The sequence below is a fragment of the Agrobacterium larrymoorei genome (genome assembly GCF_005145045.1).
Lineage (GTDB): Bacteria > Pseudomonadota > Alphaproteobacteria > Rhizobiales > Rhizobiaceae > Agrobacterium > Agrobacterium larrymoorei.
On the sequence record NZ_CP039692.1, the window covers coordinates 1 to 56,146 of the forward strand.

A 56,146-nucleotide genomic window follows, 5' to 3' on the forward strand; every position below is an offset into this window, starting at 1 on the left:
GCGATCGAGCTAGCAGCTTGCATTTACAATAACAGTATCATGATACTGTTATTGTAAATGCAAGCTGCTAGCTCGATCGCCTACTTGGCCCAATCAATCTATCCAGCATTCACGTGCAAATCCACACTTATAACGGCTAAAAACCTATATAAACCTTGCACTTATAGCACAACTGCAGGACCACCATGATCAAAGGCTAAAACTCGAACCAAAAAACAGCCACCCCGATCGACTGTCAACGACTCGAAATAAATATAAATAGTCGCCGTTCAATATGCTATTTTTATATATATTTTAGTCTCGATTACCCATGATCGCTCAATTAGAACAAAATTTCAATTACAAAGTATAAATATTAAACTCAATGATTAACTCAACGATAAATGAGTAAATATATCCAAATGTGCGAACCTACCAGAGACATTACCATCATGCCACTGCTGCCGAAATATCGGGAATTGAACTCGGTTGAAAACCTATGGCAATTCATGCACCAGAACTGGCTCTCAAACCCGATCTTCAAATCATACGCAGACATCGTCGACCATTGCTGCGACGGGCGGAAACTCGAACTCCAGCCCTGGCGCATCAGGTCCATCGGCCACCGCAAATGGGCCTATGAGTTCTAATCATTGAGCGATGGAATTAGAAGGTTATTTCCGCTCTGCCTGAACTGCCCCGAAAGACGCAATCGCATGCGTAATCAATGGCAAAACCGTCATCTACCGACGACTAGCCCCAGTAGACCCGCTCTCTCACATAGGTCGGCTTAAAGCTCCTATTAGGCCAAGTTGGAGAACGTTATGGGAACATTTTCGGGTTGATTGACGGCCAAAGCGAGGAGACCAGTGGACCGGCAAAAGCACAGTGAAGCGGGTAGCCCAACGGCTGCTGCAGTTGTCGGCAAAGTGGTTATGGTCTCGGCTGTTGATTTATGATTACGAGATAGTGGATCGCACAGCCATGGTATCTGTCCCAGTCTTTTTTACGAACGGCCCTATAAGTTACTGATTAAGTGGGAGGGATATTTATAAAGAGGATAACCACTAATCTTTTTCGTTACGTCCGTTTAGTCGCTTCGCGATGTAGCTCAGTCGCGTTGCAGTGTACTTCGTCCGCTTCGCAATGGAGTTCACGGACACAAAAACAGAACAAAGCCAGCTAATCACGTAGCCCACCGCGCATAGTGCCGAGTAGCCAAACAATCGGCTTGAAAGTCCGTGCCACCCCATCTCCTGCGCCGCGAAACCCGCTAGCATCAACGCAACAATCACCAGCCAAAAAAACGCGCCAACTTTCCATGGAAGCGGAAATTTGTTCGCTTCGCGATGATCGAAAATCGAGCGATGCTTGTCTTTGCCTGAGGACATGCTGCCTTCTTCCAAAATTAAGAGAACTCGGCGGCATCTGTAAATGGGGACGCCGCAGCCGTTCTCGGGCTGTTCAGTGTAGTGGGCAAATGCTCGGAGCGGATCAGCCCGATGGCCCCGATCACTCTTTCAACTCGATAATAGTGCTGATTGGATCTGTCGCAAATTTTTGGGCTTGTGGCAAACCTGTCAATCGGCTCGCAATGTTGCCCCCTCGGCGTCCAATATTGGGTAGGACGCAATCTCGATGCCGTCAAGGTGCTCCCACAATCCCTGGCCTCAGCGTAACTTCCGCGCCATATAACTCTCGCAGATCGTTCTGGCCAGGTTGGCGATCACTCGCCTGGTGCAGCAGCTTGGAAGTATATCCGATTTCGCGCGTCCCCTCGATTAGGGTGATGTCGGCATTACCAGGATTGACGGACTGTTCAAACCAGTCGACCGGATGCTGGAAGAAACTCATTTCGAAGGCGCGATTGGTGACACCGTGGCCGACAATCACCGCATTGTCGTGGCCGTGACGCGCCTCGTGCATAATAGTCTGCAAGAACAGCCGCGTGCGCTGCGCCACATCGGCACGGCTTTCGCCATCGGGCGGCCGGGCATAGAATTTGCCGCTGTTACTGCGTAGTCTCGCCCACTTCTCGAATTCGTCGGGAAACTTCTGCTTGCGCTCCGCATGGTCATAGATTTCCGTAAAGAGGCCGAAATCTTGTTCTCGCAGGAGATAATCCTCGCGCACTTTGCCGATGCTCTCGGCAGTCAAGGCTTCAAGCAAAGCATCCTTGCTTTGGCGCGTCCGCAAGAACGGCGAGTACCATATGCGCAGCCTCGTTAGCCCTGGTTCGCTCAGTCCTGCAAGATAGGCTGCGATCACTGACCCAGCTTCGCTTGCCTGACGATATCCCCACTGCGTCAACGGGACATTGTGATCACCAAACTGACGGTAAGCCCGCTCGTCAAGATTACCCAGAGATTCGCCGTGACGAACAAGAAAAACGCGCATAAGCTATCCCACTGCAAGGGTTTTGATGCCACCGCGACCAGAAACGCGTCCCGACAGATCGGCATCTTGGTAGCCTTCGGAACCCTCCATTATCACATGAACTCTCAGCCGATAGGCTGCAGAGAGGCAAAAGACCTGCAAATTGCTATCATCGCCCATCGGATAGGAAAAACTGGCCACCGATCACCACATTCCTGGCGGTCCCGGAAAAGCAAGGCTACTCCAGAACAGGCTTAGCAGGATTATATCGTTGTGATGTTGAAAGAGGCGAGCAAACTTCATCCGTCGAGCGCTGGAGAGCGTGCGGGATTTGTCTTTTAGGCATGGCGGCTTTCAATTCAGGCGCATCGACCGCCTGACACTGAACCAAGGGGAGCCCCAGCCCTCTCAAAACTCCCTTCCCGCCCAATATTTCCTGGAAGGGATATGAAAAATAGGATATTATAATATCCTCAATAGGATATGTTATGCCGCTCTATATCAAAGACCCCGAAGTAGACCGCCTCACCGAGGAACTGATTGGCCTTACGAAAACGAGCAAGGTCGATGCGGTCAAGAATGCGCTCATACGAGAGATTGCCAATCGAAAGGCGAAGCTGCCGATCCGTGACCGACTGGCAAAATCGCTCGCAATGGCGCGAGAAGCTGGTCCCTTTGCCCCCGGCGATCACAAGCGCGAGACTGATGAAATGTGGGGCGAGGAATAATGCTTCTTATTGATGCCTCGGTGATCGTCGCCATTCTTTCGGAAGAAGATGACGCGACCTTTCTGATTGACCGCTTGGACCAGGATGGAGGACCGTTCTATGTCTCGCCAGTCGTGCGCGTCGAAGCAACGCTTTCGTTGACCCTCCGACTGGCCGAGGCCACCGGCAAGGATAAGCCTGCCACGCCGGACATGATGGACGCCGCCCGTCGCATGGTCGATCAATTTGCCGCTGATCTGGATTGCAAAGACGCTATGATTTCCGCAGACGTTGGCAATAAGGCGCTTGATGCTGCCTTACAGTTCGGGAAGATCATGAACCATCCAGCAAAGCTCAACATGGGCGATTGTTTCGCCTACGCTTGCGCAAAAGCATATAGGACGAAGATTGCCTATAAAGGCGACGATTTCGTGCATACCGATATCGGGTGGCAACATCATTGAGCGAGATACCGGAGCGGGTCAGCCTGTGAAAACAAACATCCTGATCAAAAATAGGATGACGACCGGGATCATCACGCGGTTTCGAGATGACGGTCGATCCCCCGCAACAAGTGCTCGGCGGGGACGTGATCGTTAATGCAGTGGTCCTAAAAGAGCTGCGCCGGAGCTGCCTGACATCCCATCATCGCTCAAATCTTCCGCAACCAATACGACGATTGGATCACGACATGCTGGTCCCGACAACGCTTAGTTTTTCAACGATATCCGCCGATAGTGGCCATAGCGAATAGCGCGACGCTCCTACTAGGATAAACTTCGGCAGTTGGGTAGAACAAGTGCCGAACACTGGAGTACGGCGGCCCAACTTACAGCAAGATCGGATGGCAACTAGATGACTCGCTTAAGATATGCCACAGAAGACATCCGCCATAGTTTCCGCGACCGTCCATGCGGGCAACGTCAAAAAACAGAGCCTGAAGGAATAACAATATGCGCCATTTGATCACCGCCGCCGTCACCGCCAACCTTGTTGCGTTCCCAGTTCTCGCACAAGTTGTTGAACTCGGAGTGGCGGAGGCTCGGCCCATATTTGATGAGACCAGCCAGCAAGTCAGCGTTTTTGTCCGGTTGGACCGCGAGGGGGCGCAGGCTTTCGCTAAGTTCACGCGTGATCACTTGCAGAAGCCGATCAACATTTTGATCGATGGCAAGGTGAGCGCCACGCCCATGATCCGGGAGCCGATCGTCGGCGGCTCGTTCCCCATAAGTGGGCTTACGAGTGCAAAAGTCGCCGACGCTCTATCTGCTCGGTTGGTAAGCGGGCAGTCGGTCCTCACGGTCGCTCCAGCGAATTAGATCCAACCTACGCAGCGAGCGCGCCCGTCGACAGTAGAATGAGATCGTGGTAATGGCCGCAATGAACCAAAGGCAGCCTTGGCGGAAATGCGCCTGGACGTCACGCGGTTGGTGGTGGATGATCAGCCCCGCGATCTTCCCGATGAAGAAGATCATTAAAAAATGCAGTGCACCGCTACCACAGCTCGCCGCAGGACGAACCTGACCACCTTACCATCCTGGAGACAAGGCTCACGATCCAGTCGAGCACAACAAGCCACAATCATGCGCTGATAGGAGTTTGAACATTCGCTAAGCGTATATCAAGCAGTGGCCTGTGATAGCGAGAAAGACGACGGCACGCCTTTTCCACCAAACCGCTCCTCCCCTCGATGGTCAAACCGCCTCCCCCATGGTGGTCATGTCATCGACTGCGGCACACATTCCATGCCGCATCCATGATTACATACTGGCGCAACACGGCTGAAACCCTGCAAAAATTGGCTGCATCGAGGCCACGGACGCTTGAACGACACTGCGCGTCCGCTTGTGCGCAGTTTCGCGCTCAGCGCTGTCCAATCGCGTGCCTTCAGAGATCTCTGTGCCGAGTACATCAGCTCCTTCAACTCGTTTGCATATTTATGCCCACGACGGCAGCAAAAAGGCATCATAACCTTAACAGGCCGGGGAATCGAAAACTTGCAGAAGTTACTCGCCGATGTCCGCACTTAGGACGGAGGTGTTCGGCAGTTTCTTATCAACGAGCAATGTGATCCGGAAAAAATCGAACGCATCATCGTTGATGAGCCAAAATCGTGAGGTCCGCGGCATAGACCGGATGGTTGCGTTTTCCTGCCTTATGACCATTGGGTGTTACATCTGACCTGAAGCCCAATCTGGAAATGGAAGCTCTATTTCCTCGCGATTTTTCTTTGCACCGTCGATGAGAACGGTTTTAAACTGCTCTGCATCTTGTAAGGGGAGCATCCCTACCCCTTTTCGAATACCTTCCTGCCACGCTGGTCCGCGCTCCCACGCTTCGTTGTAAACGAGTGCAAGGTCGGAAGACCGCCTCGTCTGCTGCACGGCCCTGAAAAGTAGTGCAGCTTGGCGAACGTCTTTCTCTCGCTTGACCAGCCCTTGGCCATCAGTGTGGCGGCGGCTGGCAACTATGAGCTTGTGAATGGCGTAACGGCATGGGTCAGGAACGACGACTGAGACGCCGCTCCGGTGCAGCAGCATTGTCCTGACGGGGTCTCGAATGAGAAAGTCAAGAAAACGTAAGGGATCTGCGCTCGCACCACCGAGAGCTGGCATCTTAGCTGGTTGATCAATATAGTCGTCAGAACCACGATTTGATGTCAGAAATTCAACTCGGTAGCCATCGGCATTTTGAAAAGCTGACGAGGAGGCGGCTCCAGATCGATGAGGAACGGGTCGAAAGCTAGCGTCGACGCTTTGAAGTAACTCAACAATCGGAGGCAAGCTGTCTTCAACCTCGCGACTGATGGCATAGTCCTGAGCAATATCAGCATCGCCGGTGAGGATCGCAGCCATCGGAAGACGGACGCCGAGCAATCCTGAATAACACTGAAAAGCTACAGTGCCAATGAGAACACCCCGGAGCCGGAAAAGGCCGCCATCGGCGAGCGCCTCAACGATGTCGCCCGAAATGGCATCAGGAGCGATCATTCCACCTTCGCGAGTCAGCGTGTTGACCATGCGCCTGCGGGCTCGTAAATCGTCTTTATCCCTTTTATGTTCAGCCACACGCTGCGCTATATCAAGGTCGTCAGCAGGACCAACATAACGACGTTTCGTCCCACCATGCCCATCGGGTATATCGAAATACCAGTATTTGCGACCCTTTACGTTCACAGGAGTAAACCTACCTTCGGGGGGAAAGTCGGCTGTCCAGGCAGCATCCAACGAACGTTGACCTAACTCGGCAAGCATTGTCTGATATATGAGATCAATGGATTTCATACGCGAAACCTGACGTTATACTTTTTTACAAAAACAGTATAACCTCCCAAAAAGCACATAACAAGCAGGGCCAGAAACCGAACTTCTGACAAAACATAAGGGCCGCGCCGTCATGTCCAAATCAGACTGGCTCCATGCCCGAAACATACTCTGATTAAATCGACAGCACCAAGTCCGACAAGGTGATGCTTTGAGGCTCCTTGCGGCCCCCAAACCGGCTCAATAGGCGGATCTGCACTCGATGTCCCGCAAATCCAGCTCTTTCACTGAAGCGCAAAGCACTGGTATTCACCGTATGGATGTTTTACGCGCAACAGACCGATATCTATGAAATGGCCCGTTTATGGCAATCCTGTTCAAGACGACAATTTCCGAAGACAAAGCATTTTCCAGGATCGAGCACCTGCTAAATTCTGGCATTGAGTATGACGGCTATTTCAGTGTCGCGGACGATACCGGCGAGACGCCGCTGCCGTGGGGACCCTCAATGAGTGCCGAAGAGTTCCTCGCCAAAGTCAGAGAAATGCTGGAGGTGACCTGGAAAGCAGCACGCTTCTGGGTCGTCTATGACCGTCGCGGGGATCGTGCAGATCCTGATGCCATCGTGATGCGCAACGCGGCGTTTCGCATTACCCGTGGATACAACGGTGTCATCATCGCCTCGTTCAGTCTTCTGGGCAGACAGGACAGTTCGCAAGACCTTGAACTAGTCTTCGTCTGTTTTCGGGAGGACTTTCAGCGCCGGAATTTTAGAATACGCTTTGAGAACAAGCCAATTACCCCTGTTTGATGATCAGGACATCAATCCGGTCGGCGGCCATCTGCGCAGGTAATTGAGATCATGCGCGGCAGGGGGCCATAGCTCAACCTCGCAATTTTACTCTTCAGATAACTCTCATCGGACTGAATTCGCGTCACGCCACCCAGATGGTCTGCGGCAATGGTTGGTACCGCCCGCTTGAATGCCACATAAATTGACGCTATATTGCGTCAATAATAACGTCAGCCGCAGAGGATGTGATATGGCTCTGGCACAATATGCGGATAATGGCTGGTTTGCGCCCAACAAAATCGCTGAAGTTCTTCATACCACAAGTGAGGACATCGCGCGGAGTGCTGGCCTGGGCAAAGACGCCGTCCAGCGCAAAGAGCGGATCAAATCCGACAAGACCCAAAGGCGCCTTCGTGAAATGATCGAAGTCGTCAACAAGGTTGAGCCCCGCTTCGGATCTGCGCTCATGGCCTATGCCTGGTATCGCTCAGAACCGCTTTCAGGCTTTTCCGGCCATACCGCAATGCAACTCGTCCGGAACGGCCGGGCTGACGACGTCCTCGACTATATCGATGCCATCGATGCTGGCGTCCATGCCTGACCGCGCCAATGCACTACAAAGGCAAGCTCTACCGAGCGCTTAATCCACTCTATGCTCGCGAGCCGCTTTCTGGACGAGGCGCAGAACTTTATGGCGGCCGATTCAATCCAAAAGGTATGCCAGCACTTTACACGTCACTGACAATCATGACGGCGCTCAAAGAGGCAAACCAGGCGGGGAACCTGCAACCAGCCACGCTCGTATCCTATGACGCGGACTTTGCGCCATTGTTTGATACGCGTGATGAGAGCCTTCTCGAAAAACATCAGATCACACCTCAAGCGCTCAGCAACACGACCTGGCGAGACGAGATGAAGGTGCGAGGCGAAGCGCCCACGCAGCAGCTTGCCCGAGACCTGAAAAACGAGGGTTTTCACGGTCTGATCGTCAGAAGCTTCGCTCCCGGCACGACCGACGCCGATCTCAATATCGTGCTGTGGACATGGGGAACATCGAACCCACATCGTCTGTCGTTGATTGACGACGAGCAAAGATTATCGAAATAGCCCGAGCCCCTTTTCAGACATCCTTGAGAACGTCTCAATTGTCACGTGGCAATAATTTTTACAGTTAGCCAGACCCGTCCAAAATCGGGCAAAACCGTTATTCGAACGTAATCCAAGAAACCCCCTCAACAAGTGTGCCCCCATGAGCGCATGTATCACCCAACCGGGCAATCTTCTTCCCCTGAATGCTACCGACCGAAGAGCCGCTTGTAATTTTGTCCGAAGTGGTTGGCACGCCGCTGCACAGCAGGCTATCGCCAACGGTAGCTATGGGTACGCCATCGACTGTGACAAACGTTTGTTGTGTCGAGATAACTGGACCCCCTATGTGTGGTTTTGGGCCGGGGTCAACCTTCGGGCAGACGTGCATATGGCCTTTGAGAACGACAGGACTGGACATTACAAAGTTCCTAACAGCCTATTTTGGTGGCATTTTCCACTTTGACGATTCCGAATTGGCGCGCTCTTCCGGTGTAGTTGGCACCATGCCCGCCTTCTGCGGTGTCCAATCAGGATCGTTTATCCAGTAACGGAGTGGTAGTTCCTTCTTCACATCGCCGAGCTCATAAATTCGACGGGGATATATAAGATCACCATAGCTAATTTCATTCTCAGAGCTGCTCAGAGTGACCTCTAGCAAATATGTTCTACTCTCATCCGCAGATCTATGCGTTGGGTCAAATGAGAGAATAAAGCTTTCCTGCTTGGGAGCGAGGCCGTAATCCCTGAGACTCATTTGCAGGCTGCTTCCACTTGGCGACTGCATTTCTGCAAATAGATTCTTCCCGGTGGAATCAAAATCCTCTGATTTTGATGGAATCTTTATCCTCAAAGTTGGCTGCCAACCTTTTCCCTCAAGAGTGACAATCAGATTTGCGATATAGTCGTGCATTTCGTTCAAGGGACGAGGCTGATCAAAAGGTCGGAACGCAAGTCCGTCTATACGACCAGCTCTTTGAGTAATTTGCAAAGTACGCCCAGGGGGCAGCTCAAAGCTCTGCGCTCCTTCAATGAAACGCAAGGTGATCCAATTGTCATCGAAAAAGATGGGCATCCAATCGGTAAGATAATCGACGTCTATCACATATCCTTGCTGTTCTCGCGGACCCATTGATAAATTATTGCGAGTTATGAAATCCTTTACCGTCATCTGCATTCCCACCTCAATTTGTCGGGGTGCGCCTTCAGATGGATCGTTCGGTTTGGACATCAGATAGCCTCCAGCAAAAATTACGACAACGAAAAGTAGTGATAGTATTTTCTTCATTTCTTTCCGTTACCAAGTCCAGCCCTGCTGTGATGAAAGCCGCTCCATTAGGGCTTTATAATACCCAACTCGATGATCACGGTTTGAGATCGAGCCTTCAAATGGTACTACATTCGGGTCGCCACAAGTCGTTGAGACGGGGATGTCGTAGAAGTTGGTTCCTGTAAAGAATTTCTTCACAGCACTGCCCTTCTCCATCATTGAAAAAGTTCCTCGGTAACGCTCATATACGGGTTGCACGACCTCTCGCTGCTCGTATTCAGCCATGCGGTCTGATGCACCTTTAAGATCCCCTTTCTCTAGGGCTTCGAAAGACTTTTTCAGTCCGTCGGGAACTGTCTTTCCTTCCGCCGCGTAGCATTTCTTCATATCTTCATAACCGTGCCGAGCCCTATAAGCCGCCTTTGGATATATATCTCCAAAAATACTGTTGTTTGCGTCCCCTAGCGCTTGATACATGTTGTACCAGGGGTCGAGACCAGTCGGATTCATAAAATCATACTTGGGATCAATGCCAGTGATCACGTCCGGGTCAAGACTTCGAGTTAGCTTCATCGCACATCCGCCTTGAGCAGAAACAACAGAAGCTAGCTTGATCCAACGATTATTAGGGTCTTGGGTCGCCAACTTTCCATAGGCAGCAGTAATTGCTTTGTTTCTTTCGATAGGGTCTCTGATGTCCGTGATCCGCTTTGTTTCCTTTTCGATCTCTTCTATCTTCTTTTTGCAATCTGCCGCGATGCAGGTCTCACAAGTCTCCGAGACATTGCCCGGTGCTGCACCATTCTCAGCACCCGCTTCCGCATTCTTCATTTCGCTTGCAGAGGGATGAGCATTATCTTCAGACGCCATGCTACGCTGCCTCTGCTCGTTCGATCATATATCTCATCATTTGATGGACGCGCTCATCTGCGGACACTGCCGTATCGCGCCGCGCCTTGAAATCTACTGCAAACTGGCTTTGCACTAATCGACCATCATGGAGCATCTGCAGGTAACACCACTTTCTGAATGCTGACTCCCCTGTCACTCCTGACGTCTGTGCCTCGCGGAGCCAAGTCTCTACATCCATTTTCAACCTTGCCTCGGAAACGCGCTGAATATGCGCCGGGGCGTATTCGCCGAGGTAATTGATCGTGCGCCGGGTCAGCCACTCGAAGCGGACACGCGCCATATTGCGTAGCTCGATGCGACCAATCCTCAAGGGTCCATTGTGAGCAAATGGCATTTCATCATGCCTCTGTACCCGCATTGGCTTGGGGCTCCAATCCTCCTCAGGCGTAAACAAGAACGCCTCGGCTGGGCCAAGCAAACGTGAAAGCCCATTCCAGTCGAGCGCAGAGGAAATCTGCGCCATTACATTCGCGTCAGCATGTCGAAACGTAACGATCTCGAAGCCGCTCTCTGGAATGTCGATATCACGGCCTATATAGGCTGGCCTGGGATACAGAACCTTGTTGATACTGCGAAGATGCCGGTAGAGGACATCGGCGCCCGCATGACATAGCCAGAAGACGGCCGCCGGGCGGTCGGCCAGAAGATCAAAAATCTTATCGAGGACACGTTCATCGATCTGGCTCTCAACATCACGAACGTCGTCTTTTTGATCCGAGGTTCGATTGAGCCACACAAGCTGCGGAGCGGTTCTAAGCTGATCGGCTGGGCCAGTCCCCCTGTCAAGATAGAGCGAACGATGAATGAAATTTCTATCGAACAGAGCCATGGGCAGGTCGTCGAATTGCGCACCATCAAGGACGGCAAAAATATTGCGATTGGCTTGGAGTAGCACGGCTTTCAGCTGTCTGTTGTCTGTCATATTAACCCCTCACAAACGGCGTGGACGATTTAGCCATCTCACGCAGACACGAAGCGCCTTCCCCCGGACCGCCCTTCTTGAAGTTGATCTGATTACCCTCGATGTCGATCTTCAAACCATGGATTCGAATGCCAGTGCTGTTGAGCTCGATGTAACCGCCCTTGGTGGAGAGGAGGATGGTGTCATCACCAAACATCTCCCAGACCTTTGCTTCACCGTGGTACTTTTCCTCGGAGACGAGGTTGTAGAGCTTACCAACGTTGACGGTAATCTTTTCACCAACACGGGTGTACTGACCTTTTCCAACTTCGACATATTGCTCGTTGCCAATCGTGAGGTTCTGCTGTTTTCCAACCTGTCGGACTTCGGTCTGGCCGATGTTGGTCACCTTGCTGACGCCGATCTGCTCGGCCTTGGCAACACCCACGGATGTCGACTGAAACGCACCGATGATGGTATTCATAATGCCAGGCAGAGGGAAAAGGCCTGACGCATCGGTGCCGACACCCGTGCCTGATCCGGCGAGTGCTGTGCCAGCATCGGCTCTTGGGCTTGGCCCTGACACAACACCCTCACGCGATGACATGCCGCCAGCGCCAAGGAAGCCAAGAGCGGATGAGGCCAATGTCGTTGCAAAGGCTGCGACGCCCGGCCCACCGCCGCCAGCGATCTGTGCTGCCTGACTGAGCAGTCCTGCCGTCTGGCCCGACAGCGCCTGCACCCCCGCCATCGCCATCATCGCCATCGGACCTGTGCCACCAACAACCGTGTTCACCGATCCGCCTATTTCGTGTTTCTGGTTGCCGGAGACTTCGACCGCGCGATTGCCACCAACCGATGCCACCTCGTGGCGGTCGATGCGCTTGGTGCGGTCGTTCAACACGCGTGTCGTTTGGTCCTTCTGCGCATGGAAGAACTGATTTTCCTTGCCTGCCTCATCTTCGAAGGTGATTTCGTTGAAGCCTTCGCCCTTGTGCGTGTTTGACCGAAGAACCATGCGGGTCTTGTTTGCGGGCAAATCGTAAGGCACCGAATTTTTCGGGTTGTTGACCACGCCGGTGACGAGCGGCTTGTCGGGATCACCGTCGACGAATGCAACCATCACCTCCATGCCGATACGTGGGATCACCTGCGCACCCCATGTACCTCCGCCCCATGCCTGACTGACACGCACCCAGCACGTATCAGTCCCATCCTTCTTCGCCTTACGGTCCCATGGGAACCACAGCTTGATGCGGCCATATTGATCCGGGTGGATTTCTTCGCCTTCCGGCCCTGCAACGATGGCAACCTGCGTGCCTTCGATGCGTGGACGCTTGGTGGTTCGATGCGGGGTTAAAGGCACGCGTGACGGGATCGCCTCGAACTGGTTGCGGTATTCCGGCTCGTTGCTGTTGGTCTCATAGGAGCGGTCAACAATGGTATGGCTTGCATTGATGATCACATGCTCTTCATACTCATGCTCGGGATGCGCCACCTCGTATGGGGTGAAGCGGCGACCGGCTTCGAGGATGCGGGATGTCGATCCGCCGAAGACGCGGTCGTGGTCTGCTTCGGTGGCTTGGGTTCTGAGCTTTTGCGCCCGCTCTGCTTCGGCTACCGTCTTGATGCGGGAAGGATATTCGTAAAGCTCGCGCTTGGTCGCATCCGGCATCTGCACCAGTGATGGCGTCATTGAGCCCGGCACCATGGAGGGGGTTTCGAAATTCCAGTCAGCCCCAGCACGCTGGCCCGGCACGTAGGAAAAACGTCGTGCCCAGTCATTAATGTGGTTGCGATCCGAGGAACCTTGTGCCAGTCTCACCTTGCCTTCGCCTTGAGCGGAGGGTGATGGGCCCAGCCAGCCATTGGCGCTATCGGCCACATGCAGCTTGTGAGAACCGTCCTCATGGCTGAACCAGTAGAACAGACCGTCCTCTTCAAACCGGCGTAAGAGATAATCGAGGTCCGGCTCGTTAAACTGAACGCTGTAGTGTTGAGCAGGCGGAGGGGTGATGATGCCGGACGTATCGGGTGCCGGAATGCCGTGTTCGGAAAACAGCGTCTCGGCGATATCGACCGTCGTCTTGTCCATCCAGATGCGGCAGTCGGAACGGCGCGATAGCAGCCACATCTGCGGGCGGATGGTCATGGCGTAGGAGCGCAAGCCACGGGTGATCGGTGGGCCTTCATGCAGTTCCGTTACCAGACCGTTGAACGGACGGCGGATGCCGCTGCCCTCTTCGTCATCGCCCTGACTGACTTCCACCGAGACATCGACCAGTCGCCCGATAAGCTCTTCCGGCTTGACCGCCTCCTTCTTTGCGCGGACGCTCAGGCGGATTTCGAAGAGTTGGGAGACGCCCTCATTGACCACCATGCGTTCCGGCAGAAGCTGGTCTTCGCCGAGCGGCGACTTGACCTTGAGGACGCGGCTCGCCTGAATGAAGTCAGACGATGAGGGCTGGTCGGTCATGGAGAACCTCTGATGTCGATCGGATAAAGTATCAATCAGCTGTCAAAATCTGAACGTAATGCAATCAATCATTGTGGCGAAAACATGGAATTGTCCGCTATTATGCAACCAAATGGATTATAGATGCTGCTATGATTTGCCGCTCTCGCGCTTTGGATGAATACTTCCGCTACGTAAGTTCATCGCGGCAGAAGGCATGAACTGGTGGAGATGATGAATAGCGCAGCCTACAGATCAAACAGCGTTAGACTGAGTGTCGCGTCTGCATGGTCTTGGCGTCATCTTCCACGGCTTGAATTCCCGTCCTTAGCGGGTCTGGGAACATATCGTGTGGGGTTATGTGCTATAGCGGATTGGAGAACTCGGCTATGAACGCTGGGTAAGGCGTGAATAACCTCCGCTAGCGAAACAATCCAAGAGTCGGTCTGGCGAAGCGCCGTCGATCTTTAATGGGGCCGGAATCGCAAATATTATCTAAACGTTCGTTATCTTCGGTCCAAGTCTGTTAAAATTCTAGATGGGCCTATCCGGATAGCTTGCACAAGGTGTTTGAAAATGCGTTTCATTATTCATGGTGTGGGTGCCATCGGCGGCACGATTGCGGTCTCGCTTGCTTCGGCAGGTCAGAAGGTCATCGGGATCGCGCGCGGCGAGCAGCTAAAGGCGATCAAAGCGAAGGGGTTGACATTGCGCACTCCCAGGGGAACCGAGACCTGTCACTTCGAATGCGTGGAATCGCCGAACGCGATCGCGCTTCTTCCTGACGATGTGGTGCTGGTCTGTACGAAGACCCAACACATGGGTGCAGTGATCGAGCAACTCGCAGCGGCTGGTCTTCAGGACCAGTCGATCTTCTGCTTCCAGAACGGTGTTGAGAACGAACGCACCGCTTTGCGGCATTTTGCCAATGTACATGGCGTGAGCGTCATACTGCCGGCCGACTTTGTCACGCCCGGCGAGATCCTCGCCTTCGGATCACCTCACTCCGGCTATTTCTATCTTGGCCGGTATCCGCAAGGTTGCGACAGTGTCGATGAAGCCGTCGCGCAGGCGCTCACGGCGTCGGGCCTGCCAGCCTTTGTGGTTCCGGACGTGATGAAGAACAAGTATGGAAAGCTGCTCTTAAACCTTCACAACATCGTTGAGGCCGCATGCGCCAACCAGGGAGATATCGCGCCAGTCGTCGACCTTCTCCGCGCAGAGGCAGAGGTCGTATTCGCCGCTTCGGGCGTGCAATGGCAGAGCGTCGGTAAGACTGATCCCAACCGTGGAAGGCTGATGAAGATGGCATCGATCGCAGGTTTCAGCCGTGCGGGGAGCTCCTCCATGCAAAGCCTTGCCCGCTCCACGGGATCTATCGAGACCGATTATCTCAACGGTGAAATCGTTCTACTGGGGCGGCTGCATGGTGTCCCCACACCTGCCAATACCTGGTTCTGCGAACTCGCTGCCCGCATGGTACGAGAAAAACTGCGGCCCGGAACGATTCCGCTAGACAAGGTTAAGCAGGCGCTGGCTCTCGCTTAGAGTATCGGACGTGATAAACATCCGTGTGCAGCCGGTTGTCGAGGGCACTCAATGACAGGAGGAGCAAGAGCGGCTTCATTATGTGATCGAACGGACCTGTTCCGTCGGCTGCTACTAGTGCAAGATGCGTCCAAAATATCGTAATATATGAAACAACTCCTCCAGCCTTGAAAACTAAAAAGAATTTTCGTCGCGAAACTCGCTCTCGAAAGTCAAAGTTTCGCGACAGACATTTGCGACAGATTTAAGCTGCGAGTGACATGCCCTCGGCCTTACGCTCAACGAGCGCCCAAATGTGGCCGAACGGATCGAAGATCGAGGCCACGCGGCGGCCTATTACGTCAGTCTGGATTTCGTCTCGGATCACAGCTCCGGCTGAAAGGGCGCGCTGCATTACACCTTCAATGTTGCCAACCTTGAGCTGGAAAATCGTGCTGACCGCCCCTGGTTCTTTCGGAAAGAAAGGGCCACCGTAGGATGGAGACTTTTCGCGGTTGGGATTAGAGCCGGCGACCCACACAGGCAGATTCCCGAACCGCATTTCGACAGCCGCCAGAGCGCCATCGATGTCACTAGTGTTCTCTTCCTGCGCACCAAAGGCAGCGGCATAGAAATTAGCGGCCTCTCTCTCTCGACCATGTTCAACAAACAAAGAAAGTTCGACGATGATTTCTGCGGACATCTTGGCTCCTCGGTCTATCTGAATCACCTCTCCACCATACCGCAAAATTTGTCGAACCACTGGCATCGGACGCGCGCCCGCCAAATTCAGGATTCACAAACCATTTCGCCGAGGGCAATGACTGCTTCGGGCCAACTGCGGACGACGATATCGCACCGTCCCGCCCTGGAAAAAGCACGGAAAGAGCTTGGCCTTACGCTGCCGGATAGAGAAACTCCGGCAATGTAACTTAGTTCGGCAACAGGATGCCGAAGTTGCAGGAAGCTCTTCAACGACACATGACCGTAGCAGGTGTACCGGGCGATGGTCTGTCTCCGCCTTGAGGTCCTCGTAATGCAGAGGATTTTTGAAAGTGTCGTGCACCGGGCCACTACGGTTTGACGGACGACCCACCTCAAGAGCGTTGCCATCCTAACCACGATCATGCGCCGATAGGGTATTTAACAGCCGCTGAGGAAATCTCAGGGCACGGCCGGTGATCGCGCGATCGCTGGGGGCAACCTTTTCCATCAAACCGACTTGCTCATGGCAGTCAAACCCCCTCGCCCATGGCGGCAATGTCATCGGCTGCGGCACACGGTGCATGCCGCACCTACGATTACATACTGGCGCTACATGGCTGAAACCCTGCAAAAATCGGCTGCATGGAGGCGACCAGCTGCCGCTTGGGCGACACTGCGCGTCCGCTCGTCTTTAGTTTCGCGCTCAGCGCCGTCCCATCGCGTGCCTTCAGAGATCTCTGTGCCGAGTACATCAGCTCCTTCAACTCGTTCAAAGAGACGCCATCGGCACGCATGACAGAAAGGATCAGTGGATCCCCAAACAGTTCATCGAGTGTCATCTCGTTTGTCATAACGTTCATCACAATCTCCTTTCGCAGTCAAAGTTCTTGGAAAAACCGGCAATTCTTGACAAAGCCGAAGCTGGGTGTTACCGGTCAGCAACAATGCGATAGTTACCGACCAGTAACATCCCTGTCAACCGCACAAGAGGATAAAAATTCAATCTCATGAGAGTCGAGAAGTCTGAGTGTTTGGCTGACCCGAAAATCCCACCGCGGGACCGTATTGTTTCGACAGCCTGCCAGCTGTTTCGTGAACATGGCATTCGTGGCATAGGCGTCGATGCGATCGCAGAAGCGGCCTCCACCAACAAAATGACGCTATACCGGCATTTCGGCTCGAAGGACGATCTGGTGTGTGAGGTTCTCAAGCACAGCTCCCAGACACTCGACAAAGCCTGGGAAGATCTCGAGGCAGGAAGTCCAGGCGATCCCAGAGGCCAGCTCGCAGCTTGGGTGAAAGCACGTGCACACTGTCTTTCCAGCGAACCTTATGGATGTGATTTGGCCAATGCTGCCGTCGAGTTGAAGGAACACGGTCATCCGGCGCACGCGGTCATCGAAACGCTGAAGATGCAGCAGCACGCTCGCCTGACGGATCTTTGTCGCTCGACCGGTGTCAGCGATCCGGAGCTTCTGGCTGATACGCTTTCCATGCTGTTGGAGGGGGCGCGCGTCAGTAAGCTTGCAACAGGCGACGAAGGCCCCTCGATGCGTTTTACCAGAGCATGTGAGGCAACGATGACCTCCTTCGGTCTCAATCCGACTGTTTCTTCGTGAGTATCAGCTTAAAGTAAACGTCAGCCTTTAATCGCTGCTGCGAGCGATAAGGCGTTTGCCTTCGTCTGTAAGGACGAGGCGGGGAAAGCCGTTCGTGGCGATCTCCCTGACGAAGGCTTCTTTTTCAAGGTTGGCAACGGTTGAGGTAGAAATGCGCTTGTCGCCAACCAGCCAGCCACGCCCAAGACGGCGCTGGTGGCGATACTGATGGATCGCCGACAATGTCCCCACCGCGGTCTTCGAAAGCTGCTTTCCATCAGATGTCATTTTGACAGCTCCTATCAACGTTCTCACTATGTTCATGTGAGGACAGAGGACTGCGCTTTCAAGGCGCGGCCGCTCATTCAGATTTAATTAAATATGTTCGCAAATACTGGTCAGCAGGGATGATCGAAACGGGCGTGGACAAGTTGAGTAACCGATAGCCATTGGAGCATCCCATGTCCGCGCGTACTGTTCTCGTTGTAGAAGACGATCTTCTGATCAGATTGATGTTGGTTGAGGCGCTTCAGGACGATGGTTATGCTGTCGTTGAGGCTGGAAACGTTCTTGAAGCGGTCGCGGCGATCGGACGCAATCCTTCCTTTGACGCGCTGGTCACCGACGTCGATATGCCAGGATACCTTACGGGCCTCGATCTTGCGGCTATGGTTGCCAGCGTATCTGCGCGAACGCAGATTATTGTCGTTTCTGGTCGCGATGTCAGCGAATCCGTCGAAATTGGCTGGGCCTTCATGCCAAAGCCATACAGCCTGGATCAGCTCCTAAACCTGCTCGATGAAGCCAATGGCGTGACACCCCAAGCACCTGAGATGGCGCAGGCAGTCTAAGTGCGACGGCAAACCTATGACAGCAGTTCTCGGCATTGATGCAGCATGGACGTTGACAGAACCAAGTGGCATCGCTCTGGTTGAACGCGACGGTGTCAATTGGCGACTTGTTCGGGTTGCAGCATCTTATCAGGCCTTCCTCTTTGACGATCACTGGCAAGGCATAAGACATCGCGGGTCGACGCCCGATCCACTGGCTCTCCTTTCAAAGGCGGCGGAACTCACCACGACGCCTGTCAGCATTGTTGCAATCGACATGCCATTATCGAACAAGCCGATCACTGGTCGACGCGTTTCCGATAACGCGATTTCTTCATATTATGGATCACGACATGCTGGCACGCACACGCCAAACCAAACCCGACCAGGCAAGCTCAGTGATGATTTGACCCTGGGTTTTGCGCAAGCAGGCTATCCGCTTCTGACATCTGGAGGATCTTTCCCGGCTCTCATCGAAGTTTATCCGCACCCGGCTCTGATCGAACTGGCGAATGCGGAGCGAAGGCTTCCCTACAAGCACGCGAAATCCCGTAAATACTGGCCCGAGGAGAGCCTTGCAGATCGTCGCCACAAGCTTCTGAGCGTCTGGGCAGACATCGTCAGCTTGCTAGACAGTCGCATTGAAGGCGTTTCTTCAGCTCTGCCCCTACCCGACCCGTCGTCGCGAGGCTTTGAATTGAAAGCGTTCGAGGACTGCCTGGATGCGGTTGTGTGTGCCTGGGTCGGCACCTGTGTTCTGGATGGAAACGCCAAGGCCTACGGCGACGAGACGTCGGCGATCTGGGTCCCAACCGCTGTAACTTAGCCGAAGAGGTTGATCTTGGAGCCAGGGTTGGCGCATCCCATATGTCGTCGACAGATGCCTATCAAGATAATTGGCCAGTGCATGGAAAGTGAGGACATCGAATGGCTTACAAGCCAAAGCCGGGAGAGGTTTGCTTGTTCGAAAATGAAAAAGCCGGGCATGACACCGCCCCTGATCACCGCGGATATTTCATCGCAGACCGTGACATTAAGGCCGGAGAGAAGATCGAGTTCTCGCTGTGGGCCGGACGAGCAAACAGTCCACGATCATTCGGTGGCCGACTGACGGCGCAAAAGGGGTCGCCTGAGCCTGCACCTGTTGATCTGTTCGGAAATCCGATAGACCGGTCTAACGACAGAAAATAGTTGCCACTCATCATGCATCTGTCACTCGTGCGCCTCTACCGTGGAAAGCGGCACAGCGGCCCGTGTCTATCACGCAAAGAAGGGTGTCTCCCTGACGACTTTCTTGCACCTCCGTTGCGGATTTTGATCAGCGTTCTATGTTCCAACCGGGCTGGTACAATCTCCTTACTAGGGAAGAAGTGTCATTTGAGCGGCTTCTGTTCCGACGGATAGGACCATCATATTTCGACAAAAACGACCGAGCGGTCGGCGGTTTCCAAAAGCGTGTCAGCAACAGTGCCGTAGGAAAGGTCAGTACCTGCCCTTCTGTTGACCCCCAGGATAATCAGATTAAAGCGCCCTCTTCTGGCGTGCTTTAAGATAGCAAGCTCGGGCGATCCCTCTTGCGACGTAACCTTCTCCACTGGCAGTCCGTAGAAAGTTGCAATCTGGTCGAGTTGCTCGAACGCCGATTGTTGAGCGCCACTCGTATCGCTCACTCGTGAAAGAGACGCTGCCTGTGCAGGATCCTTGAAATACACAACGGCGATCGACGCACCGGTAGCTTTGGCGATGACAAATGCGAACTCTGCCGCGTTCAGCGAACGCTCTGTCCCGCCAACGGGCACAAGTATGCGCAACTGAGCATCTGACTTTGGAAGATGTCCACGAGCCGATACGATTGCCGTCGTCCCACTGAAAGCATCCACCATTGCTGTATGCCGTCTACCGTACCCACCGCCCGCACCCGCGCTTGACTCAACGCCGACAAACATCATGTCATGGCCCTTGTCCGCGGTCTCGGCGAGGATATCTTCTAGCTCCCCGTCCTTAAGTCTGATCGTGACGTGTACCTCGCCGTCGGGCGCGGCTTGTTTTACGCTGTCCATCTTTAGGACTGTATCGGCGGTGCTCTGCACGCGCTCACTGACCTCTTTCGCGCGAGTGTCCGGCAGACGTCTGGATAGATCTTCAGCGTCGCCATCGGTGTCTTCATCGACGATATCCAAGACAGTAATCGGCATTTTCCGCACGGCAGCAAAATGCCCAGCGATACGGGCAGCAAGATCGCTGCTGGCCGAGTGGTCGACCGCAAGCAGGATCCGCTCGAAACTCGACAAGAAGCTCTTTTCCTCAAGGGATTCGAGCCGGAGTCGATCCCTTTCCTCCTCCCGCATCGGTAGCCGTGCTAGCGCCCACCGCAAAGTGGGTGGCATAGCCATCGTTGTCACCACTGCCATGGCAACGATCACGGAAAACAAACGCTCGTCAAGTACGCCGACCGATAAGCCTATCGAGGCTACGATAACCTCTGTTGATCCCCGGGCATTCATTCCGCAACCAAGCGCAATAGCTTCGGAATTGGAAAACCCGCCCATCTTGGCCCCGGCAAAGGCGCCGCCAAACTTTCCAAGGCTAGCGATCAGGATCAGTCCTACCGCCAGTAACAATATAGATGGGTCAGCCAAAAGGCCGAGATCAGTATTCAGACCCGTCAGGCCAAAGAAGACCGGCATGAACAGCGCGGTCGTCAACGCGCGTAGCTGCCCTTCGATCTGGCGTGTCAGGATTGGGGATTGGCCGACTAGTATGCCCGCGACGAACGCACCTAAGACAGTGTGAACGCCAATCAAATTGGTGATTATCGCCATCCCACCCATGATGGCGATAATCGCACTCAACACTGGCAGGTCACTCTTGAAGGTATCGTTGACCCATCGAATGATCTCAAAGACGATACGCCGCCCAATCGTGAAGCTGAAGGCCATGAATGCAATCGTGCCTATGACACTCTTTGCGAGGATTGCGACATCAACAGCGCCACTCGTGGCCAGGCTGAACGTCAAAGCGATAATAACCCATCCTATCGTGTCATCGATAATCGCGGAGGCAACAATCAGCTGACCGACATTGCGGCGCATGAAGTCCATCTCGCGCACGACAGACGCGACAATCTTCACTGAAGAGATCGACAGCGCGGTTCCCAGGAAGAGCGACGTGACCAATCGCGTGTCGGGATCAGGCAACATACTTGCGGGGATGAGCTCCCCCAAAGCAAAACCGAGTGCAAAAGGCACCACGATCCCAGAGAGCGAGACTCCCGCTGCGGCACGACGCAATCGCAACGCCAGACCGAGGTCCGTTTCCATACCTGCGAGCAGGAGTAAGAACAAAATGCCAAGTTGGGCAACGGCGTCCGCCATTGCTTTTTGCGCCTCGCCGGCTGGGAACAGCGTCGACTGGGCTTCGGGAAACACAAGGCCGAATACCGAAGGACCCAGCAAGATACCGCCGATAATCTGGCCCATGATCGACGGCTGTCCAATGCGCACCATAGCCTCGCCGAGTAATCTCCCGACAACCACAAGTACAATGATCTGGATTAGGAATAAGGCCTCTGAGGGACCAGATGATTTTCCATCGGCGGCAAAGGCGGCGCCGCACGTCACTAACATGCCAACTGTCGGCAAGGCCAAAAGGCTAAGCCGGACAGAATTCACTTTGATTTTCATTCGATGGAAGCCCCGTGCATTTCTGGCAATAAAACGGGCCAGCCAATCCAATGTTCCGTAGAGAAGACTAAACGCAGCTACGGCCTTTTAGGGTCAAGCTGCCTATTTGCTCCGCAACAAAGTCGCTTCCGATGACTGAGTTGAACCAGATCGCGAACCGCCATCAAAGCCGCGCATCTGAAAAACTTCTTTTCTTCTCAAGCCAGAGCCCAGAGCGGTTTACCATGTCGAACTGGGCAGAGCCGGTCGTGAGCGTGCCTCATCCGTTCAGACGATACGGCAGACCGCTGCGCCAGCTCAGAACGGCTGGCCACCTTCAATATTCGCTTTTAATAAATCAATTTGGTTTATTGGTTTCGCGAATTTCGGAGCAAGGTTCGTGGGATCATTCTATCTGTTGGTTTTGGCCGCAACTACGTTGTGCGGGCTGCGTTGGAACGCGATGTTCTCCTATCTGCTTGCGCTTGGCTGCACAATTATTATCACCCTGGTACTTGCGTGTACGCGATTTTCTGAGGAAACGATGTGGTATGCGCAAATTGGCGTGCTCCTCAGCCACTCATTGTTGGTTGGCTTGAAGAAGTATCTCGACAGACCGGCGTTGAATACACAGCCTTCCAGACGCCGGGCAGCAGGAGAGGACAGGCGGGAAAGCTTCTTCACCACGTTTGGTGTTTGAACCGGGCCGTCGTTCCGTCTGAATGGTATGCGCCGTCTACGCCCCATTGATTTTACAATTCCGGCTAGGGGCAGAGCTACCAGCGGTCCGGATGTGAGCTCACCGAATAGTATCTGACGAGCTCATTGTGAGGCTTTTTTACGGGCGGCATAGGCCCATGGCATCAGGGCATCGATGTCTTTGGCGAGGTGGCCGTTTGCGAGGCGGGTGAAGAGGTCGCACAGATATGCGTAGGGCTCAACGCCGTTCATTTTACAAGTGCCGATCAGGCTAGCAAACCGGGCCCAATTACGGCCCCCTTCGTCGTGCCCGGCAAAGAGCGCATTGCGGCGGTTCATGGCCGGTCGACGGATCGCGTTTTCCACGAGGTTGGAGTCGATATCGATGTGGCCGTCGTCCAAGAACAGCCGAAAGCCATCCTGTCGTTTCAGCATGTAGGCCAAGGCAATGCCGAGATCGGATTTGCGTGAGACGCGCGCAGCCTGGGCTGCCAGCCAGGTGAAGAACTCGTCCACCAGCGGAAGAGACAGGTCCCGTCGAACCGCCCGGCGATGTTGGGGATCTGAGCCCCGGATACTGTCTTCGATCTTGTAGAGCGCGGCGATGCGCACCAGCGCCGCCTCGACAATGGGCGATCCGCTCTTCGGCGTGGCCTTGATCAGCTTTCTGCGCCCGTGTGCCCAGCAGAAAGCCAGTTTCAAGGGATCGCCACCCGTCCGGTCCGACGTGGCGAGGTGAGAGTAACCACCGTAGGCATCGACCTGGATCGTGCCGTTGAACCCGTTGAGGATTTCAGCGGCATATTCGCCTTTACGTCCAGGCCGATAATGGAACACCACGCCCGGCGGCGCAGAGCCATTCCATCCACGATCGTCGCGCAGCACGGCCCAGAGATAACCCGTCTTCGTCTTGCCTCGTCCCGGATCCAGAACCGGGGCGGTGGTCTCGTCGACATAGAGCCGCATGCTTTCCCTCAGCAGCCGTTTGGCCATATGGTCGACCACCGGTGCGATTTCGCTGCCCGTGCGCCCCATCCAATCGGAAAGGACCGTGCGGTCTATCGGCACCCCGTGTCGCGCCATGACCTCAGCTTGCCGGTTGAGCGGCATATGTTCGGAATGCTTGGCGACAGCAATCTCCGCCAGAAGGGCTTCAGTCGGCCAGCTTGTCTCCAGAAGATGCGCGGGCGCTCTGGCCTGGATGATGCCCGTTCGACCCTTGGGGCATGCGTATTTCGGGCGGATCGTGACGATCACCTCGTAGCGCGCCGGGATCCGGTCGAGCCGTTCCGTCCGGTCCTCGCCGATCCGCACCATGTTGCCGCAACCGCAAGGACAAACGATGCTTTCGGGCTCGATCACGCGCTCGACCCGCGGCAGGTGTTCAGGCAGTGCACGGGCCTTACGCTCCTTGCGAGAAACGGCCTTGTCAGGATCGCCAGGCTTTTCGGGATCATCTGCGCTTGCTTCGATCTTCTGCTCGACGGCGGCGATCCGTGCCTGTGTTTCGGCGATCGCCGTTTCAAGGTCTTCCAGCGCCAGTTCCATTTGCGCCGGATCGAGCTTTTCCGATTTCGGCCCGAACTTCGTGCGCCGATAGTCGTGAACCTGACCCTCAAGCCTCTCGATCAGCTCCTTCAACTCACCGATGAACGCATCCTTTTCGGCAACGACCGCCTGCTCATGCTGACGTGCAGCACGCTCGACCGACAGCTCGAACTGCATCGCGGCAAACGCCTTCACCACCTCTGGCGGAAGGTCCGGAAACAGGCTGAGATCAATAGGTTGCGACATGCCGCCTTATAGCAAAACAGCATAAAAAAGCCAAACAAAACAATGCAAAGACGGCCGGATATTCACCCTGCGGCCGATGGCACGGTTACCCGTTGCGCCATCACCCGCCGCCAGTCAAGACCTTCGAACAAAGCCTCATATTGCCCCCTGGAAAGACGCATCGTCCCATCCTGAACCTTGGGCCAGGCAAAGCTTCCATGTTCAAGAATTTTGTAAGTCAGCACCATTCCTGTGCCATCCCACACCAGGATCTTCAGGCGGTCCCCGCGTTTTGACCGAAAGATCACCGTCACCCCGGAATGCGGGTTCAGCTTCAATTCGGTCTGCACCATCAGAGCCAGCGCCTGATGCCCACAGCGGAAGTCAACCGGACGGGTTGCGATCAGGATCGGCAGTCGTTGGCCCGCGACGATCATGACGCTCCTCGCACAGCGCGAACCAGAGCGGCGACCCGTTCAACGGGCACATCGTCAGGAACCCGCATCACAACGTCTGAGCCGATCTGCAGCATCAAACCTTGCTCCCTGGGCCCGTCGGAGACCATCTTCGGAAGTGACAAACAATTGACAGGCTCAGGTGGCTCGGCAGCGATTGAAAGAGGAACGAATGGCGGCTCGGCACCATCGTGCTCCGACCGCGTCGTTGCCGCCGCAAAAGGCAGCGCCAGATTGCCGTCGCGCGCTTGACGTCGCCAATCGGAAAGCTGGTTTGCTATAACACCGTGACGGCGCGCAACATCCACAACACGAGCACCAGGCTCAAAACTCTCCGCCACGATCCGCGCCTTCACGTCATCCGGCCACCGCCGGTTACCCCGCCGCGGCTCAACGACCTCATAACGACCAACAAATCCATCATCCATAATTCAACTTCCAGATACGCCTGGAAGCCTTTTCGCATGACCAATCATGCTCAGAAACCAGCGGACCCAATGGGACGGAGACGGCGCTTACCGACCAACAGCACGATCGAGGCCAAGTTGCGCGCACTCGGAACTGTAAATGACCTCTTCATGCGGACACCGTAGCGCTCTGCTTCGCCGTCGGGAAAGGCTACAACAGTGACCATGAAACCATCCTTTTTGAGGGTTTTAAAAGCGCGCTGAAATATCTCACCTCCCATTGTGTCGAGCACGACGTCAACGTCGCATGCGGCGTCTTCAAAGGGTTCGGTCGTGTAGTCGATGAATTCGTCAGCGCCAAGAGCGCGGACGAACTCCTCGTTGCGACCCGAAGCGACAGCTATGACGTACGCTCCCCTAGCTTTGGCAAACTGCACGGCAAGAGAACCGACCCCGCCCGAACTGTTGGTGATTAGAAGACGTTGTCCCGCAGAAAGTCCTGCTTCGTCGAACAGTGCCTGCCATGCTGTGGATCCCGCCAGGGGAAGAGCCGCTGCGTGGATGGCGTCGATATTGTCAGGCATTCGTACGACATTGATTGCTTTGGCAACCGCATATTCAGCGAAGGCACCCGTATGTACCATGCTTAAGATGGTCTCACCCAGCTGAAAATTGTCGACACCAGCGCCAAGCTTCTCGATCGTCCCGACAAGTTCCCCCCCAAGATGGATCGGCAGGGTCATTCCCATGCGCTGCCCCATGCCACCGCGAATTTTCCAGTCTACAGGGTTCACGCCCGCCGCAAGGACTCGCACCAGAATCTCGCCTTCATTCGGCTCTGGTCGATCCACCTCAGCGATTTCCACCACATCGCTCGAACCATACTCTCGGATAATAGCAGCTCTCATCGTTTTCTCCCAAATGTTGATCTGCTCTGTTATACAGGCGTATTTTCCCGATGTGATGCCAATCCACATCGAACACTGGCCATTCATATGCACCCGTCTTTCACCATCCATCGCATCAACAAGTCGAGCGGTTCAGCCCTGCCGTTACATTCCCATGATGAAGCGCAACTCACTTATGCTGCGTCGGGTATGATCCAGCTCCATACAGGTGAAGGGGTCTGGCTTGTGCCTCCTCAACTTGCGGCGTGGATTCCGGCAGGCGTTCCGCATCGCCTTGATATCATGACGGACGCCGAACTTTGGATGGTGAATTGGCGACCAACTGCAATCGCAACATGGGCCCCTCCAAACTTTCCCGATAGGGCCTTTGCATCCAGACTGACGCCATTGCTTCGCTCCTTGCTTGCCGCGGCTATCGAAGACGACCCCGCGACGGTGAAAGCAGAGCTGATGGTGAGGCTGATACTTCTCGAGTTAAGCGCCGTGTCGGATGCGCCGACGTACCTCCCAATGCCTCAAAGCCCCGTGGCAAAGCGGGTCGCCGAGATCGCTCTTGGCGATCATCGTAATAGCATGGACTTGACCGAGTTAGCATCACGCGCTGCGACCTCTGGTCGCACGATAAGCCGCCTGTTCCCGGCTGAGACAGGAATGACGCTCAAAGCCTGGAGGCAACGAGCGCGGATTGTTAGAACGATGGAGCAACTCGCTCGAGGTAAGTCAGTTGCCGAGGTGGCGAGTGACGCAGGCTTCTCAAGCACTGCTGCGTTTTCCTTCGCGTTCAGGCAAGTGACCGGAACAACACCCAGCGCATTCCTCTGCGGGCCTGAACATTACGAGCAGTTGGCGTGAGTGTTCTGTGTCTGATGGAGGCTCTTCTAGACTGACAGCCATTCCTGGCCAAGGTAAGCCGCCGACCTGCAAGCGAAATGTCAGCGACCAAGAATGGCAGGGAATTCTGTCTTGAGGCGCAGCTACGAAATCTGACCTCAGGAACTCTCAGTATCGTAAACTGAAAGATCGGGAGCTTTTTGTTCGCCCGCAAGGAGCTTCGAAGCAATCTTATTCACACCCGGCTTGCTCGCCAAATTGAGAGCGCCATGAAGCAGGGTAATGCCCAGTTTGCTGTGCGGGTTCATCATTCGAGGAGCGATTTTGGGCACGCCTTGTCCTTTTTCGACCATTGGCCGCATGGCTCTTTCATAGGCTTCTAGAGCGGTAGGTGTATCAGAATGCCTGTGAAGCTCATTTGCGAGAACATAGGCACCGGTGACTGCAAGCGTTGCACCAATACCGGCAATCGGTGTCGCGCACCATGCAGCGTCTCCCGTCAAAACAACGCGGCCTCTTGACCAGTTGGGCATTCTGACCTGACGAAGAACATCGAAATAGAAGTCCTCTGCCCGCTGCAATCCCTTAAGCACGCGATCAGCTTGCCATCCGGCGTCGCGGAAGCGCTCCCTCAGAAATGTCTTCTGTTTTTCCACGCTCCATTCATGCTCGCCGCTCGGGGGCTGCTGTACGGAAAGCATACATCGGGTGGTCCCTACCATGTCAGGACGTAGAGAGATGCTTCGTCCCTCCGTCGTGTTGTACCAACGCCACCGCTGATCATCTTCGGCTTCTCTTGGAATTGTGAAATATGCAATCGTCAAATCCATCCAGCGCGGATTGTTCTCGTCTAGAAAGATCAAATCGCGGGTTGACGACCCAACACCCTCAGCGACAATGACTATATCGTATTCTTCTGTCGCTCCGCTCGAAAAGGTTACGATGACCGCTTTGTCTGTGTCATCTATGCCCGCGACTGAGTCACCGAAACGAAACGTCGCTTTTTCGCGAGCAGAGTTATAGATTAGCCGCGCCAGGTCGCCTCGGAGGATTTCCATTTCAGCGGTTGGACCATCCTGATCGAGATCATCAGTGATGAACTCGGCGACAGTTTTACCCTCCTCGTCCACCCAGGCCGTACCGATCTCGCCGGTTCCGTGGTCGAGAGCCGTCTGTTCAAGATTCATCTTTTGAAGGACTTCACGGCCCACACCCCGGATATCGACGTTCTGCCCTCCATCTCGAAACTGCGGAGCCTTCTCGACGACAGTGACATCGTAGGCGAAACGGCCAAGCCACCATGCTGTGGTATTTCCAGCGATGCTGGCACCGGTGATAAGAACGCGTGCGGCCATAAACGATGATCTCCCTTTCGCGAAAAGAACATCACTTCTGATATATTTGTTCCGGTCTTATCTCTCGAAATTTGCGATCAGACGCTGAAACAGGGTGATCATCAACTCTGATTCTATCCTCGAAAAGCCTTCCAAGCCCTGCCGATTGGTCTCGACCAACACGTCACGTCCGATGGCTGCGGCTTCGTTTCCCTTCCCAGTCAGCTCTACCATAGCGGCCCGGCGGTCACTTTCCGAAGCGGTCCGGAAGATCAATCCCATCGCTTCGAGCTTATCGAGGAGAGCGACCATCGCAGGCTGCTTGATGGCAGATGAGCGCACGATGTCGCGCTGAAGCATCGGCCCTTTCCACGACAAAAGAAGAACGGGGCCAATCAGAGCCATGGACAAACCATGAGGGCGAAGAGCATTGTCTACCAGCCTATTGAAAACCCTGGCCGTATGGTTTGCTAAGTATCCCGGTGCGACAGCTGCTTCTGGATGAATGTCTTCGTGTTGGTTCGGCATGACTTTTCCTACGCCACTCTAACATAGACTGCTAGCCTTAAACCGGGAAATGTAGACAGGACCCTAGAGCACCGTCATGCGCTTCACTCCGTGCACATCGGGTTCGGCTCGCGCGAGAAATTTGTACTCTTGATGGAACCGAACCGGGGTTGGCGCGTGGTCGCAATGCGAGATCATCGACGTTCTAAAGAGTTGAGGAGCGGCTGCACGTCCACTCCTTCTAGTTTTTTTTCAGAGCAGCCGCAGGCCTAAAACTCCGACGCACCATGGAGATGAAGCTGGCGATCAAAGAAACCTTTCGCTTTGCTTTTTACGGATACGCAGTTGCGCCATCTGGCTTACAAGTCACCTTGCGCTCCCAGTAAACATAGTCATCCTTCTGGAGCAGCTTTTCGTCAATCTCGATGCCCCAGCCTGGACGATCCGGGCGAAGCTCCATATGCCCGTCCCTTGGCATGTAGGGATCGAGCGCCCACGGCGCATGTACATGCGGCTTGAACTCGAGCACCTGAAAATTGGGCTGCGCCGCACAGAAATGCACATTAACGGCGGTGGCCAGCGGTCCCATCGGATTGTGAGGAGCCACGGTGACGTAGTGCGCTTCTGCGATTGTCGCGATACGTCGCATTTCTGAGACGCCCCCAACGACGCAAATGTCAGGCTGGATGATGTCCGCGCCTTGATTAGAAAGGAGGTTAAGAAATTCGAAGCGATTATAGAGCGACTCGCCTGTGGCCAGCGGCACGTTTACCTTGGACTTCAATTCCTTCCATGCCGGTATATGCTCCGGACGGATCGGTTCTTCGTAGAAAAGTGGATCGTTCGGCGCTATGGCGGCAGCAAGCTGAACAGCCTTGTAGGGCTCAAAAATTTTGGCATGCGCATCGAAAGCAAATTCGAAATGCGAGGGCGTGATCTCACGAATGCGACTGAACCAGTCTCCCGTTTCCTTTACGAGCTCTCCCCATCGGCCTGAATGAAGGTCGCGGCGGTAGGGGCTGAGTTTGAAGGCCGTGTAGCCATAGTCTTCGTTAAGCTGGAGCGTCTGCTCAAGCACTTGCTCAGGGTCGGGCGCGGTATAGACGCCGCAATAAATGCGGACGCGGTCGCGAACGCTACCGCCGAGCAGCATGTAGACCGGGAGCCCTGCAGCCTTGCCAGCAATATCCCACAAAGCGTGATCGATTGCGGAAATCGCGGCAAGACCGAGCGCTCCGGGAGGAAAGCGGCATTGCTGGTTCAGCTTTAGAACGAGATATTCAACGCGCCGTGGATCTTCGTTTTCGATCTGGTGGAAAAGGTAATCGAGCAGTGGAGGCAGCGCCCAGTCGGGACCGTGGTTGTAGCACTCGCCCCAACCCGAAATGCCTTCGCTTGTTTCTATTTTGAGAAGCAGGCGCGGACGATCGTCCACTCGCTGCATGTAAGTTTTGATACCGGTAATATACACGCTTCTTCTCCAATCAGGCCGCCAGGGCCTCAGCCTTGACGCGATCAACGATTGCTCGAAGCGCCTGACGCTCCTCACCATTCAGCGACACAACACCTGGTAGGCGCACGGGGCCCACATCGCTGCCAAGCATCCCAAGAGCTTCCTTGACGACCGTAACATTGGCGCCGTTGTTATATTTCGTACGCAGTGCCTCAAACCCTGCAATCGCATCGATCAACGCTCGTGCACCGCCGAAATCGCCGTTTTCCAAAGCGCGATGAATGGCGTGAGAGCGCTCCGGGAAGACGTTTACGAGACCTGAGGTAAATCCGCGCGCACCCATGGCGTAGAAGGCGGGCGCCCAGCCTTCAGCCAGACCACAAACCCAGATCGCTGGCGCATCCAGTGTAGAACGAATAACCTCCGACAAAAGCATCAGGTTGGGTGAGGCGAATTTAATACCCGCAATGTTGGGATGGAGGGCAAGTCTGCGAAAATCGGCGACAGAAAACGCATCGCTACGCACATATGCGATAACAGGGACGGTTGAAAAATCGGCGAGTTCAAGGAAGTAGCCGGCTTGGTATGACGGCCCTGCGAAAGGATCCATCGGGTGGTGGCCCATGATCGCATCGGCACCCGCGGCAATCGCGTCTTTCGCCAGCGCCTTCGCCTCCGTCAGCGACCGCCCGACAGCTGCACTGACGAGTGAGTTTCCAGCGGCAGCCTCAATGGTGACTGCGTGGACTTTACGCACTTCATCCATGGTAAGGGTGAAGAACTCGCCGGTATTGCCCGCCGCCATCAGATTATGCACCTTGGCACTCGCGAGTGCCTTGATGAGATTCGTCAATTTCGTGGTATCGACCGAGCCGTCATGCTCATATGGTGTCACCGGCACACCAGAAATCCCGGTCAGCGCGTTTCTCACGGTCTGGAGTTTGTCACTCACGTCAGATTTCTCCCTCTTTCTTGAAAATAATGCTGAGATACGTGTCGCCCGAACGAACGACGTGGTCGCGCATTGTGCGCTCTGCCCTGTCGGCATCGCCTGCTACAATTGCCTCTGCGATCGCCACATGCTCATCAAGCGCCTTCTGTCGTTCATTCGGATCTAGATGGATGACCCGGCGAATGCTGGCATCGTAGAACTGTTGGCGCTCAATCAGTTTAGCGAGATAACCGCATTGCGACGCCCGATGAATATGATCATGAAAGCTTTCATTGAGAGCGATCAACCCGTCGGCGTCTCCTGATGCAGTCGCCTCCCTCATGCGGTTGGCTATCGCCTGAATCTCCACCCTGCCCTTTTCGTCTACGCGCTTGGCAGCCAGATGCGCGATCATCGATTCCAGTGCGGCACGCGCCAGAATCATTTCCTCCGCCCAGGAACTGCTGAACTTTACGACGACACCTCTGCGTGGAAGGGCTTCAACGAGACCTTCGGTTTCCAACTGACGCAATGCCTCCTTGATCGGGGTCGTACTAACTCCGAACTGCTCCGCGAGATTGCGTTCATTGATCTTCTGTCCCGTCGCAAATCGACCGGAAATGATCGCGCTGCGCATTGCACGGTGGACGTGATCGCGCACCGTGACCTGGAAACCGGCGTCGATCTTCTCAAAGTCGGCCTTGGTTGTAGGAGACTGGTTATCAAAAGCCATTTTCCGAAAATCCGTTGACGAGGATCGATTTGTGTGAAACTTGATATATCAGATTTGAAATCCATGTCGATATCGAAAATTCGATTTGGTGAGGTTGAGGAGCCTTGGGAGGCTGATATGAAGACGCTCACACGCGCATATTTAACATGCGCAATCGCCACTGCGGCATTAAATCCCCTTCAGGCCGCTACTCCGAAAGATGAGTTGGTGATTGCCATCTCGATGACGAGTATGCGCGGCTTGGACCCGCATGAAATCAATCAGCTGGAAGCTGCCGAAGTTGTTGCGAATTTGTACGATCGTCTGATCGCGCTGCCTGCGGACAACATCACGGATCCCCAGCCATCGCTGGCCGAGAGTTGGACGATTTCTGGCGATGGAAGGACTTTTACGTTCAAGATACGTGACGGCGCGCGTTTCCATTCCGGCAATCCGGTCACGGCGCGGGATGTGGAATGGTCGCTACACAGGCTGGTTAAGCTCGGACTGGCGCCGTCTACGGATTTGCGTCAGTGGGGCTTTACTGCGAAGAACGTCGATCAGCTCATTCGGGCAACCGATGACTGGACACTCGTTCTGGAAACACCAGAGGTCTGGAACTCGAACCTCATACTCTATTCACTGGCCAGCTTTTCCACCTCGATCGTCGACAGCAAATTCCTTGCCAGCAAAGAGAAGAATGGTGACTGGGCCCGCAACTATCTCCAGACTGCAGATGCTGGCTCCGGACCCTTCGCGCTCATCACTTGGCGCTCTAACCAGCTCCTGATCGCTGATGCGTTCAAGGATTACTGGAAAGGAGTACCCGCCATGAAACGCGTGTATCTGGGCCACGTACCGGAATCGTCTGCGCAACGTCTGCAGATCGATGCAGGGGATGTCGACGTCGCCACTCGCCTCTCATCAACGGACCTTGCCGGTCTTGAACGGGATGGCAAAGTTACAGTGCAAAAGGTTCCGGGTTTCGGTTTCTATTACCTCGCCCTGAACCAGAAGGACGAGATCCTTTCGAACCCGAAAGTGCGAGAGGCGTTTCGATACCTCATCGACTATGACGGTCTCGCCGGTTCGGTGATGAAATATTACGGCATTAAGCAGCAGACCATTATTCCGGCAGGCCTGCCGGGTGCCTCCACGGAAATGCCCTATAAGCTGGACATCGACAAGGCGAAGCAGTTGCTTGCGGAAGCGGGGTATCCAGACGGGTTCTCAAAGGTCTATTTTGCGCAGCCCGGCACACCGGAATCTGAAGTCGGCATCTCACTGCAAAACAGCGCCGCAAAGGCAGGCGTCAAGCTCGATCTGCAAATCGGCGACCAGATCGGAAAGTTTCGATCCCGACAATTTCAATTGTTCTCGTCGCGAACGGGCGAGCGCCTCCCCGATCCCCATGCCGTCCTTCAATCCTATGCAACGAATGCCAACAACGCTGACGACGCCAAACTGGCAGGACTGGTCGCATGGCGCTCTGCCTGGGACGTGCCCAAAGACATTCAGGACATGGTCAAGGCGGCAGCGCACGAGACCAACCAGAACAAACGCGAAGAGCTATATACGCGGATCAACGAGGCCTATCTCCGATCTTCGCCGGCGCTCGTCACATCATTCCAACGCACCGACCCGAAAGCCGTTCGCAACGAGGTGAAAGGCTACGTCGGGCATCCGACATGGCTCACCCGGTGGGATACCGTGACCAAGGGCGAGTGACGATATAACTTCAAGGACAGTGGTATGAGCATTACCCAGACCTCCGATGCCCAGCCGATCCGGAAATCCCGGTTCCCAAAGGCTGCAGGCAAGATCGCGACATCTTTCGTCGTCATCCTGACGACACTCCTCGGCCTGATGATGATCACCTTCACAGTCGGCCGGATGGTCCCGGCTGACCCTGTAATCGCCGTCATCGGCGACCAAGCCGATCAGGCGACCTATGACCGTGTCTATAAGGAAATGGGTCTGGACAGGCCCATCTATGTGCAGTTCGGTCACTATTTAAGTGATGTGGTGCAACTGGATTTTGGCCAGTCGATCATCACCAAGCAGGACGTGTCGAAGGACCTCGCGCGGGTATTCCCCGCGACCATCGAACTGGCGACATTGGCTATAATCTTCGGTGCCGGTCTCGGTATCCCACTAGGCGTCATCGCGGCGGTGCGCAAGGGGACATGGGTGGATCACCTTGCCCGCGTCGTCGGTCTGTTGGGTTATTCCACTCCGATCTTCTGGCTGGGTACCATCGTCATCCTCGTCTTCTACGCCTATCTCGGAGCAATTCCGCCGGGCGGGCGTATTTATCTGTACGACGAAGGAATAGTGCAGGCTCGAACCAACTTCATCCTGATCGATTCTGCGCTGGGCGGTCACTGGGGCGTATTCTGGAGCGCACTCCACCATATCATCGCCCCGGCAATCATTCTTGGCTATGCTTCTATGGCCTATATCAGCCGTATGACGCGTAGCTTCATGCTCGAGCAGCTTCGTCAGGAATATATATTGACGGCGCGGGCCAAAGGCCTCGGGCAAAGACCCATTGTCTGGCGACACGCCTTTCGCAATATCCGCGTTCAGTTGCTGACAATCATCGCACTTGCCTATTGCGGCCTCCTTGACGGCACCGTGCTGATCGAAACCGTTTTCGCGTGGCCGGGGCTCGGATCTTATCTCACATCGGCGCTCTTCTTCGCTGATATGAACGCCGTGCTCGGCAGTGTGCTGCTGATCGGCATCATCTCGATTGCCATCAACCTGCTCTCCGACATCGTCTACCGCTTTATCGATCCGAGGACCCGCTAATGGCCAAGTCCGGTACTTTATCAAACCTGCATAACTGGCTCATCAGCGAAGACTTCACGTCAACGCGACAGGCGCGCCTGCACAGTGCCTATCTTGGCTGGCTGAGCCTCGTTGCAAATCCTCTCGCTCTGGCCGGGTTCGCAATCGTCGTTCTGCTCGTCGTCGTTGCCGCGCTGGCACCGGTGATTGCTGTTCACGATCCCTTCGTGCAGGACTTCGCAATAGCGCTGAACGCTCCGTCTTCCGCACATTGGTTTGGAACCGATGAGTTCGGTCGCGATGTCTTCTCCCGTCTGGTTTTCGGTGCACGCACCACTCTTTACATCACCATTCTGGTGACCGTAATCGTCGCACCGATAGGCTTCGTGATTGGCGCGACGGCGGGGTATCTCGGCGGTTGGGTGGATGTCGTTCTGATGCGCATAACCGACATCTTCCTCTCCTTTCCAAGCCTTGTTCTCGCGCTGGCTTTTTCGGCGGCACTCGGCCCCGGCATCGAAAACGCGGTGATTGCCATCGCGCTCACGGTCTGGCCGCCGATTGCCCGTCTCGCACGCGCTGAAACCCTGACTTTCCGACAGGCCGACTTCGTCGTTGCCGCCGAACTTCAAGGCGCGGGTGTAGGACGGATTTTGCTACGGCACATCGTTCCGCTCTGCGCACCGTCGATCATCGTGCGCCTCACCCTCAACATGTCCAGTATTATCCTGACCGCCGCAGGCCTCGGATTCCTTGGTCTCGGCGCCCAACCACCGATGGCAGAGTGGGGAGCGATGGCTGCTTCCGGTCGCCAGTATCTTCTCGATGCCTGGTGGCTGACGACGGTTCCAGGCATTGCTATCCTGACCGTAAGCCTTGCTTTCAATCTGCTCGGCGACGGGCTTCGCGACATCATGGATCCCCGTAATGGCTAACTCATCCGACACGATTTTGACGGTCGAAAACATGTCCGTCCAATTTCCAACGCTCTCCGGCGTCACCACGGCTGTAAGGGATGTGTCCTTCACCGTCGGTCGGGAGAAGATCGGCATCATTGGCGAATCCGGCTCCGGCAAGAGCACGACAGGCCGCGCCATCATGCGCCTTCAGCCGCCTCAGGCGATCGTGAAGGCCAACCGCATGCAGTTCGAAGATGTCGATCTGCTAACGGCAAGCGAAGGGGAGATGCGATCCATTCGTGGACGCCGCATAGCGATGATCCTGCAGGACCCGAAATATTCGCTGAACCCGGTTATGACGGTTGGCGAGCAAATTTCGGAAACGGTGATTCTGCACGAGAACGCCACATCGCAGGAGGCGCGCAGACGCACCCTCGCCATGCTAGAGCGTGTCAACATACGCGACCCGGAAAGGGTCTTCGACCTTTATCCGCATGAAGTTTCTGGCGGAATGGGCCAACGCATCATGATCTCGATGATGCTCATCTCCCAGCCATCGCTGATCATCGCCGACGAGCCGACTTCAGCACTCGATGTGACGGTGCGACAGCAAGTCCTGTCTATCCTTGATGACCTCGTGGTTGAACGCAACATCGGCCTGATCTTCATCAGCCACGACCTCAACCTCGTGCGCAGCTTCTGCGACCGTGTCATCATCATGTACGCCGGCCGTGTTGTCGAAACGATTGCTGCGGCCAACCTCGATCAGGCCCAACATCCCTACACGCGCGGTCTGCTGAACGCACTTCCAAGCCTCGACCACCCCAGAGACAGGCTCGAAGTCCTGCGTCGCGACCCTGCATGGCTGGAGAACTGAGAATGTCCATGATCAAAACCGAAAATCTTGCTGTCTCCTATGGCCGCGGCGAAACAGCGCTTAAGGTCGTAAAGGACGTTTCCTTCGAAGTCAAAAAAGGCGAGACCTTTGGTCTTGTCGGCGAGAGCGGCTGCGGCAAGTCCACCATTCTGGGCGCACTTGCCGGGCGAAACAAGCAATGGACAGGATCAATCGAGATCGACGGTGAAACGATCGCCCAAAAGCGCACCAGCTCTCAGCTTGCGAAGCAGCAACTGGTGTTCCAGGATCCGTTCGGCTCCATCCATCCGCGACACACGATCGGTCGCACCCTGCTGGAACCCTTGGAAATCCATGGCAAGGACCGACGGCAGGAGCGCATCGAGAAGGTGCTGACCGATGTCGGCCTTCCGTTAAATTTCCGATACCGCTATCCGCACCAGCTTTCTGGCGGCCAGCGGCAGCGAGTGGCGATCGCCCGGGCTCTGATCCTAGAGCCGAAAATCCTCCTGCTGGACGAACCGACATCAGCGCTCGACGTGTCCATTCAGGCAGAAATCCTCAATCTGCTCAAGGATCTGCGGGAGCGCGGGAAGCTGACTTATATCCTGGTCAGCCACGATCTCGCGGTGGTCACGCATCTTTGTGACCGTGTTGCGATCATGCAGAACGGCGAGTTTGTTGAGATTGCGACAAGACAACAGTTGCTCGAAAACACGGTACAGCATTCTTACACGCGCATACTCATGGAAGGCAGTCGTGGGTATGTGACGACAAGGCAAAAGCCCATAATTGCGCTGCGTTAGGCTGCCAGCAGCCGCAGTCTTGCGGCGTCCTTGAGCGGCGGCAGGCCAAACTGCCGGGCGTACTCCCGACTAAACTGATTGGGACTTTCATACCCTACGTCGAATGCCACCGATGTCGCCGTGCCTTCCCCTGACAGCAGCAGGGAACGCGCATGCAGAAGACGGACATTCTTCTGGTACTGGATAGGGCTGAGCGCTGTTACCGCTTTGAAGTGGCGATGGAATGCGGACACGCTAAGTGCGGTCATCTTTGCCAGTTCCTCAACTCGGAGAGACTTCGCAAAGTTTTCCCGGATCCACCGAACAGCATCGGCGACGCGTGAGAGAGGCGTCTCCGGCATTGCAATGTCTCGGAGCATCCAGCCGAGCGGCCCCCGCAGAACACGGAACAAGATTTCACGCTCGTAGACAGGTGCCAGAGCGGCGACCTCGTCAGGACGGTCCAACAAACGAAGCATGCGTACCCAGGCATCGAGCAGTTCGGGAGTTATTGGAGCCACCGAAAATCCCGAATCGTAGGGGGTTCCGCCGGTAAGCTTTGGCAAGTCAGCGATAAGATTCGCAACGATGGCCGGATCGAGCGTAAGGCTGATAGCGAGGTAGGGTCGGCCAAGTTCATCCGGATGGACCGAACCCACGGCCGGCAGGTCGACCGACATTACAAAATAGGTGGCCGGATCATAGTGAAATGTCCGGTCCCCAACCGTCATGCATTTCGATCCCGTCAGGATCAGATTGACCATCGGTTCGTAGACGGCTGCTAACTGATGCTCCGGGATCTCTCCCTGTACCATCGCCACACGAGGTATCCCGGTTTCAGTTCGGCGGTTCTCCGCTCGTGCGGCGAGATGTCGGAGTTCTTCCAGCTGTTGTTCCATGAGAGGGACGATGGCACGTGCAGGAAGCTCGAACAAGAGGAAAGCAGAAATAGGCAATGATCGAGGAGGATCGGGTGAGCGGTGCTTGGCTCCCGCGGTTATCAAATCATCATCCGCATCGGACATTGGAGAGTTGTCATGAAGATCGTTATTGTCACCGGCGGGAGCCGCGGGATCGGCGCCGCCACGGCGCGAATGTGCGCAGCGAAGGGCATGGGCGTCATCCTGACCTACAACACGAATCCTGAGGCCGCGAACGACGTCGTGGCTTCGATAAATGAGATCGGCGGCGTTGCGGTCGCCCTAAATCTGGATGTCTCGCAGATCCATTCGTTCGCGGCCTTCCGCAAGGAGGTAGAGAAAGTGCTCCAAGCAACGTTCGGCCGCGGCGACTTTGACTTCCTGGTCAACAATGCCGGATACGGGATGTTCACGCCGCTCGCGGACGTGACCGAGGACCAGTTCGATGGTCTGTTCAATGTGCACCTGAAGGGACCGTTCTTTCTCACGCAGACCCTTCTGCCTCTGATGGCCGATGGCGGGCATATCGTGAACATGACGAGCGCGACCACCCGCGTCGCTTTCGCCGGAGTAGCTCCATACGCGTCCTTCAAAGGCGGCCTCGCGGTAATGACCCGATACCTGGCCAAGGAACTCGGTGGACGACAGATCCGGTCAAACTCCGTTTCTCCAGGGCCGATCCGAACAGAACTCGGTGGCGGGTTGAACGAGGAATTCGAATCGAAGCTTGCGCCTATGGCGTCGCTGGGAGGCGTCGGCGAGCCCGATGAGGTTGGAAGTGTGGTCGCCAGTCTCCTGGCTGACGAGAACCGCTGGATCAACGCACAGGACATCGAAGTTTCCGGCGGCTATGTGATCTGAAGGCGAACAGCGATGCTTGATCATATCTTTCTGACGGTTCTGGAAACGGAACGCTCCATCGAGTTCTACAGCAGAACACTTAGGCCCCTCGGGATCACCCAGCGACACGACTACGATGGAAAGGACGGCCCCGTCGGCCATCCCGACCTTAAAGGCTTCGGTGCAAGCGGACGGATGTTCTTTTGGCTGCGGCAAGGCGCGCCCTCGCCTGGGGCGGTTCATGTCGGCTTTGTCGCGAACTCAGAAGCGGCGGTTGCCGCCGCCTATGACGCGGCGACTGCCGCGGGCGCTACGTCGATCCATGCGCCCGGACCGCAGCTTCACTATGACCCGCGCTACTTCGCGGCACAGGTCCGCGATCTTGATGGCTACACCTTGGAGTTCGTCTTCAAGAGCTGGCAGCACGAAAGGTGACGATCAAGGAGGGACAGGCTGACTTCCACGCCGTGGCCGCACGTCTGATCAATGCGACGAACGCTTTCGATACCGACGCGGTGTCGGCTTTGTTCACTCCGGACGCGGTGATCGATGATCCGTCCACCGGAGAACGTTTCGACGGGCACGATGGCATCCGCGACTACGTCGAGCGGTTCTTCGTGGGATATCAGACCGTGACACGTCTCCTGACGGTGGAGGCGTTCGGCCCACGCAGCGCGCGCCTTCGTGTCGATTTCACAGGTGACTTCGGTCATGAGGTTGGACGGCTCGATATAAAGTTAACCTGCGAGGGGTTGATCGAGCGCATCGACGCCGACCTCGAATAGCTGGCAATCAATGCTCAGATAGGCGGCGGGTCGAGATCTGGAAGGTGATGTTCGTCCTGGCTGCCGCACGCCCGTCGACGTGTTGGGTGCTGATGTGCACTCACCATCGGACAAACATCTGTCTCTGTCTTGTAGCTCCTCGTTGTTTAAACGGAAGCACGAGGCGTCTTCCGCCGCCCGACATAAAATTTTTGCACAGGTCATCGCGCACCCAATCGATGATAGAGGCTCAATGAAGTCGGCCAACCGCGGGTCCAGCCTTAGCAACACCTTTCTTGACGCAGAGTTTCAACGTTCAGCGCTTTACCTCCAGCAAATCTTCAGCGAGATGGGTTCCGCCAGTTATGGGAAATTCTAATGGCGCGCGACTTCCGCGAGCCCGGTTTCACGAAAGGGAGCAAGGACCCCGAAACCGCAGGGCTAATCGCGGACCACCGGATCTACGTTGATAAGCCTGACTGGAAGAGCCGTGAGGTGATTAAGTCTCAGGGACCCTTGTGGTAGCGCGGTTAATGTAGTCAATCAGGGCACGAGCGGCTACAAACGATTTGACAGTCTCGTCTATCAGACTGGGCGACATCAACAGCTCGTCTGAAATGTTGTGACATGCGCCAAAGTTCTTGAGGTTGAAGAAATCGAGCGCATCGTGGTTTTTCACAAACCCGTTGCCACTGATGTCATGACCGTCGGTCAGACCGTTCGGGAAGTATTTCTGAAATAGCGGTCCTTCAACGATAGTGCGCCATTTTCCGGTGTGGCTCGCGATCGTTTGCCTCAAAATATGTGCAAGGCGAGGTGGAAGTAATAATGCGCCGCCTCCGCTGTAAGAACAGCTGGGCGAAATCTGCATAAAGTAGCTTGCAGCAGCGTTCTTTGATAGCGAAACGCGCATAGCGATCAACCCTATCCCGCTCGAGATCGGCGCTCTGGCCAAACACTTTCTCGGGTCGATGTTCACTTTCGCTACACGAGGGTCTATCAAACCGGCCCTTGCAATCAGCTGCGATGTGAATTCGATCAGGTTGGCCCGCGCGCGACCAATTTGAGCCTTATTGCCGGCCAGCCAATTCTCACCGTGGTCGCCGGAAGCTTCCGACAGAATTTTCAAAGTCGATTGGTCGATCATTTCCGTTCCGTATGCAGCAGCAGTGGTTTCGCGCTCAAATGAGCTGCGGAACGTAAAGGGAACAAAAATGTGTTCGATGTGTGATGTTCGTGAGACTGCAATACTGGGACACTATTTATCGCGTTAGACCGGATCGAACGTAACGAGCGCGCTGTGGCTTCTAGTCATTTGGATCTGAAGAGGCGTCGTAGACTTTGAGCAACGAGGTCGTTTAGCTATTGCCTTTCCAACATGTACTTTTCCGGGGAAACGCTTTAGATCGGGAAACGTCATATGTGTCGTGGTGCAACGATGACAAGCTACACCCATCAAGCCACAAGTGTTACCGCAGAACCGCAGCCTCAAATCGGAGGCTGCTAGACCAGGCCAAATATCAAAAATCAACCAGGTCTTTCGCTGCCCCTACTAACCTCGTCACTGGCGAAAGAATACGCCGACAAAGACAGAGCGATGCAGCCTAATCGACCGGAAACGCAATCGTAAATGTTGTACCTTTCCCAATTCCAGGACTAGCCGCGGAGACACTTCCTCCATGCAATTCTACCAGCTGTTTCACCAAGGCTAGGCCTATTCCGAGACCGCCGCGTGAGTGCTGAAGATGGCTATCGATCTGCGCAAACATCTCGAAAATCCTTTCCACTTCGCCTGGGCTGAGCCCAAGCCCGTCGTCGGTGACCCAAATTGCAACGTCCCGACTTTGCACCGTGATGCCCACCTCGATGTTGCCGCCATCCAATGTATATTTGGCGGCATTGTTGATGAGGTTCACCGCGCATTGCGTTATGCGGAAATCATCTGCAAACACCATCACAGGCGTTTCAGGAAATCTCGTTTGAATAATATGGTGTTTCGCTTCTATATTTGGCGCAGCCATTCTGACCGCGGCCTCGAGCGCCTTCCGTAGATCAAAGCGAGTTCTCTGTAACTCTATTTTTCCCTGGGTTATGCGCGAAACGTCCATCAAATCATCGACCAAGCGCACCAGATGGGTGATTTGATCTTCCATCAATCCGGCCACTTTTTCCTTTTGTTCACCCTCGGGTCGGCGAGAAAGAAGTTTAAGACCGCCTTTAAGGGCAGCGAGAGGATTGCGTAGTTCGTGTGCCAGCACTGCGAGAAACTCATCTTTCCGGCGATCGGCGATTTGAAGTACGTTTGCTTGGGACTGTAATATATCGCGTTGCTCAGAGATGGTTTGACGCTGGCGATAGATTTCAAAAAAAACATCCGTTTTGCTTCTAAGAATATCAGCTTCGATCGGCTTTTGTATGTAGTCGACGGCGCCGGCCTCGTATCCTTGGAACCTCCTGGTTTCGCTGTGTGCGCCCGCGGTCACGAAAATAATCGGTATTCGTCGCGTGCGCTCATTCCCGCGCATTAGTTCGGCCAATTCGAAACCGTCCAAGCCTGGCATTTGCACATCAAGCAAAGCCAGTGCAACATCATGCTCGAGGAGTAGCTCCAACGCCTCGTCGCCTGATTTAGCTTTTAGGAGGGTGAGATCGTCGCGCCGTAGCAAGGCCTCGAGGGAAAGAAGATTTTCCGGCAGATCGTCAACAAGCAGAAATTTAACCGGAGAACTCATGACGCGATACTCGAGAGGTGTGATGCGATTTGATCAAGAGGAACGACCAGGGCATGAGGACAGGCCTTTATTGCAGCTTCGGGCATGGCAGCCGCGTACGCACTTTTTGGATCCTGAACAATCGTCATTCCACCTGCCTTTGCAACCGCAGAAAGTCCCTTCGCGCCGTCATGGTTAGCCCCAGTCAATATCACCCCAATAAGTTGATCTCCCCACACATCGGCAGCGCTTTCGAACGAAACATCGATGGATGGTCGGGAAAAAAGCACCTCGTCATCGCTTGAGAGGGCAATGGCATTTTCGTCTTCTATCAGCATATGGTAATTTGGCGGAGCGAAATAAATAACCCCTGATTTAATGGGCTCTTTGTCCTCCGGTTCCATAGCTTGAAGACGGCATTTCGCGGCGAAAATCTCCGCCAAAACGCTGCGCTTGCCCGGTGGAACGTGGACTATTACAAACACAGGCATATCGAAGTCACGTTCAAGAGCCGGCAATATTAAAGACAGCGCCTCAAGCGCACCCGCCGACGCACCGATGATGACGGCTTTGTATTCCTTGGCTCTCACGGGTCTGCCCTTTGATAGATCTTTTCCTCTCGTACGAAATCACGGAAACCCTCTTCATGCTGAGAAAATCTGAGCGTCTCTTTGGCCCCAAGGCCCAGAAAACCGTTGCGCGGTAGCGCCTCTTTGAATAGCCCGATCGCCCTATCTTGAAGATCTCTGTTAAAATAGATCATGACGTTTCGGCAGGAGACCAACTGCATCTCGCTGAAGACCTGGTCGGTGACGAGACTATGGTCTGAGAAAACAACATTGCGCCGGAGGCTTTTGTTGAGGACACAGCGGTTGTAGGCCGTGTGGTAATAGTCCGACAGTGAGCTTCTGCCGCCGGCAAGGCGATGATTTTCCGTAAATAGCCGCACTCGCTCTAAGTCGTAGATGCCGGCCTCAGCCTGGGCAAGTGCTTCCGGATTGATGTCGGTCGCGTAAAAGATCGTTCGGTCCTCAAGGCCTTCCTCGCGAAATAGGATGACAAACGAATAGAGTTCCTCACCCGTACTGCAACCCGCGATCCATACCTTCAGAGAAGGATACGTCAGCAAGTGGGGGACAACCTTTTCTCTGATCGCGTGAAAATAGGTCGGGTCCCGAAACATTTCGCTGACCTGTACCGTGAGGTACCGAAGCATTTTGGGTAGCATATCTGCATCGTGGAGAATGCTCTCCTGCATTGCGGTTATGGTAGCAAATCCAAGCTGCTCGCGCGCTTGGCGAAGCCGTCGCTTAATCGATGACATTGAGTACGCTCGGAAATCATAGTGATATCTATGATAGAGCGCCTCAAGCAAAAGCCGAATTTCGATATCTTCTACCCGTTCGTAAGTCTCAATCATTTTGGCATCCAAACTCGGACCAGCGATAAGAGTTTTTCAACGTCCAAGGGTTTTGCCATATAATCATTGGCACCAGCCTCGATGCATCGCTTTTGGTCGTCTGGCATTGCTTTGGCCGTAAGCGTTATCACGGGCAGCTTTTTGAACTGAACATTTGCACGGATGTGACGCGTTGCGGTAAGTCCGTCCATGACTGGCATCATCACGTCCATCAGCACCAGATCAATCTTCGCGTCTGGCTGTTCCAACGAGAGAGTTAGCTTTTGCAGCGCCTCTTCTCCATTGCGCGCAATTTCGACGAGCGCTCCGCGGGGCTCAAGAATATTCGTCAACGCATAGACGTTGCGGACGTCGTCTTCGACCACGAGAATCCGTCGGCCTTCAAGGAGGGCGTCACGACTACGTGCTTTGCGGATCATATTCTGCTGCTCATCCGGCAAGTCAGAGACGACCTGGTGCAGGAAAAGCGTTACCTCATCTAGCAAACGCTCAGGCGACTTTGCTCCCTTGATGATGATCGACTTAGAATAGCGACGAAGCTTTTGTTCTTCTTCTGCGGTCAATACGCGGCCGGTGTACACGATGACGGGCGGAAATGAATGTTCGTTGTCCTGGCTGATGGTCTCCAAAAGTGAAAATCCTGATGCATCCGGCAGTGAAAGATCAAGCACCATGCAGTCGAAGTTCTTGGTCTTAAGCTCAGCAAGGCAGTCGGCCGCCGTGCCAACACCGATCGTTTCTACCTCTGGCGAGCCAATCAGCCTCGCGACTGCATCGCGTTGGACTTCATTGTCTTCAACGATAAGGACCCTACGGACATTTTGCGATATTCTCGCTTCGAGCGACTTCATAACGTCAACGAGTTGATCCCGCTGAACCGGCTTCAATGCGTATCCGATTGCACCAAGCGACAAAGCTCGCTCTGAGTAATCTTCCGCCGATACGATGTGGATCGGAATATGGCGTGTACGAACATCTCGCTTTAGGCGATCCAGGACGGATAGTCCGGATTGGTCCGGTAGTCCGACGTCAAGAACAATCGCGCTTGGCATGAATTGCTTCGCAAGTTCCAAGGCCTCATGAGCATTGCCTGCAACGAGGGCTTGGAAGTCCAGTTCACGTGCAAGGTCTCGCAATATCGAAGCAAACGAGTGATCGTCTTCAACGATAAGCAGTTTTCGTGTTTGTTCACCGGCGAACCTGCGATCATCCTCGACTATTCCCCTTGCGTTGCCAGCATTTGGCGTGGTTGCGCTCGAAGGTGTCGACGCCGTCGCGATATCGTCTATGAGTTCATTGCTGGGAGTAACAGGAACGACTGGACCAGCGACACTGACCTGTTCAGCATCAAAGTTTTTCGGGATGAGCAGCGTGAACGTCGATCCTGAACCCGCCTTGCTTTTAAGATGGAGTGTTCCGCCGAGCAGCCTTACAAGCTCACGCGAGATCGAAAGTCCAAGCCCAGTGCCACCGAACTTGCGACTGATCGTGCTGTCGGCCTGATGAAACGCTTCGAAAATGCGATGTTGCTGCTCCTCGGCGATCCCAATTCCGGTATCGGTTACGGAAATGGCAATTCCTTCCCCTTCTGTCGGTCGCACAATCAGGCTAACTTGTCCTGCTTCGGTAAACTTGATAGCGTTGGCAATGAGGTTTTTCAAAACTTGCTCGAGGCGCTGAGGGTCCGTCTCGATAAGCGGTGCCACGTCTGCCGCAACATCGACCGAAAATCCCAAGCCCTTGTTGTCTGCAAGCGGCGTGAACATTCGCTGCAGCGCATCGACGGTCCGCTGAATGGAGACGGGTTCAGGGGTAATTTCCACATGCCCGGCTTCAATCTTTGAGAGATCGAGAATATCGTTGATCAGGTTCAACAAGTCATTCCCGGACGACTGAATTGTCTGCGCGAATTTAACTTGTTCGGGAGTTAGGTTTTCGTCAGGATTATCAGCGAGAAGCTTAGCGAGTATCAGCGACGAGTTGAGGGGCGTGCGCAATTCGTGAGACATATTGGCGAGGAAGTCTGACTTGTATCGGCTGGCCTGTTCCACCTCAGCCGCTTTCAGATTGGTTGCCTCATTCGCCTTTTCCAATCCGTCTCGCTGCCGCTCTAATTCTTGCGCCTGCTCTTCAAGCTGGGAATTGGTTTGCTCCAATTCGACCTGCTGTTGTTCCAGCCGCGCCTGCGATTCTTTAAGCGCTCTACCCTGCTCTTCCAGCTCCTCGTTAGAAACCCGTAGTTCTTCGCCCTGAACCTGAAGTTCTTCAGTCTGACGTTGCGTCTCGTGCAGCAGTGTTTGCAACTGTGTTCGGAACTCTGCCGATCGGATAGCGGTCGCAATTGTATTTGACGATTGCTCCAGTAGCTCCAGAATATGATCCCCGACAGGATGCAGAAAGCCTAGCTCGACAACAGCCCGAACGCTGCCGTCAACGCTCGCTGGTGCGATCGCGAGGTAGCTCGGCTTTTGTCTGCCGAGGCCTGAACTGAAGTTGATGTAACCGTCAGGTAGCTCGCCAACGACGATAGGTCTCTGGTTTGTGAGAACGTGCGCAAACAATCCTTCGTTTGCGCTCAGCCGCGAATGAAGTGAGTCATCAACCGGCACGCCAAAAGTCGATGACCGCTCGAATCCGTTGTGATCCTTCACAAACAGAACTCCTGCTACTGCCCCAACATAATTGCTCAGGTAGCCAAGAATACTCTCACCGACGTCAACGGTGTTTTTGTCACCCATAACAGCTTCGCTCAAACCCAATTGAGCTTGCTGCAACCACTCTTGTCGCCGCCGAGCGATTGTTGCACGTCGCATCAGATAACCGATGACGAAGGTTAAGATAGTCCCAAGCAGACCTGCGCTAACGACCAGGGCAATTGCCGTGTTGTAAGCACTATTCATAGCGACTAGGCGCTGGGCGCGTTCTTGGGTCTCTTCTACACGCATCTCAGCGATCGTCGAGCGAAGCGCGTCCATGGCAATCTTGCCCACGTCCGAGTTCACAAGAGCAAGGGCTGCCTCGGCATTCCCATTGCGCCTCATGTCGATAGTTCGAGCAAGCTCGTCAAGCTTTCTGTCAACATCAGTTCGCAATTCGGCCAGACGTCTTTGCTGAACGAGATCTGATCCCATAACCGACTCGAGCTCCTTGAAGCGCGAGGTAAGTTGAGACCGTGCTCTCTCATATGGTTCGAGATAGCGTTCGTTTCCTGTCAAAAGGTAGCCACGCTGACCGGTCTCGGCATCCTGTACATCAGATTGCAGAAGGTCGATCGCAACGATCACTTCGTGCGTTTGGACTACCTTTGAGTTGTTCTCTCGAAGCGAACGTGTGGTCTGAAGGGAAGCTATCGTGCTCGCTACGAAAAAAAGTAATGCAGCGGCGAGACCGATTAGGATCGGAGTATCGAGACCAAAACCCTTGGTAGGCCTGACGGCTGTGTCTTTTCTATGCATTCGGGCACCCTTAATGAGATGAGGTAGCCTTCACAGCGCATTGGTCTACGAGTCAATATGACAATTGCCGAAAACATGGCAAGAAGCCAAATTTTTGCAATGCCTGCTGTTTTTGTTTTCACTTTCTCAGAATTGAGCAAAATATTGATGGTACTAAATATCGAATTTCCATTTTTACAGTGCATCGGAATGTCCATCGACGCGTTCTACGCGAGAGCAAACTCATTATCGGACAATGTCATGCATTCACTGAAATTTTTTGCGATAATACCGGGCTTGGCATTCTCGTTTCCAGGCTCTGCTTCGGCAATTGATGCCCTGATCGTCAATACGTCTCCGATCGCATCGCTCATCGATGCGCCACAGACTGAACAACAAACGCAAGCCAATCTAGCTGTCGTACATCTCCAGGTTCTTCTTGATCGTGCTGGTTCATCGCCCGGGGTCATTGATGGGTATTTGGGAGACAACCTGACAAAAGCAATCGCAGGGTTTGAGGCCATGCGGCAGCTGCCTGTTGATGGCAAGCTTGATGCCGACGTTATCGTAAAACTTGGCGACGAAATTCCTGCAATTCAACCTTATGAAATCACCGAAGACGATAGGCAGGATATTATTGGCAGAATACCGGAGGATTACGCCGAACAGGCCAAAATGAGCAGTCTCGGCTACACCACCGTAGAAGAAAAACTCGCTGAGCGCTTTCATATGCACATCAATTTGATCAAAACGCTCAATCCGACAGCAGCATTCAAGCCCGGCGAGACGATTGCCGTGACGATACCCGGCGACATGAAAAGCGGTAACGTCAAACGCGTAGAGGTTCATCGGAAAGCCGGGCAGACACGCGCTTTTGCTGAGGACGGTTCACTGATAGCAGCCTACCCGGCCACCATTGGCAGTGAAGAGTCTCCCTCGCCGACAGGAACGCATGACGTAAAGGGCGTAGCGCGCATGCCTACCTATACTTAAAACCCAAAAATCAATTTCCAGCAGGGTAACAACAGGGAAATCCTCAAGTTGCCAAGTGGCGCGAACGGCCCCGTCGGAACTGTGTGGATAGATCTGACAGAGCCTACCTACGGTATCCACGGCACACCTGAACCAGAAATCATCGGCAAAGTTGGTTCGCATGGCTGCGTCAGATGGAGTTGCCCCATAAAAACCGAACATGATCAGATTTCTGTTTGACGGTCTAAGAACTCGCGCGGTGAGCGATATCCCAAAGCTTTTTGCGGGTGAAGCGTGTTGTAATGCTCGAACCACAATGGCAGTTGGGCGATGACGGTTTTAGCGTCCGGAATGGGATTGACCGAGACATAGTCGCGCTTGAACGTCTTTACGAAGGCTTCGGCCATTCCGTTGGACTGAGGGCTGCGGACCGGGGTCGTGCGAGGCTCCATCCCGATGTCCAGCAGCAGCGATCTCGTGTCTGACGCAATGAAGCATGATCCATTGTCAGTCAGCCATTCGATGGGCTTAGGAAGGATATTGATGCGGCCGAAGCGGTTTTCGACGGCCGTGATGACAAGGTCCTGAACATCTTCGCTTTTGATGCCTTCAGTAGTGGCGACATGGGCAATTGCCTCGCGGTCACAGCAGTCGAGTGCAAAGGCAACGCGGACCTTTTCTTTATTATCGCAGCCGATTTCGAAACCGTCCGAGCACCAACGCAAATTCGATTGAGCGACAGCGACAAGACCATCATGGCGACGGCTATCAATGGCTCCAGTATGGCGTTCGAGAAGCAGGCCATGCACCTTCATCACCCGATAAACGCGCTTGACGTTCGGCCATGAGCGGCTTTCGCTACGGGCTTTACGGCGTAAGAGCGCATGAACCCGGCGGTATCCATAGGTTGGCATCTCGGAGATGATCGCTTTGATTTCATCGACAAGAACATCATCCGCGAACGGCGGCCGACCACGGGCTTTGGAAGGACGCTGTCTCACCCGCTCTACCATGTTTGACCGGGCAACACCAAAAGTCTTGCACACAGCCGTCATCGGGAACTTCCCTTCGGCAATGACAGCGAGCGCAACAGGTGTTTTTTTGGGCCGGTGGCGATCTCAAGCGCCTCTTTGAGAATCTCGCCTTCCATCGTCTTCTTGCCGAGCAGACGCTGTAGTTCTTTGACCTGGTTTTGAAGGGCACGATATTCGGATGCTGGAACGACATCTTCCTCGGCAGCAGTTGCCGTTAGAGCTCCTTGGGTGGCAAGCTTACGCCAAGTGAATAACTGGTTCGGCTGGATACCGTAGCGCCGAGCGACGATGCTGACGGTTGCGTCCGGCTCATATGTCTCCTGGATGATGGCAAGCTTCTCTGTCGTCGACCAGCGACGGCGGCGCTCTGGGCCGGACAGGACTTCTATCTTAGGACTGTGACTGGTCATAATGGGCACATTACCTCGCACACTTGTTAAGTGGGAGATCGTGTCCGGATATTTATGGGGCCATTACATCAGATTGACAAACTGGGACGTCGAAGAACTGGCCGGAATGGTCAAACCAGGCGTTGTCGTCAATTTCGTTGATTGACAGCGCGTAATCTGTAGGAATGCTTAAAGCTGTAATCGAGAGGGCGACAGTGGCCACCAAAACGCGCCTTTTTTTTCAAGAGCCGCCGCTATCATAATGCCGTACCGCAATGTAAGGGCGGTTAGACGATCACGACGTAGCTTTCACGCGTTTGGTGACGGTCAAACTACGATTGAGCACATGTGCAATCTTGCGCCAATCTGCTCCACCCATCCCAGGAATTTGCAGTATCTCGCTGCTAGACAAATGGGACAAATCCTCAACTGACACAAACCCTCTGCTATGCAGTTCTCTCAGGAGAAACGGCTTGAGAGCCATTTCAGAAAAAGATTCATTCCAATACATGTCCATCGTCGGCAAATTCTGTTGATAGGCTTCGAGCTTACGCAACGTGAGACGTTATTACCAGCGCTTTTGTGCACGCAACGTGACAACCCGCGCCAGGCGTAAAGTCGGCCGCCCATCGCGACCGACATCAACATGGACCTTTACCCCACCCGGCCGATCAACGCTCCTGATCTTGAGCGTAGAGGTGTGATAGATCTTTTATCGACTACCTAACCGCATTCTCTTTCCTAAACGTAATAGTCACAGCCATTCCCGAACCTCGCTTCGAGACGACGTCGATATCAGCTTTGGCATTGTGTCTCACGGACTGTACGATCATTGCACTCAGTTTGCCTTTGCGCGGCCAGTCGGATGTGTCGGCGAGACCGACGCCGTCATCAGCCACTAAGACGGTGCAGCCTTGATCCTCAACAGTGCAGTGAACCTTAATCTCCCCACCATCGCTACCGGGAAACGCATATTTTAGCGCGTTGGTCATCACTTCATTGACCACAAGTCCAACGGGCATGGCGACATTGACGGAAACAGGCCACGTGTCGACCTTCAAGTCTAAACGGATGCCCTCGACGGCATGGGCGGACATGACAGAGCTTGCGATTTGACTGACATAGATGCCAAGATCCACGGTTTCGGTTTCATTGCTAGCGTAGAGCGAGCGATAAAGAATAGACAGCGCCTCAATGCGGCCCGCGAGCTGGCCGAAGCGATCGTTTTCCTCCTGCCGCTGAGCATTACGCGCCTCCATCCGGATCAGCGCGGTGATCATTTGCAGATTATTTTTTACCCGGTGCTGGAGCTCTTTGAGGAGTACGTCCTTCTCGGCGAGCGACTGTTCAAAGGTTGCCTCGATCTCAGACCTATCTCGCTCTGAAATCGCAAGTAATCTAAAGATCGGCGTCCCCACATCGTCGACGATTGTATTCGACCATGCATCAACGCAACGCGGCGCATCTCCTCGATCGATAGCGAAAACGCCGAGATATTCCTCTTCGGCAAGCAACGCGTCGGCAAGCTCTTTACCGTCAGCAATCGATGGACAGGAAGGAAGCGCCGTCCAACTCTGCCCCTGCAGATCTTCTGAGCGGAGCCCGGTAAGTCGTTCAAACTCGACGTTACCATAGACCAGATGTTCATCTTGACCCAGCTGCGAAACGGCAACTGCAAACGGCACGTGATCGAGAAATTGCCGAAAACGATCATCATCGAGCGCATCGGCCAAATGCGGAAGTTCGGCAACGTTAGCAGCCGTTGCTTGCTGATTTTCAAAATCGGTCATGGAGAGCTTTTCGTTTGGGGAGAACAAACCGTGCATAACAGGTCGAGCTTTCGCTTACTAATGTTTTCCTACCACCGTCGAATTGCACTTTACCCTGTTCCCAAGGTGTTTCGTAGCGCACCGATAACGGCTTTGTGCAGATAGGGCTTGGGTATGAAGCATGCTTGTTCTGGCAACTCATCAACTCTTGGCCGCTTGTGTCCTGATGTCAAAAATAAATGAACCGGCGGCCACCTTTCTCGAACGATCCAAGCTAACTGGAGACCGTTGAGTGTTCCGGGCATATCGATGTCGCTGAAAATGGCTGTTATCTTCTCCCCCGATTCTAGAATAGCGAGAGCCTCGTGCGCATTCGACGCTTCGACAACTGAAAACCCTTCAGATAAAAGATCCTCAGCGACGGTCATTCTGATAATCGGTTCGTCCTCGATGACGAGTATAATCGCCTGCAGCATTACTTTACCATTTTGATACGTGGCACGGCGAAACACCGTTAGGTGGCGACCGGTTCCGTCCAAAAGATCACCATATCATCTTAGCGGGGCTTGAGCAGGACCGCGATTGTTTCTCGTCTACTGCAACCATTTGAGGGGCGACCACGAACCTCAGCAGAATATTGGTTACTTCAGTAATAAATTAATTGTCTTGGAATATTGTCGTAGCAGAAAATTCCAAACTCCAGGCGCACGCTACGATGAATATTTTCGCTTCCAGCTCCAATCAGGTTCTCTCAGCACTAGATCTCTCCTTCGCTATCATCGAATTTCAAACGGACGGCACGATCCTAAAAGCAAACAAGAATTTCTGCGAGCTGATGGGATACTCCGAGAAAGAGATCGTCGGACAGCATCATCGTATCTTCGTAGAGAAAGACTACGCTGGTTCCTCTGACTACACCGCATTCTGGCGAAAACTTCAGGGTGGCACCTTTGAATGCAGCGAGTTCAAGCGCATCGCGAAGAACGGCGACGAGATTTGGATCCGCGGCAATTACAATCCTGTCAAAAGCAGCAGTGGCAAAGTCCTCAGGATCATCAAATTCGCAAATGACATTACGCAGACGAAGATGAATGGTCTTGACAGCGGCGCAAAGCTTGCGGCCGTTTCGCGCGCACAGGCGACAATTGAGTTCACGCCCGAGGGCAAGATTCTCACCGCCAACGAAAACTTTTTGAAGGCGCTCGGCTATTCTTTAGATGAGATCGTTGGGCAACATCACCGCATCTTTATCGAACCTGCGGAGGCAAACTCTCAAAGATATCTGGAATTTTGGACCCGGCTCCGCATGGGAGAATATGTCGCCGATGAGTTTTTGCGTATCGGTAAAGGTGGACGCCATGTTTACATCCAAGCGTCCTATAATCCGGTTTTCGATCCAAACGGAAAAATCATCAAGGTCGTAAAGTTTGCCACCGATGTTACAAGTCGCGTAGAAAATGTTGAACAGTTGGCATTGGGATTGACCCGCTTTGCAGACGGCGACCTGTCGCAACATATCGACAAACCGTTCATACCTTCCTTGGAGAGGCTTAGAACCGATTTTAATTCTGCATCCCAGAAGCTAAAGCTCGCGATGGTCTCGGTTGCCGAGAATGCCCAAGCGATTAGCGCTGGCTCAAACGAAATCCGTGGGTCCGCGGACGACCTAGCAAAGCGCACAGAACAACAGGCATCCTCTGTGGAAGAAACGGCTGCTGCTTTGGAACAGATAACGACGACGGTGAAAGATTCCAGCCTGCGCGCTGAGGAAGCTGGACGGCTTGTTGCTCGTACTAAGGAACATGCCAATCACTCGGGTGATGTCGTTCGCGAAGCAATCAGTGCTATGGATCAGATCGACGTATCGTCGAAGGCCATTTCTAACATCATTGGCGTGATTGATGAAATCGCGTTTCAAACAAATCTGTTGGCTCTCAATGCTGGTGTTGAAGCGGCACGAGCCGGTGAAGCCGGAAAGGGTTTTGCAGTGGTTGCTCAAGAAGTGCGTGAACTTGCACAGCGCTCAGCGACTGCGGCGAAAGAGATCAAGACCCTCATTACCGCTTCCGGTTCCTATGTCAGCAACGGCGTTACGCTTGTAACGAAAGCCGGCACGGCGCTCCAAGAGATCGTTTCACATGTCGAAGGTATAAACAGCGATATTACAGCGATCGTTGAGGCGTCCCGTGAGCAGTCCACTGCACTGAGCGAAATCAACCGGGCCATCAACTCAGTTGACCAAGGCACGCAACAGAACGCTGCCATGGTGGAAGAACAAACAGCGGCCAGCCATGAACTCGCCAACGAAGCTGCCGCGCTGTTCAAGTTGCTCGATCAGTTCCGCTTCGGAGTCGTAACACGCGCCCAAATCTCAAATCGTGGCGAGACCCACCGGCAAGCGGCTTCAGATCGTGCAATATCGATGGCTCCCCCAGCTTCAGCATACCGCCCAACGGTAGCTGTGAAACATCATCGGGGCTCAAACGGGTCTGCAGCCGCATCGGCTCAAGCAAATTGGGAAGAATTCTAGAACGCTTGCAGATCGGCCCTACACGTCCTGAAGTATTCCGCCAATTGATAGAAACCGTTAATGAGCGTCACTGCAATCAGACTACGTTAGGCGTCGTATTCGGGTTGCTAAACTGAGTTACAGGACATGCACCTTAATTCAGCAAATGACAAAGGTATGATTGTTCTTAACTGCACCTGCCGAAATAAATTCCTCGGAGCAAGTCATGCCATCTTCTGCAACTTTTGACTAAGCAGCAGCCTCTGTGAGCAATCTTGATGACTCTTTACCCGATACCCAATGATGACGAAAAACGAATTGAGGTGCTTGATAGCTTCGCGCTGATGGATACGGCGCCAGAGCAAGAATACGACCATATCATACAAATGGCGTCACGAATATTCGATGTCCCAACCGTTCTGATTTCGTTGGTGCACCGCGATCGGCAATTTTTCAAAGCTCGTATCGGTCTGGATGTGTGCGAGACGAGCCGAGATGTTTCTTTTTGCACATTTGCTATCATGGAACCAGCGATATTCGTTGTCCCAGATGCATCTAAAGATGAGCGCTTCCGATCAAACGCGTTGGTTACCGGACACCCTAAAATTCGATTCTACGCTGGCGCACCTCTCTTCACGTCCCAAGGCCACGCAATTGGCAGCTTATGCCTCATCGATTCGAAACCACGAGAAATGTTTTCAGACCGTGACCAGCAGATACTGCAGGATCTGGCAGCAATGGTTTTGCAGCGAATGGAACTAAAACGGTTGGAGCGCGAGAGTGAGGCCAGCCGTAACAAATTCATCCATATTACATCGACATCGCCAGACGCCATTATCTGCGCAAACGGCCAAAACCACATCACGTCTTGGAATGCAGCAGCAGCGGAGATTTTTGGCTACTCGAAAGAAGAAGCGCTGGGCAAACCTCTCGATATAATCGTGCCTGATGCGATGCGAGGTCGACACGGAACAGGTCTTGCTAAGGTAGCATCCGGCGGCCCACCTCGTATAATTGGTACTTCCTTGAATTTGACCGCGAAGCGGCGCGATGGCTCCGAGGTACCAATCGAGCTCTCGCTATCACAGTGGACCGAAAGCGGCGAGCCGCAGTTTGGGGCGATCATTCGTGATATGACAAGCCGTTTAGACGCTATCAGGCAACTAAAGCACGCTGCAGAATTTGACGAACTTACCGGTCTATCAAACAGAGCAAGCCTAAAGCATCGTATTCAAATATCCAGCGAAGGCGGTGACCCTCTAGCACTTCTCCTGATTGATTTGGATGGCTTCAAAGACGTTAATGACACCCTTGGACATCCAGCCGGAGATTTTGTTCTCAAAGCTGTGGCAGAACGTCTTCGAACCAGCGTTCCTTCCCATTTAATGGTGGCCCGTCTGGGAGGAGACGAATTCGTTGTAGTGTCCGAAACAGTTGACCCCCTTCAAGCTACTGCGGTTGCTTCGTCGCTCATTGCCGCTATCGAGGAACCAATAGAGTTCAACAACGAGCCTATTCACATTGGGGCCAGTATCGGCATATCTTTTAAACTAGGGACTGAAGAAAACGGTGACGAGTTGCTGGGGAACGCCGACTTGGCCCTTTATCAAGCAAAGGCTGATGGCCGTCATCTCGTACGCATCTTCACTCCTGAGCTTCGCCAGAAAGCATCAAAAAAAGGGAGTTTGAGTTCTTCACTCCGTCAAGCTTGGGAAAATCAAGAGTTTGAGCTCTATTATCAGCCTCAGGTAAAACTCAGTGATGGAAGCCTTTGCGGTGCGGAATCGCTGATTAGATGGAATCATCCGAACCTCGGCATTGTCTCTCCTGCTGCTTTTTTACCTGTTTTGGAATCTAGTCTCCTTGCGGTTCCGGTCGGTGAGTGGATATTGCGAACAGCCTGTGCTCAGGCAGCGCAATGGCAAAATGCTGGTCTCAAGAGTTTCAGGATCGGTGTCAACCTATTTGCGGCACAAT

Annotated in this window: 56 protein-coding genes and 1 pseudogene (1 of these 57 cut by a window edge); 27 read left to right on the top strand and 30 right to left on the bottom strand. The window is 54.1% G+C overall.

Annotated elements, in window-relative coordinates; genetic code table 11:
- The first annotated feature begins 401 nt into the window (after positions 1 to 401).
- Entirely contained in the window at positions 402 to 629 is a 228-nt protein-coding gene (locus tag CFBP5473_RS14360) for a hypothetical protein (RefSeq protein WP_136954378.1), read from the top strand.
- A gap of 417 nt (positions 630 to 1,046) precedes the next feature.
- On the opposite strand, the gene CFBP5473_RS14365 is transcribed toward CFBP5473_RS14360, so the two are convergent.
- Entirely contained in the window at positions 1,047 to 1,370 is a 324-nt protein-coding gene (locus CFBP5473_RS14365) for a hypothetical protein (RefSeq protein ID WP_027677297.1), read from the bottom strand.
- A 253-nt stretch (positions 1,371 to 1,623) separates the two neighbouring features.
- Positions 1,624 to 2,376 (bottom strand): histidine phosphatase family protein, encoded by a 753-nt coding sequence (locus CFBP5473_RS14370; protein WP_027677296.1) that lies wholly within the window; start codon positions 2,374 to 2,376, stop codon positions 1,624 to 1,626.
- A 467-nt stretch (positions 2,377 to 2,843) separates the two neighbouring features.
- Between CFBP5473_RS14370 and CFBP5473_RS14375 the strand changes: the two genes are divergently transcribed.
- From CFBP5473_RS14375 to CFBP5473_RS25695, 4 genes and pseudogenes are all read left to right on the top strand, one after another.
- Positions 2,844 to 3,083: a type II toxin-antitoxin system VapB family antitoxin gene (locus tag CFBP5473_RS14375; RefSeq protein WP_027677295.1), complete on the top strand. Its 240-nt coding sequence runs from the start codon at positions 2,844 to 2,846 to the stop codon at positions 3,081 to 3,083.
- A complete protein-coding gene (locus CFBP5473_RS14380; protein WP_027677294.1) occupies positions 3,083 to 3,526 on the top strand; it encodes a type II toxin-antitoxin system VapC family toxin in 444 nt (147 codons plus the stop codon). The genes CFBP5473_RS14375 and CFBP5473_RS14380 overlap by 1 nt, the downstream gene beginning before the upstream one ends.
- A gap of 489 nt (positions 3,527 to 4,015) precedes the next feature.
- Positions 4,016 to 4,381 (top strand): SecDF P1 head subdomain-containing protein, encoded by a 366-nt coding sequence (locus tag CFBP5473_RS14385; protein ID WP_027677293.1) that lies wholly within the window; start codon positions 4,016 to 4,018, stop codon positions 4,379 to 4,381.
- Positions 4,382 to 4,997: 616 nt separating this feature from the next.
- Positions 4,998 to 5,179, top strand: a pseudogene (locus CFBP5473_RS25695) (hypothetical protein); the annotation flags it as partial.
- Positions 5,180 to 5,233: 54 nt separating this feature from the next.
- Here CFBP5473_RS25695 and CFBP5473_RS14390 read toward each other — a convergent pair.
- Entirely contained in the window at positions 5,234 to 6,346 is a 1,113-nt protein-coding gene (locus tag CFBP5473_RS14390; protein WP_027677292.1) for a nucleotidyltransferase family protein, read from the bottom strand.
- Between the two features lie 343 nt (positions 6,347 to 6,689).
- On the opposite strand from CFBP5473_RS14390, the gene CFBP5473_RS14395 reads away from it, so the two are divergent.
- From CFBP5473_RS14395 to CFBP5473_RS14405, 3 genes are all read left to right on the top strand, one after another.
- The gene (locus CFBP5473_RS14395) at positions 6,690 to 7,136 is read left to right on the top strand and encodes a hypothetical protein (protein WP_027677291.1); all 447 of its coding nucleotides are present in this window, start codon (positions 6,690 to 6,692) and stop codon (positions 7,134 to 7,136) included.
- A 232-nt stretch (positions 7,137 to 7,368) separates the two neighbouring features.
- Positions 7,369 to 7,719, top strand: coding sequence for an MbcA/ParS/Xre antitoxin family protein (locus CFBP5473_RS14400; protein ID WP_136954379.1), 351 nt, complete (start codon positions 7,369 to 7,371; stop codon positions 7,717 to 7,719).
- 8 nt (positions 7,720 to 7,727) lie between these two features.
- Positions 7,728 to 8,225 carry an RES family NAD+ phosphorylase gene (locus tag CFBP5473_RS14405; RefSeq protein ID WP_027677321.1) on the top strand — a complete coding sequence of 166 codons (498 nt, stop codon included), beginning with the start codon at positions 7,728 to 7,730 and terminating at the stop codon, positions 8,223 to 8,225.
- Positions 8,226 to 8,322: 97 nt separating this feature from the next.
- Here the strand turns inward: CFBP5473_RS14405 and CFBP5473_RS14410 are convergent, their stop codons facing one another.
- The 5 genes from CFBP5473_RS14410 to tssI all read right to left on the bottom strand — a co-directional run bounded on the left by CFBP5473_RS14410 (position 8,323) and on the right by tssI (position 13,763).
- Positions 8,323 to 8,625, bottom strand: a complete 303-nt coding sequence (locus tag CFBP5473_RS14410) for a PAAR domain-containing protein (RefSeq protein ID WP_084631872.1) — start codon at positions 8,623 to 8,625, stop codon at positions 8,323 to 8,325.
- Between the two features lie 18 nt (positions 8,626 to 8,643).
- Entirely contained in the window at positions 8,644 to 9,435 is a 792-nt protein-coding gene (locus tag CFBP5473_RS14415) for a hypothetical protein (protein ID WP_136954380.1), read from the bottom strand.
- Between the two features lie 66 nt (positions 9,436 to 9,501).
- On the bottom strand, positions 9,502 to 10,344 hold the full coding sequence (locus CFBP5473_RS14420) for a DUF2515 family protein (RefSeq protein WP_037172001.1): 843 nt from the start codon (positions 10,342 to 10,344) through the stop codon (positions 9,502 to 9,504).
- Between the two features lies 1 nt (position 10,345).
- Entirely contained in the window at positions 10,346 to 11,308 is a 963-nt protein-coding gene (locus CFBP5473_RS14425; RefSeq protein ID WP_027677324.1) for a DUF4123 domain-containing protein, read from the bottom strand.
- Between the two features lies 1 nt (position 11,309).
- Positions 11,310 to 13,763 carry a type VI secretion system tip protein TssI/VgrG gene (tssI, locus tag CFBP5473_RS14430; protein WP_136954381.1) on the bottom strand — a complete coding sequence of 818 codons (2,454 nt, stop codon included), beginning with the start codon at positions 13,761 to 13,763 and terminating at the stop codon, positions 11,310 to 11,312.
- 555 nt (positions 13,764 to 14,318) lie between these two features.
- On the opposite strand from tssI, the gene CFBP5473_RS14435 reads away from it, so the two are divergent.
- The gene (locus tag CFBP5473_RS14435; protein WP_027677269.1) at positions 14,319 to 15,290 is read left to right on the top strand and encodes a ketopantoate reductase family protein; all 972 of its coding nucleotides are present in this window, start codon (positions 14,319 to 14,321) and stop codon (positions 15,288 to 15,290) included.
- A gap of 244 nt (positions 15,291 to 15,534) precedes the next feature.
- On the opposite strand, the gene CFBP5473_RS14440 is transcribed toward CFBP5473_RS14435, so the two are convergent.
- On the bottom strand, positions 15,535 to 15,972 hold the full coding sequence (locus CFBP5473_RS14440) for a VOC family protein (RefSeq protein WP_027677268.1): 438 nt from the start codon (positions 15,970 to 15,972) through the stop codon (positions 15,535 to 15,537).
- 598 nt (positions 15,973 to 16,570) lie between these two features.
- On the bottom strand, positions 16,571 to 16,834 hold the full coding sequence (locus tag CFBP5473_RS14445) for a hypothetical protein (RefSeq protein WP_027677267.1): 264 nt from the start codon (positions 16,832 to 16,834) through the stop codon (positions 16,571 to 16,573).
- Between the two features lie 147 nt (positions 16,835 to 16,981).
- On the opposite strand from CFBP5473_RS14445, the gene CFBP5473_RS14450 reads away from it, so the two are divergent.
- Positions 16,982 to 17,593: a TetR/AcrR family transcriptional regulator gene (locus CFBP5473_RS14450; protein WP_027677266.1), complete on the top strand. Its 612-nt coding sequence runs from the start codon at positions 16,982 to 16,984 to the stop codon at positions 17,591 to 17,593.
- 27 nt (positions 17,594 to 17,620) lie between these two features.
- On the opposite strand, the gene CFBP5473_RS14455 is transcribed toward CFBP5473_RS14450, so the two are convergent.
- Positions 17,621 to 17,860, bottom strand: a complete 240-nt coding sequence (locus CFBP5473_RS14455) for a hypothetical protein (protein WP_037171932.1) — start codon at positions 17,858 to 17,860, stop codon at positions 17,621 to 17,623.
- A gap of 173 nt (positions 17,861 to 18,033) precedes the next feature.
- On the opposite strand from CFBP5473_RS14455, the gene CFBP5473_RS14460 reads away from it, so the two are divergent.
- The 3 genes from CFBP5473_RS14460 (at position 18,034) to CFBP5473_RS14470 (ending at position 19,593) form a co-directional block, all read left to right on the top strand.
- Positions 18,034 to 18,423 (top strand): response regulator, encoded by a 390-nt coding sequence (locus tag CFBP5473_RS14460; protein ID WP_027677265.1) that lies wholly within the window; start codon positions 18,034 to 18,036, stop codon positions 18,421 to 18,423.
- Positions 18,424 to 18,439: 16 nt separating this feature from the next.
- Positions 18,440 to 19,228, top strand: coding sequence for a DUF429 domain-containing protein (locus CFBP5473_RS14465; RefSeq protein ID WP_027677264.1), 789 nt, complete (start codon positions 18,440 to 18,442; stop codon positions 19,226 to 19,228).
- Between the two features lie 101 nt (positions 19,229 to 19,329).
- The gene (locus CFBP5473_RS14470; protein ID WP_027677263.1) at positions 19,330 to 19,593 is read left to right on the top strand and encodes a hypothetical protein; all 264 of its coding nucleotides are present in this window, start codon (positions 19,330 to 19,332) and stop codon (positions 19,591 to 19,593) included.
- A gap of 218 nt (positions 19,594 to 19,811) precedes the next feature.
- On the opposite strand, the gene CFBP5473_RS14475 is transcribed toward CFBP5473_RS14470, so the two are convergent.
- Complete coding sequence (locus tag CFBP5473_RS14475; RefSeq protein ID WP_027677262.1) at positions 19,812 to 22,085, bottom strand: cation:proton antiporter domain-containing protein; 2,274 nt, start codon at positions 22,083 to 22,085, stop codon at positions 19,812 to 19,814.
- Positions 22,086 to 22,464: 379 nt separating this feature from the next.
- On the opposite strand from CFBP5473_RS14475, the gene CFBP5473_RS14480 reads away from it, so the two are divergent.
- Positions 22,465 to 22,764, top strand: coding sequence for a hypothetical protein (locus CFBP5473_RS14480; protein WP_027677261.1), 300 nt, complete (start codon positions 22,465 to 22,467; stop codon positions 22,762 to 22,764).
- Positions 22,765 to 22,886: 122 nt separating this feature from the next.
- Here the strand turns inward: CFBP5473_RS14480 and tnpC are convergent, their stop codons facing one another.
- The 4 genes from tnpC to CFBP5473_RS14500 all read right to left on the bottom strand — a co-directional run bounded on the left by tnpC (position 22,887) and on the right by CFBP5473_RS14500 (position 26,306).
- Positions 22,887 to 24,557: an IS66 family transposase gene (tnpC, locus tag CFBP5473_RS14485; RefSeq protein WP_027677260.1), complete on the bottom strand. Its 1,671-nt coding sequence runs from the start codon at positions 24,555 to 24,557 to the stop codon at positions 22,887 to 22,889.
- Between the two features lie 62 nt (positions 24,558 to 24,619).
- On the bottom strand, positions 24,620 to 24,973 hold the full coding sequence (gene tnpB / locus CFBP5473_RS14490; protein WP_027677259.1) for an IS66 family insertion sequence element accessory protein TnpB: 354 nt from the start codon (positions 24,971 to 24,973) through the stop codon (positions 24,620 to 24,622).
- Positions 24,970 to 25,422, bottom strand: a complete 453-nt coding sequence (gene tnpA, locus CFBP5473_RS14495) for an IS66-like element accessory protein TnpA (protein WP_027677258.1) — start codon at positions 25,420 to 25,422, stop codon at positions 24,970 to 24,972. The genes tnpB and tnpA overlap by 4 nt, the downstream gene beginning before the upstream one ends.
- A 47-nt stretch (positions 25,423 to 25,469) precedes the next feature.
- Positions 25,470 to 26,306, bottom strand: a complete 837-nt coding sequence (locus CFBP5473_RS14500) for an NADP-dependent oxidoreductase (RefSeq protein ID WP_084631862.1) — start codon at positions 26,304 to 26,306, stop codon at positions 25,470 to 25,472.
- An 87-nt stretch (positions 26,307 to 26,393) separates the two neighbouring features.
- Between CFBP5473_RS14500 and CFBP5473_RS14505 the strand changes: the two genes are divergently transcribed.
- Positions 26,394 to 27,158 carry an AraC family transcriptional regulator gene (locus CFBP5473_RS14505; RefSeq protein ID WP_136954382.1) on the top strand — a complete coding sequence of 255 codons (765 nt, stop codon included), beginning with the start codon at positions 26,394 to 26,396 and terminating at the stop codon, positions 27,156 to 27,158.
- A gap of 137 nt (positions 27,159 to 27,295) precedes the next feature.
- Here CFBP5473_RS14505 and CFBP5473_RS14510 read toward each other — a convergent pair whose 3' ends face one another.
- From CFBP5473_RS14510 to CFBP5473_RS14530, 5 genes are all read right to left on the bottom strand, one after another.
- Entirely contained in the window at positions 27,296 to 28,492 is a 1,197-nt protein-coding gene (locus CFBP5473_RS14510; protein WP_027677187.1) for an FAD-dependent monooxygenase, read from the bottom strand.
- A gap of 57 nt (positions 28,493 to 28,549) precedes the next feature.
- Positions 28,550 to 28,999, bottom strand: a complete 450-nt coding sequence (locus CFBP5473_RS14515) for a MarR family winged helix-turn-helix transcriptional regulator (RefSeq protein ID WP_027677188.1) — start codon at positions 28,997 to 28,999, stop codon at positions 28,550 to 28,552.
- Between the two features lie 310 nt (positions 29,000 to 29,309).
- The gene (locus tag CFBP5473_RS14520; protein WP_027677189.1) at positions 29,310 to 30,449 is read right to left on the bottom strand and encodes a mandelate racemase/muconate lactonizing enzyme family protein; all 1,140 of its coding nucleotides are present in this window, start codon (positions 30,447 to 30,449) and stop codon (positions 29,310 to 29,312) included.
- Between the two features lie 13 nt (positions 30,450 to 30,462).
- Positions 30,463 to 31,383: a dihydrodipicolinate synthase family protein gene (locus CFBP5473_RS14525; protein ID WP_027677190.1), complete on the bottom strand. Its 921-nt coding sequence runs from the start codon at positions 31,381 to 31,383 to the stop codon at positions 30,463 to 30,465.
- Between the two features lies 1 nt (position 31,384).
- Positions 31,385 to 32,095, bottom strand: coding sequence for a GntR family transcriptional regulator (locus tag CFBP5473_RS14530; protein WP_051441440.1), 711 nt, complete (start codon positions 32,093 to 32,095; stop codon positions 31,385 to 31,387).
- 117 nt (positions 32,096 to 32,212) lie between these two features.
- On the opposite strand from CFBP5473_RS14530, the gene CFBP5473_RS14535 reads away from it, so the two are divergent.
- The 5 genes from CFBP5473_RS14535 to CFBP5473_RS14555 are packed head-to-tail and all read left to right on the top strand — an operon-like array spanning position 32,213 to position 37,428.
- A complete protein-coding gene (locus CFBP5473_RS14535) occupies positions 32,213 to 33,802 on the top strand; it encodes an ABC transporter substrate-binding protein (protein ID WP_027677192.1) in 1,590 nt (529 codons plus the stop codon).
- Between the two features lie 24 nt (positions 33,803 to 33,826).
- Positions 33,827 to 34,888, top strand: coding sequence for an ABC transporter permease (locus CFBP5473_RS14540; RefSeq protein WP_037171879.1), 1,062 nt, complete (start codon positions 33,827 to 33,829; stop codon positions 34,886 to 34,888).
- Positions 34,888 to 35,802, top strand: coding sequence for an ABC transporter permease (locus CFBP5473_RS14545; RefSeq protein WP_027677194.1), 915 nt, complete (start codon positions 34,888 to 34,890; stop codon positions 35,800 to 35,802). The genes CFBP5473_RS14540 and CFBP5473_RS14545 overlap by 1 nt, the downstream gene beginning before the upstream one ends.
- Positions 35,795 to 36,643 (top strand): ABC transporter ATP-binding protein, encoded by an 849-nt coding sequence (locus tag CFBP5473_RS14550; RefSeq protein WP_027677195.1) that lies wholly within the window; start codon positions 35,795 to 35,797, stop codon positions 36,641 to 36,643. Before CFBP5473_RS14545 ends, CFBP5473_RS14550 begins: the two co-directional genes overlap by 8 nt.
- Before the next feature lie 2 nt (positions 36,644 to 36,645).
- Positions 36,646 to 37,428, top strand: coding sequence for an ABC transporter ATP-binding protein (locus CFBP5473_RS14555; RefSeq protein WP_027677196.1), 783 nt, complete (start codon positions 36,646 to 36,648; stop codon positions 37,426 to 37,428).
- Here CFBP5473_RS14555 and CFBP5473_RS14560 read toward each other — a convergent pair.
- Positions 37,425 to 38,306: an AraC family transcriptional regulator gene (locus CFBP5473_RS14560; RefSeq protein WP_027677197.1), complete on the bottom strand. Its 882-nt coding sequence runs from the start codon at positions 38,304 to 38,306 to the stop codon at positions 37,425 to 37,427. The two genes, CFBP5473_RS14555 and CFBP5473_RS14560, sit on opposite strands and share 4 nt — an antisense overlap.
- Positions 38,307 to 38,444: 138 nt before the next feature.
- On the opposite strand from CFBP5473_RS14560, the gene CFBP5473_RS14565 reads away from it, so the two are divergent.
- From CFBP5473_RS14565 to CFBP5473_RS14575, 3 genes are read left to right on the top strand one after another with little or no spacing between them, the layout of a single operon-like run.
- A complete protein-coding gene (locus CFBP5473_RS14565; RefSeq protein WP_027677198.1) occupies positions 38,445 to 39,188 on the top strand; it encodes an SDR family NAD(P)-dependent oxidoreductase in 744 nt (247 codons plus the stop codon).
- Positions 39,189 to 39,200: 12 nt separating this feature from the next.
- A complete protein-coding gene (locus tag CFBP5473_RS14570) occupies positions 39,201 to 39,602 on the top strand; it encodes a VOC family protein (RefSeq protein ID WP_027677199.1) in 402 nt (133 codons plus the stop codon).
- Positions 39,599 to 39,952, top strand: coding sequence for a YybH family protein (locus CFBP5473_RS14575; RefSeq protein ID WP_234881825.1), 354 nt, complete (start codon positions 39,599 to 39,601; stop codon positions 39,950 to 39,952). Before CFBP5473_RS14570 ends, CFBP5473_RS14575 begins: the two co-directional genes overlap by 4 nt.
- Before the next feature lie 478 nt (positions 39,953 to 40,430).
- Here the strand turns inward: CFBP5473_RS14575 and CFBP5473_RS14580 are convergent, their stop codons facing one another.
- The 5 genes from CFBP5473_RS14580 to CFBP5473_RS14600 all read right to left on the bottom strand — a co-directional run bounded on the left by CFBP5473_RS14580 (position 40,431) and on the right by CFBP5473_RS14600 (position 47,517).
- Entirely contained in the window at positions 40,431 to 41,078 is a 648-nt protein-coding gene (locus CFBP5473_RS14580) for a DUF2461 family protein (RefSeq protein ID WP_027677202.1), read from the bottom strand.
- Between the two features lie 457 nt (positions 41,079 to 41,535).
- Positions 41,536 to 42,663, bottom strand: a complete 1,128-nt coding sequence (locus tag CFBP5473_RS14585) for a hybrid sensor histidine kinase/response regulator (protein ID WP_027677203.1) — start codon at positions 42,661 to 42,663, stop codon at positions 41,536 to 41,538.
- Positions 42,660 to 43,232 (bottom strand): chemotaxis protein CheB, encoded by a 573-nt coding sequence (locus tag CFBP5473_RS14590; RefSeq protein ID WP_027677204.1) that lies wholly within the window; start codon positions 43,230 to 43,232, stop codon positions 42,660 to 42,662. Before CFBP5473_RS14590 ends, CFBP5473_RS14585 begins: the two co-directional genes overlap by 4 nt.
- Positions 43,229 to 44,062 carry a CheR family methyltransferase gene (locus CFBP5473_RS14595; RefSeq protein ID WP_027677205.1) on the bottom strand — a complete coding sequence of 278 codons (834 nt, stop codon included), beginning with the start codon at positions 44,060 to 44,062 and terminating at the stop codon, positions 43,229 to 43,231. The genes CFBP5473_RS14590 and CFBP5473_RS14595 overlap by 4 nt, the downstream gene beginning before the upstream one ends.
- Positions 44,059 to 47,517, bottom strand: a complete 3,459-nt coding sequence (locus tag CFBP5473_RS14600; protein WP_027677206.1) for a response regulator — start codon at positions 47,515 to 47,517, stop codon at positions 44,059 to 44,061. The genes CFBP5473_RS14595 and CFBP5473_RS14600 overlap by 4 nt, the downstream gene beginning before the upstream one ends.
- A gap of 57 nt (positions 47,518 to 47,574) precedes the next feature.
- On the opposite strand from CFBP5473_RS14600, the gene CFBP5473_RS14605 reads away from it, so the two are divergent.
- Both CFBP5473_RS14605 and CFBP5473_RS25700 read left to right on the top strand, forming a co-directional pair.
- Positions 47,575 to 48,489: a peptidoglycan-binding protein gene (locus CFBP5473_RS14605; RefSeq protein ID WP_051441441.1), complete on the top strand. Its 915-nt coding sequence runs from the start codon at positions 47,575 to 47,577 to the stop codon at positions 48,487 to 48,489.
- Positions 48,490 to 48,537: 48 nt separating this feature from the next.
- Positions 48,538 to 48,708 (top strand): L,D-transpeptidase, encoded by a 171-nt coding sequence (locus tag CFBP5473_RS25700; RefSeq protein ID WP_413228973.1) that lies wholly within the window; start codon positions 48,538 to 48,540, stop codon positions 48,706 to 48,708.
- On the opposite strand, the gene CFBP5473_RS14610 is transcribed toward CFBP5473_RS25700, so the two are convergent.
- From CFBP5473_RS14610 to CFBP5473_RS14625, 3 genes are all read right to left on the bottom strand, one after another.
- Positions 48,693 to 49,912, bottom strand: a protein-coding gene (locus CFBP5473_RS14610; protein WP_136954414.1) for an IS3 family transposase whose coding sequence is annotated in 2 segments (ribosomal slippage) — positions 48,693 to 49,570 and positions 49,570 to 49,912 — 1,221 coding nt in all. Because the reading frame shifts where the segments join, the coding sequence is not laid out codon by codon here. The genes CFBP5473_RS25700 and CFBP5473_RS14610 overlap by 16 nt on opposite strands.
- A 698-nt stretch (positions 49,913 to 50,610) precedes the next feature.
- A complete protein-coding gene (locus tag CFBP5473_RS14620) occupies positions 50,611 to 51,681 on the bottom strand; it encodes a sensor histidine kinase (RefSeq protein WP_027676575.1) in 1,071 nt (356 codons plus the stop codon).
- Positions 51,682 to 51,770: 89 nt separating this feature from the next.
- Positions 51,771 to 52,136 (bottom strand): response regulator, encoded by a 366-nt coding sequence (locus CFBP5473_RS14625; protein ID WP_027676574.1) that lies wholly within the window; start codon positions 52,134 to 52,136, stop codon positions 51,771 to 51,773.
- Between the two features lie 239 nt (positions 52,137 to 52,375).
- Between CFBP5473_RS14625 and CFBP5473_RS14630 the strand changes: the two genes are divergently transcribed.
- Positions 52,376 to 54,190 (top strand): methyl-accepting chemotaxis protein, encoded by a 1,815-nt coding sequence (locus CFBP5473_RS14630; RefSeq protein ID WP_027676573.1) that lies wholly within the window; start codon positions 52,376 to 52,378, stop codon positions 54,188 to 54,190.
- A gap of 257 nt (positions 54,191 to 54,447) precedes the next feature.
- Positions 54,448 to 56,146: the 5' portion of a sensor domain-containing phosphodiesterase gene (locus tag CFBP5473_RS14635; RefSeq protein WP_027676572.1), read on the top strand. The gene runs 491 nt beyond the window's last position; the window shows 1,699 of its 2,190 coding nt (coding positions 1-1,699); it begins with the start codon at positions 54,448 to 54,450; its stop codon lies off the right edge, out of view.

Excerpts from the sequence above, each read along its gene's own strand:
- CFBP5473_RS14425 (WP_027677324.1), bottom strand. The coding sequence starts at position 11,308 with ATGACAGACAACAGACAGCTGAAAGCCGTGCTACTCCAAGCCAATCGC.
- CFBP5473_RS14415 (WP_136954380.1), bottom strand. The coding sequence starts at position 9,435 with ATGTCCAAACCGAACGATCCATCTGAAGGCGCACCCCGACAAATTGAG.
- CFBP5473_RS14410 (WP_084631872.1), bottom strand. The coding sequence starts at position 8,625 with ATGTCCAGTCCTGTCGTTCTCAAAGGCCATATGCACGTCTGCCCGAAG.
- CFBP5473_RS14545 (WP_027677194.1), top strand. The coding sequence starts at position 34,888 with ATGGCCAAGTCCGGTACTTTATCAAACCTGCATAACTGGCTCATCAGC.
- CFBP5473_RS14460 (WP_027677265.1), top strand. The coding sequence starts at position 18,034 with ATGTCCGCGCGTACTGTTCTCGTTGTAGAAGACGATCTTCTGATCAGA.
- CFBP5473_RS14530 (WP_051441440.1), bottom strand. The coding sequence starts at position 32,095 with ATGGCTTTTGATAACCAGTCTCCTACAACCAAGGCCGACTTTGAGAAG.
- CFBP5473_RS14620 (WP_027676575.1), bottom strand. The coding sequence starts at position 51,681 with ATGACCGATTTTGAAAATCAGCAAGCAACGGCTGCTAACGTTGCCGAA.
- CFBP5473_RS14465 (WP_027677264.1), top strand. The coding sequence starts at position 18,440 with ATGACAGCAGTTCTCGGCATTGATGCAGCATGGACGTTGACAGAACCA.
- CFBP5473_RS14515 (WP_027677188.1), bottom strand. The coding sequence starts at position 28,999 with ATGCCGAACCAACACGAAGACATTCATCCAGAAGCAGCTGTCGCACCG.
- CFBP5473_RS14395 (WP_027677291.1), top strand. The coding sequence starts at position 6,690 with ATGGCAATCCTGTTCAAGACGACAATTTCCGAAGACAAAGCATTTTCC.
- CFBP5473_RS14600 (WP_027677206.1), bottom strand. The coding sequence starts at position 47,517 with ATGCATAGAAAAGACACAGCCGTCAGGCCTACCAAGGGTTTTGGTCTC.
- CFBP5473_RS14375 (WP_027677295.1), top strand. The coding sequence starts at position 2,844 with ATGCCGCTCTATATCAAAGACCCCGAAGTAGACCGCCTCACCGAGGAA.
- CFBP5473_RS14370 (WP_027677296.1), bottom strand. The coding sequence starts at position 2,376 with ATGCGCGTTTTTCTTGTTCGTCACGGCGAATCTCTGGGTAATCTTGAC.
- CFBP5473_RS14470 (WP_027677263.1), top strand. The coding sequence starts at position 19,330 with ATGGCTTACAAGCCAAAGCCGGGAGAGGTTTGCTTGTTCGAAAATGAA.
- CFBP5473_RS14475 (WP_027677262.1), bottom strand. The coding sequence starts at position 22,085 with ATGAAAATCAAAGTGAATTCTGTCCGGCTTAGCCTTTTGGCCTTGCCG.
- CFBP5473_RS14535 (WP_027677192.1), top strand. The coding sequence starts at position 32,213 with ATGAAGACGCTCACACGCGCATATTTAACATGCGCAATCGCCACTGCG.
- CFBP5473_RS14540 (WP_037171879.1), top strand. The coding sequence starts at position 33,827 with ATGAGCATTACCCAGACCTCCGATGCCCAGCCGATCCGGAAATCCCGG.
- CFBP5473_RS14405 (WP_027677321.1), top strand. The coding sequence starts at position 7,728 with ATGCACTACAAAGGCAAGCTCTACCGAGCGCTTAATCCACTCTATGCT.
- CFBP5473_RS14360 (WP_136954378.1), top strand. The coding sequence starts at position 402 with ATGTGCGAACCTACCAGAGACATTACCATCATGCCACTGCTGCCGAAA.
- CFBP5473_RS14555 (WP_027677196.1), top strand. The coding sequence starts at position 36,646 with ATGTCCATGATCAAAACCGAAAATCTTGCTGTCTCCTATGGCCGCGGC.
- CFBP5473_RS14560 (WP_027677197.1), bottom strand. The coding sequence starts at position 38,306 with ATGGAACAACAGCTGGAAGAACTCCGACATCTCGCCGCACGAGCGGAG.
- CFBP5473_RS14380 (WP_027677294.1), top strand. The coding sequence starts at position 3,083 with ATGCTTCTTATTGATGCCTCGGTGATCGTCGCCATTCTTTCGGAAGAA.
- tssI (WP_136954381.1), bottom strand. The coding sequence starts at position 13,763 with ATGACCGACCAGCCCTCATCGTCTGACTTCATTCAGGCGAGCCGCGTC.
- tnpC (WP_027677260.1), bottom strand. The coding sequence starts at position 24,557 with ATGTCGCAACCTATTGATCTCAGCCTGTTTCCGGACCTTCCGCCAGAG.
- CFBP5473_RS14570 (WP_027677199.1), top strand. The coding sequence starts at position 39,201 with ATGCTTGATCATATCTTTCTGACGGTTCTGGAAACGGAACGCTCCATC.
- CFBP5473_RS14365 (WP_027677297.1), bottom strand. The coding sequence starts at position 1,370 with ATGTCCTCAGGCAAAGACAAGCATCGCTCGATTTTCGATCATCGCGAA.
- CFBP5473_RS14580 (WP_027677202.1), bottom strand. The coding sequence starts at position 41,078 with ATGATCGACCAATCGACTTTGAAAATTCTGTCGGAAGCTTCCGGCGAC.
- CFBP5473_RS14450 (WP_027677266.1), top strand. The coding sequence starts at position 16,982 with ATGAGAGTCGAGAAGTCTGAGTGTTTGGCTGACCCGAAAATCCCACCG.
- CFBP5473_RS14440 (WP_027677268.1), bottom strand. The coding sequence starts at position 15,972 with ATGTCCGCAGAAATCATCGTCGAACTTTCTTTGTTTGTTGAACATGGT.
- CFBP5473_RS14455 (WP_037171932.1), bottom strand. The coding sequence starts at position 17,860 with ATGACATCTGATGGAAAGCAGCTTTCGAAGACCGCGGTGGGGACATTG.
- CFBP5473_RS14510 (WP_027677187.1), bottom strand. The coding sequence starts at position 28,492 with ATGGCCGCACGCGTTCTTATCACCGGTGCCAGCATCGCTGGAAATACC.
- CFBP5473_RS14505 (WP_136954382.1), top strand. The coding sequence starts at position 26,394 with ATGCACCCGTCTTTCACCATCCATCGCATCAACAAGTCGAGCGGTTCA.
- CFBP5473_RS14625 (WP_027676574.1), bottom strand. The coding sequence starts at position 52,136 with ATGCTGCAGGCGATTATACTCGTCATCGAGGACGAACCGATTATCAGA.
- CFBP5473_RS14400 (WP_136954379.1), top strand. The coding sequence starts at position 7,369 with ATGGCTCTGGCACAATATGCGGATAATGGCTGGTTTGCGCCCAACAAA.
- CFBP5473_RS14605 (WP_051441441.1), top strand. The coding sequence starts at position 47,575 with ATGACAATTGCCGAAAACATGGCAAGAAGCCAAATTTTTGCAATGCCT.
- CFBP5473_RS14385 (WP_027677293.1), top strand. The coding sequence starts at position 4,016 with ATGCGCCATTTGATCACCGCCGCCGTCACCGCCAACCTTGTTGCGTTC.
- CFBP5473_RS14595 (WP_027677205.1), bottom strand. The coding sequence starts at position 44,062 with ATGATTGAGACTTACGAACGGGTAGAAGATATCGAAATTCGGCTTTTG.
- CFBP5473_RS14435 (WP_027677269.1), top strand. The coding sequence starts at position 14,319 with ATGCGTTTCATTATTCATGGTGTGGGTGCCATCGGCGGCACGATTGCG.
- CFBP5473_RS14585 (WP_027677203.1), bottom strand. The coding sequence starts at position 42,663 with ATGAGTTCTCCGGTTAAATTTCTGCTTGTTGACGATCTGCCGGAAAAT.
- CFBP5473_RS14565 (WP_027677198.1), top strand. The coding sequence starts at position 38,445 with ATGAAGATCGTTATTGTCACCGGCGGGAGCCGCGGGATCGGCGCCGCC.
- CFBP5473_RS14500 (WP_084631862.1), bottom strand. The coding sequence starts at position 26,306 with ATGAGAGCTGCTATTATCCGAGAGTATGGTTCGAGCGATGTGGTGGAA.
- CFBP5473_RS14550 (WP_027677195.1), top strand. The coding sequence starts at position 35,795 with ATGGCTAACTCATCCGACACGATTTTGACGGTCGAAAACATGTCCGTC.
- CFBP5473_RS14445 (WP_027677267.1), bottom strand. The coding sequence starts at position 16,834 with ATGAACGTTATGACAAACGAGATGACACTCGATGAACTGTTTGGGGAT.
- CFBP5473_RS14630 (WP_027676573.1), top strand. The coding sequence starts at position 52,376 with ATGAATATTTTCGCTTCCAGCTCCAATCAGGTTCTCTCAGCACTAGAT.
- tnpB (WP_027677259.1), bottom strand. The coding sequence starts at position 24,973 with ATGATCGTCGCGGGCCAACGACTGCCGATCCTGATCGCAACCCGTCCG.
- CFBP5473_RS14390 (WP_027677292.1), bottom strand. The coding sequence starts at position 6,346 with ATGAAATCCATTGATCTCATATATCAGACAATGCTTGCCGAGTTAGGT.
- CFBP5473_RS14420 (WP_037172001.1), bottom strand. The coding sequence starts at position 10,344 with ATGGCGTCTGAAGATAATGCTCATCCCTCTGCAAGCGAAATGAAGAAT.